The 57,231-nt window shown below is 71.8% G+C and carries 51 protein-coding genes and 3 pseudogenes (1 of these 54 only partly in view); 35 read left to right on the forward strand and 19 right to left on the reverse strand.

All coding sequences use genetic code 11. The features are described from left to right. Positions 1–174: 174 nt before the first annotated feature. A complete protein-coding gene (locus ACFVH0_RS31140) occupies positions 175–753 on the forward strand; it encodes a hypothetical protein (protein WP_385825637.1) in 579 nt (192 codons plus the stop codon). 39 nt (positions 754–792) lie between these two features. Here the strand turns inward: ACFVH0_RS31140 and ACFVH0_RS31145 are convergent, their stop codons facing one another. Further along, positions 793–1,104, reverse strand: coding sequence for a ferredoxin (locus tag ACFVH0_RS31145; protein ID WP_385825639.1), 312 nt, complete (start codon positions 1,102–1,104; stop codon positions 793–795). A 241-nt stretch (positions 1,105–1,345) separates the two neighbouring features. On the opposite strand from ACFVH0_RS31145, the gene arc reads away from it, so the two are divergent. From arc to prcA, 6 genes and pseudogenes are all read left to right on the forward strand, one after another. Then, positions 1,346–3,112, forward strand: coding sequence for a proteasome ATPase (gene arc, locus ACFVH0_RS31150; RefSeq protein WP_266917056.1), 1,767 nt, complete (start codon positions 1,346–1,348; stop codon positions 3,110–3,112). A gap of 233 nt (positions 3,113–3,345) precedes the next feature. After that, a complete protein-coding gene (dop, locus tag ACFVH0_RS31155) occupies positions 3,346–4,857 on the forward strand; it encodes a depupylase/deamidase Dop (protein WP_385825641.1) in 1,512 nt (503 codons plus the stop codon). 121 nt (positions 4,858–4,978) lie between these two features. After that, positions 4,979–5,197: a ubiquitin-like protein Pup gene (locus ACFVH0_RS31160; protein WP_266421631.1), complete on the forward strand. Its 219-nt coding sequence runs from the start codon at positions 4,979–4,981 to the stop codon at positions 5,195–5,197. 101 nt (positions 5,198–5,298) lie between these two features. Beyond that, positions 5,299–5,489, forward strand: a pseudogene (locus ACFVH0_RS31165) (endonuclease domain-containing protein); the annotation flags it as partial. After that, positions 5,441–6,286, forward strand: coding sequence for a proteasome subunit beta (gene prcB, locus ACFVH0_RS31170; RefSeq protein WP_385825643.1), 846 nt, complete (start codon positions 5,441–5,443; stop codon positions 6,284–6,286). The pseudogene ACFVH0_RS31165 and the gene prcB, both read left to right, overlap by 49 nt. 58 nt (positions 6,287–6,344) lie before the next feature. Continuing rightward, on the forward strand, positions 6,345–7,154 hold the full coding sequence (prcA, locus tag ACFVH0_RS31175) for a proteasome subunit alpha (RefSeq protein WP_385825645.1): 810 nt from the start codon (positions 6,345–6,347) through the stop codon (positions 7,152–7,154). A 69-nt stretch (positions 7,155–7,223) separates the two neighbouring features. Here prcA and ACFVH0_RS31180 read toward each other — a convergent pair whose 3' ends face one another. Then, positions 7,224–8,264, reverse strand: coding sequence for a LacI family DNA-binding transcriptional regulator (locus tag ACFVH0_RS31180; protein ID WP_385825647.1), 1,041 nt, complete (start codon positions 8,262–8,264; stop codon positions 7,224–7,226). A gap of 135 nt (positions 8,265–8,399) precedes the next feature. Here ACFVH0_RS31180 and ACFVH0_RS31185 point away from each other — a divergent pair, with 135 nt between their 5' ends. The 12 genes from ACFVH0_RS31185 (at position 8,400) to ACFVH0_RS31240 (ending at position 20,566) form a co-directional block, all read left to right on the forward strand. Beyond that, positions 8,400–9,659, forward strand: coding sequence for an MFS transporter (locus tag ACFVH0_RS31185; RefSeq protein ID WP_385825649.1), 1,260 nt, complete (start codon positions 8,400–8,402; stop codon positions 9,657–9,659). Between the two features lie 9 nt (positions 9,660–9,668). After that, entirely contained in the window at positions 9,669–11,030 is a 1,362-nt protein-coding gene (gene pafA, locus ACFVH0_RS31190; RefSeq protein ID WP_093541264.1) for a Pup--protein ligase, read from the forward strand. A 126-nt stretch (positions 11,031–11,156) separates the two neighbouring features. Continuing rightward, on the forward strand, positions 11,157–12,104 hold the full coding sequence (locus ACFVH0_RS31195) for an FKBP-type peptidyl-prolyl cis-trans isomerase (RefSeq protein ID WP_385825651.1): 948 nt from the start codon (positions 11,157–11,159) through the stop codon (positions 12,102–12,104). 43 nt (positions 12,105–12,147) lie between these two features. Further along, positions 12,148–12,522, forward strand: a complete 375-nt coding sequence (locus ACFVH0_RS31200) for an FKBP-type peptidyl-prolyl cis-trans isomerase (RefSeq protein WP_385825653.1) — start codon at positions 12,148–12,150, stop codon at positions 12,520–12,522. Between the two features lie 113 nt (positions 12,523–12,635). Further along, a complete protein-coding gene (locus ACFVH0_RS31205; protein WP_385825655.1) occupies positions 12,636–13,589 on the forward strand; it encodes a helix-turn-helix transcriptional regulator in 954 nt (317 codons plus the stop codon). 17 nt (positions 13,590–13,606) lie between these two features. Next, on the forward strand, positions 13,607–14,563 hold the full coding sequence (locus tag ACFVH0_RS31210; RefSeq protein ID WP_266917068.1) for a YafY family protein: 957 nt from the start codon (positions 13,607–13,609) through the stop codon (positions 14,561–14,563). A gap of 19 nt (positions 14,564–14,582) precedes the next feature. After that, on the forward strand, positions 14,583–14,852 hold the full coding sequence (locus ACFVH0_RS31215) for a hypothetical protein (protein WP_385825656.1): 270 nt from the start codon (positions 14,583–14,585) through the stop codon (positions 14,850–14,852). Between the two features lie 153 nt (positions 14,853–15,005). After that, the gene (locus ACFVH0_RS31220; RefSeq protein WP_385825658.1) at positions 15,006–15,203 is read left to right on the forward strand and encodes a hypothetical protein; all 198 of its coding nucleotides are present in this window, start codon (positions 15,006–15,008) and stop codon (positions 15,201–15,203) included. A 262-nt stretch (positions 15,204–15,465) separates the two neighbouring features. After that, entirely contained in the window at positions 15,466–15,759 is a 294-nt protein-coding gene (gene tatA, locus ACFVH0_RS31225) for a Sec-independent protein translocase subunit TatA (RefSeq protein WP_259933212.1), read from the forward strand. Positions 15,760–15,869: 110 nt separating this feature from the next. After that, entirely contained in the window at positions 15,870–16,760 is an 891-nt protein-coding gene (gene tatC, locus ACFVH0_RS31230; RefSeq protein WP_385825727.1) for a twin-arginine translocase subunit TatC, read from the forward strand. A gap of 17 nt (positions 16,761–16,777) precedes the next feature. Then, the gene (locus tag ACFVH0_RS31235; RefSeq protein ID WP_385825660.1) at positions 16,778–17,686 is read left to right on the forward strand and encodes a diacylglycerol kinase; all 909 of its coding nucleotides are present in this window, start codon (positions 16,778–16,780) and stop codon (positions 17,684–17,686) included. 45 nt (positions 17,687–17,731) lie between these two features. Beyond that, a complete protein-coding gene (locus ACFVH0_RS31240; RefSeq protein ID WP_385825662.1) occupies positions 17,732–20,566 on the forward strand; it encodes a DEAD/DEAH box helicase in 2,835 nt (944 codons plus the stop codon). 192 nt (positions 20,567–20,758) lie between these two features. Here the strand turns inward: ACFVH0_RS31240 and ACFVH0_RS31245 are convergent, their stop codons facing one another. The 3 genes and pseudogenes from ACFVH0_RS31245 to ACFVH0_RS31255 form a co-directional block, all read right to left on the reverse strand. Next, positions 20,759–21,841, reverse strand: a complete 1,083-nt coding sequence (locus ACFVH0_RS31245) for an LLM class flavin-dependent oxidoreductase (RefSeq protein ID WP_385825664.1) — start codon at positions 21,839–21,841, stop codon at positions 20,759–20,761. Positions 21,842–22,076: 235 nt separating this feature from the next. Continuing rightward, a pseudogene (locus tag ACFVH0_RS31250) lies at positions 22,077–23,336 on the reverse strand (allophanate hydrolase); the annotation flags it as partial. Positions 23,337–23,367: 31 nt separating this feature from the next. Continuing rightward, positions 23,368–24,957: a PucR family transcriptional regulator gene (locus ACFVH0_RS31255; RefSeq protein WP_385825666.1), complete on the reverse strand. Its 1,590-nt coding sequence runs from the start codon at positions 24,955–24,957 to the stop codon at positions 23,368–23,370. A gap of 100 nt (positions 24,958–25,057) precedes the next feature. Here ACFVH0_RS31255 and ACFVH0_RS31260 point away from each other — a divergent pair, with 100 nt between their 5' ends. The 5 genes from ACFVH0_RS31260 (at position 25,058) to ACFVH0_RS31280 (ending at position 31,662) form a co-directional block, all read left to right on the forward strand. Then, a complete protein-coding gene (locus ACFVH0_RS31260; protein WP_385825668.1) occupies positions 25,058–26,095 on the forward strand; it encodes a DUF917 domain-containing protein in 1,038 nt (345 codons plus the stop codon). 8 nt (positions 26,096–26,103) lie between these two features. After that, entirely contained in the window at positions 26,104–27,432 is a 1,329-nt protein-coding gene (locus tag ACFVH0_RS31265; protein ID WP_385825670.1) for a hydantoinase/oxoprolinase N-terminal domain-containing protein, read from the forward strand. 85 nt (positions 27,433–27,517) lie between these two features. Continuing rightward, positions 27,518–28,951, forward strand: coding sequence for a purine-cytosine permease family protein (locus tag ACFVH0_RS31270; protein WP_385825672.1), 1,434 nt, complete (start codon positions 27,518–27,520; stop codon positions 28,949–28,951). 49 nt (positions 28,952–29,000) lie between these two features. Beyond that, on the forward strand, positions 29,001–30,596 hold the full coding sequence (locus ACFVH0_RS31275) for a hydantoinase/oxoprolinase N-terminal domain-containing protein (RefSeq protein WP_385825674.1): 1,596 nt from the start codon (positions 29,001–29,003) through the stop codon (positions 30,594–30,596). After that, positions 30,589–31,662, forward strand: coding sequence for a DUF917 domain-containing protein (locus tag ACFVH0_RS31280; RefSeq protein WP_385825676.1), 1,074 nt, complete (start codon positions 30,589–30,591; stop codon positions 31,660–31,662). The genes ACFVH0_RS31275 and ACFVH0_RS31280 overlap by 8 nt, the downstream gene beginning before the upstream one ends. Before the next feature lie 102 nt (positions 31,663–31,764). Here the strand turns inward: ACFVH0_RS31280 and ACFVH0_RS31285 are convergent, their stop codons facing one another. From ACFVH0_RS31285 to ACFVH0_RS31315, 7 genes and pseudogenes are all read right to left on the reverse strand, one after another. Continuing rightward, a complete protein-coding gene (locus tag ACFVH0_RS31285) occupies positions 31,765–32,208 on the reverse strand; it encodes an SPW repeat protein (RefSeq protein WP_385825678.1) in 444 nt (147 codons plus the stop codon). Between the two features lie 100 nt (positions 32,209–32,308). Further along, the gene (locus ACFVH0_RS31290; RefSeq protein WP_385825680.1) at positions 32,309–33,298 is read right to left on the reverse strand and encodes an ADP-ribosylglycohydrolase family protein; all 990 of its coding nucleotides are present in this window, start codon (positions 33,296–33,298) and stop codon (positions 32,309–32,311) included. Positions 33,299–33,338: 40 nt separating this feature from the next. Continuing rightward, the gene (locus tag ACFVH0_RS31295; RefSeq protein WP_385825682.1) at positions 33,339–34,955 is read right to left on the reverse strand and encodes a molybdopterin-dependent oxidoreductase; all 1,617 of its coding nucleotides are present in this window, start codon (positions 34,953–34,955) and stop codon (positions 33,339–33,341) included. Continuing rightward, a complete protein-coding gene (locus ACFVH0_RS31300) occupies positions 34,948–36,378 on the reverse strand; it encodes a cryptochrome/photolyase family protein (RefSeq protein WP_385825683.1) in 1,431 nt (476 codons plus the stop codon). Before ACFVH0_RS31300 ends, ACFVH0_RS31295 begins: the two co-directional genes overlap by 8 nt. Positions 36,379–36,403: 25 nt before the next feature. Then, positions 36,404–36,601, reverse strand: a pseudogene (locus ACFVH0_RS31305) (sigma factor-like helix-turn-helix DNA-binding protein); the annotation flags it as partial. A gap of 145 nt (positions 36,602–36,746) precedes the next feature. After that, positions 36,747–37,214: an ABA4-like family protein gene (locus ACFVH0_RS31310; protein WP_385825685.1), complete on the reverse strand. Its 468-nt coding sequence runs from the start codon at positions 37,212–37,214 to the stop codon at positions 36,747–36,749. After that, positions 37,211–38,140 (reverse strand): hypothetical protein, encoded by a 930-nt coding sequence (locus ACFVH0_RS31315; protein WP_385825687.1) that lies wholly within the window; start codon positions 38,138–38,140, stop codon positions 37,211–37,213. Before ACFVH0_RS31315 ends, ACFVH0_RS31310 begins: the two co-directional genes overlap by 4 nt. A gap of 155 nt (positions 38,141–38,295) precedes the next feature. On the opposite strand from ACFVH0_RS31315, the gene ACFVH0_RS31320 reads away from it, so the two are divergent. Further along, positions 38,296–39,105, forward strand: coding sequence for a MerR family transcriptional regulator (locus ACFVH0_RS31320; protein ID WP_385825689.1), 810 nt, complete (start codon positions 38,296–38,298; stop codon positions 39,103–39,105). A 63-nt stretch (positions 39,106–39,168) separates the two neighbouring features. Here ACFVH0_RS31320 and ACFVH0_RS31325 read toward each other — a convergent pair whose 3' ends face one another. Together ACFVH0_RS31325 and ACFVH0_RS31330 are read right to left on the reverse strand one after the other, a co-directional pair. Then, positions 39,169–40,011: a siderophore-interacting protein gene (locus ACFVH0_RS31325; protein ID WP_385825691.1), complete on the reverse strand. Its 843-nt coding sequence runs from the start codon at positions 40,009–40,011 to the stop codon at positions 39,169–39,171. Between the two features lie 46 nt (positions 40,012–40,057). Further along, positions 40,058–40,966: a 5'-3' exonuclease H3TH domain-containing protein gene (locus ACFVH0_RS31330; protein WP_385825729.1), complete on the reverse strand. Its 909-nt coding sequence runs from the start codon at positions 40,964–40,966 to the stop codon at positions 40,058–40,060. A 374-nt stretch (positions 40,967–41,340) separates the two neighbouring features. Here ACFVH0_RS31330 and ACFVH0_RS31335 point away from each other — a divergent pair, with 374 nt between their 5' ends. The 4 genes from ACFVH0_RS31335 to ACFVH0_RS31350 all read left to right on the forward strand — a co-directional run bounded on the left by ACFVH0_RS31335 (position 41,341) and on the right by ACFVH0_RS31350 (position 46,469). Then, positions 41,341–42,414 (forward strand): glycine betaine/L-proline ABC transporter ATP-binding protein, encoded by a 1,074-nt coding sequence (locus tag ACFVH0_RS31335; protein ID WP_385825693.1) that lies wholly within the window; start codon positions 41,341–41,343, stop codon positions 42,412–42,414. Beyond that, on the forward strand, positions 42,407–45,043 hold the full coding sequence (locus tag ACFVH0_RS31340; RefSeq protein ID WP_385825695.1) for an ABC transporter permease/substrate binding protein: 2,637 nt from the start codon (positions 42,407–42,409) through the stop codon (positions 45,041–45,043). Before ACFVH0_RS31335 ends, ACFVH0_RS31340 begins: the two co-directional genes overlap by 8 nt. A 160-nt stretch (positions 45,044–45,203) precedes the next feature. Then, positions 45,204–45,749, forward strand: a complete 546-nt coding sequence (locus ACFVH0_RS31345; RefSeq protein ID WP_385825697.1) for a helix-turn-helix domain-containing protein — start codon at positions 45,204–45,206, stop codon at positions 45,747–45,749. A gap of 12 nt (positions 45,750–45,761) precedes the next feature. After that, entirely contained in the window at positions 45,762–46,469 is a 708-nt protein-coding gene (locus ACFVH0_RS31350) for a helical backbone metal receptor (protein WP_385825699.1), read from the forward strand. Here ACFVH0_RS31350 and ACFVH0_RS31355 read toward each other — a convergent pair. Then, positions 46,408–47,586: a TDT family transporter gene (locus tag ACFVH0_RS31355; RefSeq protein WP_385825701.1), complete on the reverse strand. Its 1,179-nt coding sequence runs from the start codon at positions 47,584–47,586 to the stop codon at positions 46,408–46,410. The genes ACFVH0_RS31350 and ACFVH0_RS31355 overlap by 62 nt on opposite strands. A gap of 70 nt (positions 47,587–47,656) precedes the next feature. On the opposite strand from ACFVH0_RS31355, the gene ACFVH0_RS31360 reads away from it, so the two are divergent. Further along, on the forward strand, positions 47,657–48,580 hold the full coding sequence (locus ACFVH0_RS31360; protein WP_385825703.1) for a LysR family transcriptional regulator: 924 nt from the start codon (positions 47,657–47,659) through the stop codon (positions 48,578–48,580). Positions 48,581–48,632: 52 nt separating this feature from the next. After that, complete coding sequence (locus ACFVH0_RS31365; protein ID WP_385825705.1) at positions 48,633–49,589, forward strand: phosphotransferase; 957 nt, start codon at positions 48,633–48,635, stop codon at positions 49,587–49,589. Positions 49,590–49,686: 97 nt separating this feature from the next. On the opposite strand, the gene ACFVH0_RS31370 is transcribed toward ACFVH0_RS31365, so the two are convergent. Continuing rightward, a complete protein-coding gene (locus tag ACFVH0_RS31370; protein ID WP_385825731.1) occupies positions 49,687–50,382 on the reverse strand; it encodes a FadR/GntR family transcriptional regulator in 696 nt (231 codons plus the stop codon). 235 nt (positions 50,383–50,617) lie between these two features. Here ACFVH0_RS31370 and ACFVH0_RS31375 point away from each other — a divergent pair, with 235 nt between their 5' ends. Then, positions 50,618–51,580 (forward strand): DUF2510 domain-containing protein, encoded by a 963-nt coding sequence (locus ACFVH0_RS31375; protein ID WP_385825707.1) that lies wholly within the window; start codon positions 50,618–50,620, stop codon positions 51,578–51,580. A gap of 15 nt (positions 51,581–51,595) precedes the next feature. On the opposite strand, the gene ACFVH0_RS31380 is transcribed toward ACFVH0_RS31375, so the two are convergent. Continuing rightward, the gene (locus ACFVH0_RS31380; protein ID WP_385825709.1) at positions 51,596–52,798 is read right to left on the reverse strand and encodes an amino acid deaminase/aldolase; all 1,203 of its coding nucleotides are present in this window, start codon (positions 52,796–52,798) and stop codon (positions 51,596–51,598) included. Positions 52,799–53,429: 631 nt separating this feature from the next. Between ACFVH0_RS31380 and ACFVH0_RS31385 the strand changes: the two genes are divergently transcribed. Both ACFVH0_RS31385 and mycP read left to right on the forward strand, forming a co-directional pair. Beyond that, positions 53,430–54,347: a hypothetical protein gene (locus tag ACFVH0_RS31385; RefSeq protein ID WP_385825732.1), complete on the forward strand. Its 918-nt coding sequence runs from the start codon at positions 53,430–53,432 to the stop codon at positions 54,345–54,347. Beyond that, on the forward strand, positions 54,344–55,540 hold the full coding sequence (mycP, locus tag ACFVH0_RS31390; RefSeq protein ID WP_385825711.1) for a type VII secretion-associated serine protease mycosin: 1,197 nt from the start codon (positions 54,344–54,346) through the stop codon (positions 55,538–55,540). Before ACFVH0_RS31385 ends, mycP begins: the two co-directional genes overlap by 4 nt. 10 nt (positions 55,541–55,550) lie before the next feature. Here the strand turns inward: mycP and ACFVH0_RS31395 are convergent, their stop codons facing one another. Continuing rightward, positions 55,551–56,348 (reverse strand): serine hydrolase, encoded by a 798-nt coding sequence (locus tag ACFVH0_RS31395; protein WP_385825713.1) that lies wholly within the window; start codon positions 56,346–56,348, stop codon positions 55,551–55,553. Between the two features lie 23 nt (positions 56,349–56,371). Here ACFVH0_RS31395 and ACFVH0_RS31400 point away from each other — a divergent pair, with 23 nt between their 5' ends. Next, entirely contained in the window at positions 56,372–57,100 is a 729-nt protein-coding gene (locus tag ACFVH0_RS31400; RefSeq protein WP_385825715.1) for an SseB family protein, read from the forward strand. 78 nt (positions 57,101–57,178) lie between these two features. On the opposite strand, the gene ACFVH0_RS31405 is transcribed toward ACFVH0_RS31400, so the two are convergent. After that, positions 57,179–57,231, reverse strand: the 3' end of a protein-coding gene (locus tag ACFVH0_RS31405; protein ID WP_385825717.1) for a DUF1844 domain-containing protein. It continues 310 nt past the right edge of the window; the window shows 53 of its 363 coding nt (coding positions 311–363); the start codon falls outside the window, past its right edge — the gene reads right to left on this strand; it ends in the stop codon at positions 57,179–57,181.

Genomic DNA, 57,231 nt, shown 5'->3' on the forward strand with positions numbered 1-57,231 from the left:
GCCGCTACGAGGACACGGTCCTCTGCGGCCCCGCATTCCGTGCCTACCCCACCGTTCCGCTGTTCTGTGAGGTGTGGCACGATGCTGGCCACCCCATGCCGCCGCGGCAGTCCCACCGGTGGCGCCGCCCACCCGGGCGTCCTCGATCCACAGGAACCACAGGAGACATCCCGCGTGCAGACCTCCGAGCTCCCGGACCTCGCGCACACCGACACCAAGCCGCTGCACTGGCTCGCCACCGCGGCGGCCATGGCCGCCGTCGTCGCGGCCGCCGGACTGCTCCAGCCGGACCCCACGGCCTCCGCGTCCACCCCCCACCGCACCAAGGCGCAGCACGGCACCACGACCGTCACCGCCCCCGATCCGGCACGGGCCGACTTCCCCCTGGAATGCGGCGGACTGGAGAGCACCGTGGCCAAGCAGGCCACCGGCGACCTCGACGGTGACGGCCGCCCCGAGACCGTCGCGGTGGTCCACTGCGCGGCCGGCTCCGGCACCCCGCCCAGCGGCGTCTACGTCCTCACACGCGGAAGCGGGGCCGCACCGCGGGTCGTGGCGACCCTGGTGGACCCCGCTCAGGCGATGAGTATCGGTGACTTCGCGGTGCGTGACGGAATCATTTCGGCCACTCTGCTCGGCTACTCCTCCGACGAGGTGGCGCGCTGCTGCCCCGACCAGCAGGAGCAGGTCACCTGGCAGTGGCGGGGCGGCGCGTTCGTCCGCGCCACCCAGGCCGCCCCGAGCAGCGCCTGACCCGTCACCGCGAGTGACCGAGGACCCGCGACCGCCGGATCAGGCGGCCTCGGGGCCGTACACCTCGACGCTGTCCGAGACGCGCCGGACGTGGATGCAGTCACCCGGGCACTCCTTGGCCGAATCGACCACGTCCTGGAGGAGCGGCAGCGGAACGGGCGTGGTGGCGCCCGGGTCCTGAAGCAGCTCGTCGTCGGCGCTCTTCACATAGGCCAGACCATCGATGTCCAGCTCGAAGACCTCGGGCGCGTACTGGACGCAGATGCCGTCGCCCGTGCAGAGATCCTGGTCGATCCAGACCTCCAGATCCTGCGCGTCGCCACCGTTGGGAGCGTCCTGCTGCACGGTCATTTCTCCTGCCGTTCCCTGCGTATCCGAACCAAAAGAAGCCAGCCCTGACGGGTGTTGAACGGTTCGACGATACAACCGGCCGCTTTCCGATGTTGAAGGGTGGGTATTCCCCTGACACGAGGGGGAACGCAAGGGTGAAGATCGGACACGCCCCGCAGTCTTTGTGATCTAGGGGTTTCAATCATCACCCACCCAGGTAGGGTCAGGAAGCGTCCAGCTCCCCTTGGAGGAGGTGAGGACCGTGGCAGCCCACGACGACGACATCAACCGCGGCATCCGGCCCGGGCGGGGGTCCGAAGACCCAGCCGGCCAGGTCGCCTATCTCGAGCAGGAAATCGCCGTCCTGCGACGTAAGCTCGCCGACTCTCCGCGCCATACGAGGATTCTCGAAGAGCGGATCGTCGAGTTGCAGACCAACCTGGCAGGCGTGTCCGCACAGAATGAGCGGCTCGCCAACACACTGCGCGAGGCCCGCGACCAGATCGTGGCCCTCAAGGAAGAAGTCGACCGGCTCGCACAGCCGCCGGCCGGGTTCGGTGTGTTTCTTCAGGGCAATGAGGACGGCACCTGCGACATTTTCACCGGAGGCCGAAAGCTCCGGGTGAACGTCAGCCCCAGTGTCGAGCTCGACGACCTCCGGCGCGGCCAGGAAGTCATGCTCAACGAAGCGCTCAACGTGGTCGACGCCATGGAATTCGAGCGGGCCGGGGACATCGTCACCCTCAAGGAAATCCTTGAGGACGGCGAGCGGGCCCTGGTCATCGGGCACACCGACGAGGAACGGGTGGTGAGGCTCGCCGAGCCGCTGCTGGACATCACCATCCGCCCCGGCGACGCCCTCCTGCTCGAACCCAGGTCCGGCTACGTCTACGAAGTGGTTCCCAAGAGCGAGGTCGAGGAGCTCGTCCTCGAAGAGGTACCGGACATCGACTACGACAAGATCGGCGGTCTGGGCGACCAGATCGAGCTGATCCGGGACGCGGTCGAACTTCCCTACCTCCACCCCGACCTCTTCAAGGAACACGAACTGCGTCCGCCGAAGGGCATCCTGCTCTACGGTCCGCCCGGCTGCGGCAAGACCCTCATCGCCAAGGCCGTCGCCAACTCCCTTGCCAAGAAGGTCGCCGAAGTCACCGGCCAGCCGGCGGGCAAGAGCTACTTCCTCAACATCAAGGGCCCGGAGCTCCTCAACAAGTACGTCGGCGAGACCGAGCGGCACATCCGCCTGGTCTTCCAGCGTGCCCGTGAGAAGGCGAGCGAGGGCACGCCTGTCATCGTCTTCTTCGACGAGATGGAGTCCCTCTTCCGTACCCGTGGATCCGGCGTCAGCTCGGACGTGGAGAACACCATCGTCCCCCAGCTGCTCGCCGAGATCGACGGCGTGGAGGGCCTGGAGAACGTCATCGTCATCGGCGCCTCCAACCGCGAGGACATGATCGACCCCGCGATCCTGCGGCCCGGCCGCCTCGATGTGAAGATCAAGATCGAGCGCCCGGACGCGGAGGCCGCGAAGGACATCTTCGCGAAGTACCTCACGCCTTCGCTGCCACTGCACGCCGACGACCTCTCGGAGCACACCGGCTCCAAGGAGGCCGCCGCGCACGCCATGATCCAGTCGGTCGTCGAGCGGATGTACACCGAGTCCGAGGAGAACCGCTTCCTCGAGGTCACGTACGCCAACGGCGACAAGGAAGTCCTGTACTTCAAGGACTTCAACTCCGGCGCGATGATCCAGAACATCGTCGACCGGGCCAAGAAGATGGCCATCAAGGCCTTCCTCGACCAGGGCCAGAAGGGCCTTCGCGTCTCCCATCTCCTCCAGGCATGCGTGGACGAGTTCAAGGAGAACGAGGACCTGCCGAACACCACCAACCCGGACGACTGGGCCAGGATCTCCGGCAAGAAGGGCGAGCGGATCGTCTTCATCCGCACGCTCGTCACCGGAAAGCAGGGCGCGGACACCGGTCGCTCCATCGACACGGTGGCGAACACCGGGCAGTACCTGTAGAACGCGGACAGGCTGCGGATGCCCGCCGGGTATCCGCAGCCGGTTGCTTTCGGTCCCGATCGCGCGACACCGCAGCAATGACGCAATTGATCTCCCCACCAGCACAGAGGCGCTCTAGGCTCTTGCGTACCGCCCGGTCGCGCAGTGCGTGGACGGGCAGTGCACGCGCACCGACAAGCAGCGGTACTTGAGCGCCGCCCCTCAAGGGAGCGCCGCCGGGCAAGGAGGGCCGCATGACCGTACGGCGAGTAATGGGCATCGAGACGGAGTACGGGATCTCCGTCCCCGGCCACCCCAACGCCAATGCCATGCTCACCTCGTCCCAGATCGTCAACGCCTACGCAGCGGCGATGCACAGGGCGCGCCGCGCCCGCTGGGACTTCGAGGAGGAGAACCCGCTGCGGGACGCGCGAGGTTTCGACCTCGCCCGCGAGACCGCGGACTCCAGCCAGCTCACCGACGAGGACATCGGCCTCGCCAATGTCATCCTCACCAATGGGGCCCGCCTCTACGTCGACCACGCACACCCGGAGTACAGCTCCCCGGAAGTCACCAATCCGCGGGACGCGGTCCTCTGGGACAAGGCCGGCGAACGCATCATGGCCGAGGCCGCCGAGCGCGCGGCCCAGCTTCCCGGCGCCCAGCCGATCCACCTCTACAAGAACAACACCGACAACAAGGGCGCCTCGTACGGCACGCACGAGAACTACCTGATGAAGCGGGAGACCCCGTTCTCCGACATCGTGCGCCATCTGACCCCGTTCTTCGTCTCCCGCCAGGTGGTCACCGGCGCGGGACGCGTGGGAATCGGTCAGGACGGCCACGAGCACGGCTTCCAGATCAGCCAGCGCGCCGATTACTTCGAGGTCGAGGTCGGGCTGGAGACCACGCTCAAGCGCCCCATCATCAATACCCGCGACGAACCCCACTCCGATGCCGAGAAGTACCGCCGGCTCCATGTGATCATCGGGGACGCGAACCTGTCGGAGATCTCCACCTACCTCAAGCTCGGCACCACCGCCCTGGTCCTCTCGATGATCGAGGACGGCTTCATCAACGTCGATCTCGCGGTCGACCAGCCGGTACGCACCCTGCACCACGTCTCCCACGACCCGACCCTGAAGCACCTCATCACGCTGCGCAGCGGCCGTACGCTCACCGCGGTGCAACTGCAGATGGAGTACTTCGAGCTGGGCCGCAAGTACGTCGAGGAACGGTACGGGGCGGACGCCGACGAGCAGACCAGGGACGTGCTGATCCGCTGGGAGGACACCCTCAACCGGCTGGAGAACGATCCGATGAGCCTGTCCGGCGAGCTCGACTGGATCGCCAAGCGGGAGCTCATGGAGGGCTACCGCCGCCGCGACAGCCTGGACTGGGACGCGGCGCGGCTGCACCTGGTGGATCTGCAGTACGCCGATGTACGGGCCGAGAAGGGCCTGTACAACCGTCTGGCGGCCCGCGGGAAGATGAAGAGGCTCCTGGACGAGAACGAGGTCGAGCAGGCCCGTACGAGGCCTCCGGAGGACACCAGGGCCTACTTCCGCGGCCGCTGCCTGGAGCAGTACGCCGATGACGTGGCGGCGGCCTCCTGGGACTCGGTCATCTTCGATCTGCCGGGTCATGACTCGTTGCAGCGGGTACCCACCCTGGAACCGCTGCGCGGCACCCGTAATCACGTCAAGGAGCTGCTGGACCGCTGCCGCACGGCGGAGGAGCTGGTCCAGGTCCTGTCGGGCGGCTGAAAGAGCCGGGATCGGGGAATCATCGGGATGACCCCCGGACGTTGAGGGAAAGTACCGGGCCGATGTCGGAGCCCGTGGGTAGGGTCTGATCAAGTGCTTCGAACCGAGCGGGGTGAGCTAGATGGCGACCAAGGACACCGGCGGCGGACAGCAGAAGGCGACGCGTTCCACCGAGGAGGTCGAGGAGCAGGCGCAGGACGCGCAGGCTTCCGAGGACCTCAAGGACCGCCAGGAGAAGCTGAGCGACGACGTCGACTCGGTTCTGGACGAGATCGATGATGTGCTTGAGGAGAACGCCGAGGACTTCGTGCGTTCCTTCGTTCAAAAGGGTGGACAGTAGTTCACGGATGTGAACGCGGGGGAGTGGAGAGCGGTGCGCGCGGTACGGGCCGGGTCGGCCCGTACCGCGCGAGCGCAAACGGCACCGCGAGCCGTGCGGCTGCCCCCGCGGATCATGTGGATCACCGCCACGGGGCGGGTAGGGTCCGTGGCGTAACCGCATCAACTGCAATTCGGCCATCGGCAAGTTGGGAGACGATCCTGACGCCTTGCTCAGGGCCGTCGTTTACCTGGAGGGAAACGCGTGGAAGCCAACACTCGTAGCACCGGGCGTCTACCAGCTGCCTTCCTGACGCCGGGATCCTCTTCGTTCATGGATTTCCTGTCCGACCACTCGCCCGGGATGCTTCCGGGCAACCGGAACCTGCCGCCCCTCCAGGGGGCCATCGAGGCGCCGCACGGGACGACGATCGTCGCGGTGACGTTCTCCGGCGGTGTGGTGCTGGCCGGTGACCGGCGCGCGACCATGGGCAATGTGATTGCCCAGCGTGACATCGAGAAGGTCTTCCCGGCCGACGAGTACTCGGCGGTGGGCATCGCCGGCACGGCCGGACTGGCCGTGGAGATGGTCAAGCTCTTCCAGCTGGAGCTGGAGCACTTCGAGAAGGTCGAGGGCGCCCAGCTCTCCCTGGAGGGCAAGGCCAACCGGCTCTCCACCATGATCCGCAGCAATCTGGCGATGGCCATGCAGGGCCTCGCCGTCGTGCCCCTGTTCGCCGGCTTCGACGTGGACCGCGAGAAGGGCCGGATCTTCTCGTACGACGTCACCGGCGGCCGCTCCGAGGAGCACGGGTACGCGGCCACCGGCTCCGGGTCGGTCTTCGCCCGGAGCTCGATGAAGAAGCTCTACCACGGGGACCTGACGGAGCAGGAGGCCCTCACCCTGGTCGTACAGGCGCTGTACGACGCCGCGGACGACGACTCGGCGACCGGCGGTCCCGATGTGGCCAGGCGGATCTACCCGATCGTCACCGTCATCACCGACGAAGGCTTCCGGAAGCTGGACGAGGCGGAGTCCTCCGAGATCGCCCGCTCGGTCCTGGAACGCCGGCTGGAACAGCCCGACGGCCCGCGCGCCGCGCTGCTCTGACCCCCGTTCCGCTGCTTCTTCGATGCTCTCGTCACTGACAGAAAGGGACGGATAACCGGTGTCGACGCCGTTCTATGTCTCACCTCAGCAGGCCATGGCCGACCGGGCGGAATACGCCCGGAAGGGCATCGCCCGTGGTCGCAGCCTGGTTGTGCTGCAGTACGCCGACGGCATTGTGTTCGTCGGCGAGAACCCGTCCCGCGCGCTGCACAAGTTCAGCGAGATCTACGACCGGATCGGTTTCGCCGCCGCCGGTAAGTACAACGAGTACGAGAATCTCCGTATCGGCGGAGTGCGCTACGCAGATCTGCGCGGATACACCTACGACCGTGACGATGTGACGGCGCGTGGACTGGCCAACGTGTACGCGCAGACGCTCGGCACCATTTTCTCCAGTGCGGCCGAGAAGCCGTACGAGGTGGAGCTGGTGGTCGCCGAGGTGGGCACCGATCCGGAGGGCGACCAGATCTACCGGCTGCCGCACGACGGCTCGATCGTCGACGAGCACGGCTCGGTCGCGGTCGGCGGCAACGCCGAGCAGATCAGCACCTTCCTGGACCAGCGGCACCGCGACGGGATGACGCTCGCCGAGGCGCTCAAGCTGGCGGTGCAGGCGCTGTCGCGCGATCCCAACGGCAGCGAGCGGGAGATCCCCGCCGAGCGGCTGGAGGTCGCGGTGCTGGACCGTACGCGGCCCCAGCAGCGGAAGTTCAAGCGGATCGTCGGAAGGCAGCTGGCACGGCTGCTGGAGGCGGACGGCGGCTCCGCGCCGACGGACGCCCCGTCCGACACCGAGGAGGGCGAGGGCGACTCGTCCGCCGCGGCTGACACGCCCAAGTCCACCGACTCCGGTGGTGACGTGGAGTAGCCCGTCGAAGGACGGTCCACCGCTGTCGACCGTGCCCCGGTCCGCCCCTCCCGGCGGGCCGGGGCATCGTCATGCCCGCGGGGCGTCCGCGGGCGGGGGTGCCGAGGAACCGCGGGCCACCAGATGCACGGGGAGGCTGCCCGTCTCGGTGGGCCGGTCGTCCAGGACCGCCAGCAGGGCGGCCATGCCGTGCTTCCCGACCTGCTCGGCGGGCAGCCGCACGGTGGTGAGCTCCGGCTCGACGGCCGTGGCCAGGGCCAGATCGTCGAACCCGGTGACGGACAGGTCGTCGGGCACCCGGAGGCCCAGTCGCCGGGCGGCCTTGCAGGCGCCGGCGGCGAGGATGTCGTCGTCGCAGACGAGGGCGGTGGGCCGGGGGCCCGGGGCGGCGAGCGTGTGCTCAGCCGCGATGCGGCCAGCGTGGACGTCGAGCGCCGCCGTGACGGTCCGCACGGAGGTACCGGGCACCGACCGCAGGGTGTCGTGCAGCGCCCGGCCGCGCACCGCGAAGGTCCAGGAGTCGACCGCCGACGCCAGGTGGACGAAGCGGCGGTGGCCGAGAGCGAGGAGATGCTCCGCGACCTGCCGCATCCCGTCGGCGATGTCCAGATTGACGCGGGCCGCGACGCCGGTGTCCGCCGGGTCGCTGTCGAGCATGACCAGTGGCAGCCCGGCGCCGCGCAGCGCGTCGAGCGCCCCGGCGGCCATGGAGGAGGCGATCACGCCGTCCAGGGAAGTGCTCGCCGAGGCGAAGGGATCCCGGGCCGGTCCGGTGCCGTCGGGGGACGGGTAGAGCACGACGCCGAAGCCGTGTTCGGCGGCGACCTCGGCGGCGCCGGTGTAGACGCGGGCGAAGAACTCGTTGGTCAGCGCGGGGACGACCAGCAGCGCGGTCCTGGTGCTGCCCAGGCGCAGACTGCGGGCGGCGAGATTGGGCCGGTAGCCGAGGCCGTGGGCGGCGTGCCGGACGCGCTCGGCGGTGGCCTCGGAGACCCGGCCCGGCCATTTGCCGCCGAGCACCAGGGAGACGGTGGCCTGCGAGACGCCTGCGGCCCGCGCGACATCGCGGCTGGTGGGCCGGGTCGGGGCGGGCTGTGGTGCGCTGGTCACTCGGGCCTCCGGGCCGGTCGGGGCAGGCGCCGTGAGGTGGACCTGCGGACTGGGCACATGGTACGTATGAGCTTCGACGTTATACGTAAAACCTCTGGGTGGCGGAAAGCCCCCGAGGGAGAGGGGCGACAGGACATGGCCGCGGGATATCTGGACATCCTCCGGGCGCGGCATGCCGCCCGCCTGCTGGCGGGAACCCTGGTGGGGCGGCTGCCCAACGGCACCGCCCCCGTCGCGATCGTGCTGTTCACCCGCGCCGAGGGCGGCAGCTACGCCCTCGCCGGAGCGCTCGCGGCCGTGTACGGGCTGGCCACCGCGGTCGGCCAGCCGCTGCTGGGCCGCGCCGTGGACCTGTACGGCCAGCCACGCGTCCAGCTCCCGGCCGCCGTGGTGTCGGCGCTGGGCATGGCCCTGCTGGCCCTGGTGGGCCTCGGATCGCTTCCGCTGGCCTACGGGGCGGTGGCGGTGGCCGGGGTCTTCACACCGCCGCTGGAGGGCGGCCTGCGGGCTCTGTGGCCGAGCGTGCTGGGCGGTGAGGAGCGGGTGCACCGGGCGTACGCCATGGACGCCGTGGCCCAGGAGGTCATGTTCACCGTGGGGCCGCTGCTGGTGACGGTGCTGGTCTCGCTCTGGTCGCCCGCCGCCGCCCTGCTGGTCATCAACGCGTTGGGCGTCCTGGGGGCGCTCTCCGTCGTCCTCTCCGAGCCCTCCCGGGCGTGGCGTTCCGCACCCCGCGAGGCGCACTGGCTGGGCGCGCTGCGCTCACCGGGGCTGCTGGCGCTGCTCGGGTCGTTCTTCTTCGTCGGACTCGCGCTGGGCTCGATAACGGTGGCCGGTGTGGCCTACGCCGACGACCACGGCCGCGAGTCGGTGTACGGCTGGCTGATGGCCGCGCTCGGGCTGGGCGCGCTGATCGGCGGCGCGGTCTACGGGGCACGGCAGTGGGCCGGGGCGCCGGAGCGCCGGCTGCGGGTCATCGTCGCGTTGCTGGCACTGGGCTATCTGCCGCTGATGCTGACCCCCGGAGTGGTCGCCATGACCGCACTGGCGGCAGTGGCCGGAGTCTTTCTCGCGCCCGCGATCGCCTGCTCCTTCATCGTGGTCGACCGGCACGCTCCCCGGGGCACCGTGACCGAGGCGTTCTCCTGGCTGGTGACGACGTTCGGGGTGGGCGCGGCGGCGGGAACGGCCGTGGCGGGCCCGGCCGTCGAGCTGGGCGGCACCTCGTGGAGCTTCGCCGTCGCGGGGGCCGGTGGGGTGGCGGCGCTGCTCGTCCTGCTGGCGACGGGAAGGGTACTCGCAGTTCCCGGGCGTACGGCCGTTTCCGTACGGGGATCGGAAAATGATCGAAACGGTGCTGTCGAACCCGGTTTCAGCTCAGGCCATCAGGCGTAATGTTCAGTCATGGACCGCCGCATTTTCGGGCTGGAGAACGAGTACGGCGTCACGTGCACGTTCAGGGGACAGCGCCGACTGTCCCCTGATGAAGTGGCGCGCTACCTCTTCCGCCGTGTTGTGTCATGGGGCCGCAGCAGCAATGTCTTTCTGCGGAACGGCGCCCGCCTCTACCTCGACGTGGGATCGCATCCGGAATATGCAACCCCCGAATGCGACAACCTGACCGAACTGGTCACTCACGACAAGGCCGGCGAGCGCATTCTCGAAGGCCTGCTCGTCGATGCCGAACGCCGCCTGCACGAGGAGGGAATCGCGGGCGACGTCTATCTCTTCAAGAACAACACCGACTCGGCGGGAAACTCCTACGGATGCCACGAGAACTACCTCGTGGCACGGCACGGAGAATTCTCCCGGCTCGCGGACATCCTCATTCCCTTCCTCGTCACGAGGCAGCTGATCTGCGGCGCGGGCAAGGTGCTGCAGACCCCCCGGGGCGCGGTCTACTGCGTCAGCCAGCGTGCCGAGCACATCTGGGAGGGCGTCAGTTCCGCGACCACGCGTTCCCGCCCGATCATCAACACGCGTGACGAACCGCACGCCGACGCGGAGCGCTACCGCCGCCTCCACGTCATCGTCGGCGACTCCAACATGTCCGAGACGACCATGCTGCTCAAGGTCGGCGCGACCGATCTGGTGCTCCGCATGATCGAAGCGGGCACGGTGATGCGGGACCTGACGCTGGAGAACCCGATCCGGGCGATCCGCGAGGTCAGCCACGACACCACCGGGCAGCGCAAGGTGCGCCTGGCCAGTGGTCGTGAGGCGTCCGCCATCGAGGTGCAGCGCGAGTACTACGAGAAGGCCGTCGACTTCGTCGACCGCCGTGGCATCCGTACCGGAACCGTCGCCCAGGTCCTGGAGCTCTGGGGCCGCACGCTCGACGCGATCGAGGCCGAGGACCTCGACCGGATCGAGACCGAGATCGACTGGGTGATGAAGTACAAGCTCATCGAGCGGTACCGGGCCAAGCACAACATGACCATGTCGCATCCGCGGGTCGCCCAGATAGACCTCGCGTACCACGACATCCACCGTCGTCGCGGCCTGTACTACCTCCTGGAGCGCAAGGGACAGGCCGCCCGCGTCTGCAACGACCTGAAGATCTTCGAGGGCAAGTCCGTGCCCCCGCAGACCACCAGGGCGCGGCTGCGCGGCGACTTCATCCGCAGGGCGCAGGAGCAGCGGCGGGACTTCACCGTCGACTGGGTCCACCTCAAGCTCAACGACCAGGCACAGCGCACCGTGTTGTGCAAGGACCCGTTCCGTTCGGTGGATGACCGAGTGGAGAAGCTGATCGCGGGTATGTGAGCCGGCACCGCACGATCCCGGCCGCCGACGCGACGCGGGCCCCGTACGTTCCTCGTACGGGGCCCTGCGTACGCCCTAGAGTGTCGGGGACTCACCCAACTGTGCCGTCTGAGATCTGAGGAACAAGTGCGCCGACTTGCCGGCCTTCTCGTCGTCCCCCTGTTGCTGCTGACAGCGGCCTGCGGCGACGAAAAGGGCTCCGATTCCGTTTCCGCTTCCGCCACGTCGAAGGACGGGTTCCCCGCGATCACCGCGGGCGCGAAATTCGGTGAGAAGCCGACCCTGGCCAAGGGCACGGGGAACCCGCCCAAGGAGCTGAAGACCAGAGTCGTCAGCGAGGGAGACGGCGCCACGCTCAAGAACGGCGACGCGATCCAGGTCAACTACCTCGGTCAGTCCTGGGATTCCGACAAGCCGTTCGACAACAGCTTCGACCGCAAGCAGCCGTTCGACCTGACCCTCGGCGCCGGCATGGTCATCCAGGGCTGGGACAAGGGCCTCGTCGGCCAGAAGGTCGGCAGCAGGGTCCAGCTGGTCATCCCGCCGGAGCTCGGATACGGCGACCAGGGCCAGGGCGACATCAAGCCCAAGGCCACGCTCGTCTTCGTCGTCGACGTCCTGAAGGCGACGCAGATCCCGGCCTCCGCCAAGGGCACCGAGGTCGCCCAGGACAACATCGACCTGCCGAAGGTCGGCACCAACACGGACGGCAAGGCCCCCAAGGTCACCATCCCGACCAAGAGCGACCCGCCGTCGAAGCTCGTCTCCAACTACATCCTGGAGTCGAAGGGCGACGTGGTGAAGGACACCGACAGCGTCGTCGTGAACTACGTGGGACTGCTGTGGAAGGACGGCAAGACCTTCGACAGCACCTACGCCGCGGGCAAGACGCAGACCTTCCCGCTCGCCCAGGTGACCCTGAAGGGCCTGAAGAACGGTCTGGTCGGCAAGAAGATCGGCAGCCGGGTGCTCCTGGTCATCCCGCCGGACCAGGGCTTCGGTGACAAGGCGCAGCAGACCATCCCCGCCAAGTCCACGCTGGTCTTCGCCGTGGACCTGCTGGCGAAGATGTAAGACTGTCCCGGTTGCCCAGTTCATCATCAAGAGGAGCAAGTCAGTGAGCATCGAGAAGCCCGAGATCGACTTCCCGGGTGGCGAGCCGCCGGCCGAGCTGGAGATCAAGGACATCTGGGAGGGCGACGGCGCGGTCGCCAAGGCGGGCGCCACCGTCTCCGTCCACTACGTGGGCGTGTCCTTCTCCACCGGCGAGGAGTTCGACGCCTCCTGGAACCGCGGCGCCCCGCTGCAGTTCCAGCTCGGTGCCGGCCAGGTCATCGCCGGCTGGGACCAGGGTGTTCAGGGCATGAAGGTCGGCGGCCGTCGCCAGCTGACCATTCCCTCGCACCTCGCGTACGGCGACCGCGGCGCCGGTGGCGGCCGCATCGCGCCCGGCGAGACGCTGATCTTCGTCTGCGACCTGGTCGCCGTCTGATCCGCATCCGTGCGATACGAGGGCCCGTGCCACCAGGCACGGGCCCTCGCTTTTGTCCCGGCACCGCGTAGCGGTACGGTCGACCGTCGTAGAGCGAAACAGAAAGGGCGTCGATGGCGATTGCCAAGGCCGAGCGGCTGATGAACCTGGCGCTGTGCCTGCTGGGAACCCGCCGCCCGCTCAGCAAGCGCGAGCTGCGCGGCTCCATCGAGGCCTATCTGGAAGCGGGCTCCGACGACGCCTTCAACCGGATGTTCGAGCGCGACAAGGACGATCTGCGCGAGCTCGGTCTGATCATCGAGACCGTGGAGAACCTGGACGGCGACACGGGATATCTCGCCCGCCGCGACAGCAACCGGCTGCCCCCGATCACGCTGGACGCCGAGGAGGCCGCCGCGCTCGGACTCGCCGCCAAGGTCTGGCAGCAGGCCCGGCTGGCCGGTGCCGCCAGCGGTGCGCTCCAGAAGCTGCGGGCCGCCGGCATGCCGGAGGCCGAGGACACGTACGAGGTGCACAGCGCCCTCGAACCGCGCATCCCCGTCCACGAAGCGGCGTTCGAGCCGCTGATGCTGGCCTGCCGCGACCGCCGCCCGGTCACTTTCGACTACCGCAAGGGCAACGCCGCCACGTCCGAGCAGCGCCAGGTCGAGCCGTGGACCCTGGAGTGCTGGCGCGGACACTGGTACCTGGCCGGCTGGGACCGGGACCGCGGCGCCGAGCGGGTGTTCCGGCTCTCCCGGATCACCGGCCGGGTCCGCTCCCGGGCCGGGGCCTTCACCACCGAGGTGCCCGACGTCGTGACCGTACGCGAGACCGTCGAGAGCTGGGCGGGGGAGACGGCCACCCGGACCGCGCTGATCAGGCTCCGCACCGGAGCCGGCTACCCGCTGCGCTCGCGCGCCGTGTCGGTCCGGGAACTCGGGAACGGGTGGGACGAGTTGGAGATTCCGTACGGACACGGTCTGGACGCCTGGCTCGTCGAGTTCGGCCCGGACGTCGTCGTACAGGAACCCGCCGATCTGCGGGCCGATGTGGTGGACCGGCTGCGCGCCGTGGCCAAGGACTGAGAGAGGGACGGCAACCCATGGCCACGAACGCGATCGACCAGACCCGCCGGATGCTCTCCCTGGTGACGTACCTCCGCGAGCGCCCCGGCGCCCATGTCCAGGACGTCGCCCGCGCCTTCGGGATCACCGAGGACGAACTGATCTCGGACCTCGACGTGCTGCCCATGTGCGGTACGAGCTTCCGCGGCGGGGACCTGCTCGACATCGACACCGACGGCGACCGCATCTGGTGGCACAACCCGGACGACGTCGCCGAGCCGCTGCGGCTCGCGGCCGACGAGGCGACGGCCCTCCTGGTCGCCGCCCGTGCGGTGGCCACGCTGCCGGGGCTGCGCGAGAGCGACCGGCAGGCGCTGCTGCGCGCCACCGCCAAGCTGGAGACCGCGGCCGGCGAGGTGGGGGCGGCGAGCTCCCGGCTCTCGGTCACCTTCGAGTCCGAGGGCGGCGTCTTCGCCGATGTCGACCGGGCGATCTCCGAGCGGCGCCGCCTCTGGCTGCGCTACTACTCGCCCGCGCGCGACGAACTGACCGAGCGCGAGGTGGACCCGATCCGGCTGTTCGCCGTGGGGCACACGTACATGGAGGCCTGGTGCAGGTCGTCCGAGGACCGGCGTACGTTCCGGCTCGACCGGGTCGCCGAGATCCGGCTGCTCGACGAGCCCGCAGCCCCGCCCGAGCTGGAACTCCGGGACCTGTCCGAGGGGCTCGTCCAGCCGGCCGCAGAGGACCCGGAAGTCGTCGTGGAGGTGGGCCCCGGCGGACGCTGGGTCGCCGAGTACTACCCGCACGACAGTGCGCAGGAGCTGCCCGACGGCGGGCTCCGGATCACCCTGCGCACCCCCGACCCGGCCTCGCTGCGCAGGCTCGCGCTGCGGCTGGGCGGCGAGGGCCGCATCGTCTCCCCGCCGGAGCTGGCACGGAGCGCCCGGCAGGCGGCCCGTGCGGCGCTCGCCGCGTACGACGAACCGGCCTGAGCGGAAACCTGAGGAAGATATGAGCAATATGTCTGTGGTGTCAGGTGTCCCGACCGTGGTGGTGCCCGAGTCCGTACGGTTCAAGGCCGCCTGCCCGGACTGCCGAGAACGGTTCGAACTGGCGGCGGGCGCCGTTCGCCTCGTGGTGGGGGCCAGCCGCCGGACGACGTTCTACTCCTTCACCTGCCCGCGGTGCGATGCGGCCGTCCGCAAGCCCGCGGGGGAGCGGATAGTCGAACTCCTCACCAGGGGCGGGGTGCGGACGCTGCGTCTGCACCCCGGCCTCTAGGGTCTTGCGTCTGGATCGAGCCCGGCATGATCCGAACGAGAGGCCCTGGCCCACTCCGCACCGGCTCCCGGAATTCCTCCGCACCAAGCTTTCGGAAATTCTTCGCGCCGGATTTCAGCCCGTCGGACACCTAGACACATCGAGGCTCAGCCCATGTTCTGGCCCATGCTCGCCATCGCCCTGGGATTTCTCGGGATCGCCGTTCTCGGCGTGCTGGCCGTCAAGGTCTTCATCGAGGCCCAGCGGCTCGGGCGCCAGGTGACGCGGACCACCCAGCGCATCAACCGGGCGGCGGAGGACCTCGAAAAGGCGGCGACGAACCTCGCCGCCACCGGCGAGGCGCTGCGCTAGGCCCCGCCGCCGCATCCACCCGTCAACCCCTGTGAGCAGGGCCGATCGATCGGGGCGGGCGCGGCCTCCTGTTTCGCGGTTCCGGGGGGTACGCTGCTGAAGCGGCCCTGAGAGCGAGGCGTGGGCCGTAATCGCAAGGATGCATGGGTATTGCCCTGCGTTTACTCCTGCGGGATACGATCGCTGACGGTAAGAAGATCGGACGTCTGTCCGAGGTTCCATCCGCCCCACCCCTGCTGCCTCGGTGAGAAGGTACACGCATATGTTCGGAAGGCTCGGCGCTCCCGAGATCATCCTGATCCTCGTCGTCATTGTTCTGCTGTTCGGCGCGAAGAAGCTTCCCGACATGGCTCGCTCGCTCGGCAAGTCGGCCCGCATCCTCAAGAGCGAGGCCAAGGCGATGAAGTCCGAGGGCAGCCCGTCGGCGACCCCGGCCGAGCCGGCCGCCAACGACGCCGCCCAGGACCAGGCCGCCCAGCGCACCATCAAGGCCGCCCCCGGCGACGTGAGCAGCTCGCGTCCGGTCGCGGAGCCGACCGACTCGACCAAGCGCTGACAAGAACCGGGCCGACGCAGGCGCCCTGATCAGTGAGGGCCTGCTGCACGAGATGAGGACGTGGGTTGCTCAAGTCTGCCCGCAAGCAGGAGACCGACCCAGAGGGCCGCATGCCCTTGGTGGAGCACCTGCGTGAGCTGCGTAACCGGCTGGCGAAGGGCATGCTGGCCATCGTTGTCGTAACGATCGCCGCAGCTTTCTACAGCCAGGCGCTGATGGAGTTCCTCTCCGCTCCCGTGCCCCGTTGTGAGAAGGGGCTGGGCGAGACAACGGGAGGCGCGTGCGCGGTCATTGCATACACCGACCTCCTCTCCCCCTTCACGACGACCGTGAAGGTCAGCCTCATGGCCGGCGTCATCATCGCCAGCCCGATATGGCTGTATCAGCTGTGGGCGTTCGTGGCACCCGGGCTCCACAAGCACGAGCGGAAGTACACGTACGCCTTCGTGGCGGCCGCGGTGCCGCTGTTCCTCGGTGGTGCGGCGCTCGCCTACACGATCCTTCCGATCAGCATGCGCGTCCTGTTGGGCATCACGCCCGACGGGTCGGCGAACATCCTCCCGATGGACAAGATCCTCGACTTCACGGTCAGGATGGTGCTCATCTTCGGAGCGGCCTTCGAGCTGCCGCTTCTCCTGATCATGTTGAACCTGACGGGCATAGTGACCGGGCGTCGCATGCTCGGCTGGTGGCGCGGTGTGGTCATGGGGGTGTTCGTCTTCGGGGCAGTGGCGACTCCCACGACCGACCCCGTGGGGATGATCGCGCTCGCGGGTCCGATCGTGGTCCTGTACTTCATGGCGGTCGCTTTCTCCCTGCTGAACGACAAGCGGCGACGCCGTGCCGATCCCGACGCCGAACTGGATGATGACGAGGCGTCGGAACTGGACCTCACTCCCGAGGACGTCGGTGAGATCGAATCGGTCTCGTCCGCCCGGTCGCTGCCCGCACAGGCGAGTTCGGACCGGGACCGGGTGAACGGTTACGACGACATCACCTGACCTTGTAAGGTCCCCGGGTGACCAGCGAGATCACCCTCTTTGTCAATCCCACCGCAGGACGCGGCCGGGGCGCGCGTGCCGCGCAGCCGGCCGCTTCCGCGTTGCGGGAGGCCGGATTCTCCGTGCGTACGGTTCTCGGTGAGGACGCCGACGACGCTCTGCGGCGGGCCCGTGAGGCCGTCGCGGGCGGGACCGGGGCGCTGATAGCCGTGGGCGGGGACGGCATGATGTCCCTCGCCCTGCAGGCCGTCGCGGGAACGATGACCCCGCTCGGGGTCGTCGCCGTCGGCACCGGGAACGACTTCGCCCGTGCGCTCGGGCTGCCGATACGGGATCCGGCCGCTGCCGGACGGCTGGCCGCCGACGCGCTCAAGGGGGGCGGCGCCCGCGAGATCGACCTCGGGCGGGTCGGCGAGCTGTGGTTCGGGTCGGTGCTCGCCTCCGGGTTCGACTCCCGGGTCAACGACCGGGGGAACCGGATGCGCTGGGTCGGCGGACGGTTCAAGTACGACCTCGCGATCCTCGCCGAACTCGCCGCGTTCAAGCCCATTCCGTATCGCGTCAGGCTGGACGACGGACCGGTCAGGGAGATCGAGGCGACGCTCATCGCCGTCGGCAACGGGTCGACGTACGGCGGGGGGATGCGGATCTGCGCGGACGCGGTGATGGACGACGGGCTGTTCGACGTGACCGTCGTCGGGGACTGCAGCCGTACCACCCTGCTCAAGGTGTTCCCCCGCGTCTACAAGGGAACGCATCTCAGCCATCCCAAGGTCACCGTGCACCGGGTCTCCTCGATCGAGCTGGTCGCAGCGGGTGTCACCGCGTACGCGGACGGTGAACAGCTCGGGGAGCTACCGCTGACCGCGCGCTGTGTGCCCGGTGCGGTGCGGGTGCTCGCGCCGGGTTCTTCGGGCGGGATTTAAAGATCGCGCCTGGTGTCAGAGGTGGCGGGTAGTCTCGAAAGCACGATGACAGAGGACCTCTCACCAGCTGAGCGATACCAGGCTTCTCGGATCCGCGCCGCCGAGCAGGCCACCGCACTCGCGCCCTTCCGCGAGATGTACGAATTCGATCTGGACCCCTACCAGATCGAGGCCTGTGAGGCCCTGGAGGCCGGCAAGGGCGTGCTCGTCGCCGCTCCGACCGGCTCGGGCAAGACGATCGTCGGCGAGTTCGCCGTGCACCTCGCCCTGGCACAGGGGCGGAAGTGCTTCTACACCACGCCGATCAAGGCCCTGTCCAATCAGAAGTTCGCCGACCTGGTCAAGCGATACGGGCCCGAGAAGGTCGGCCTGCTGACCGGCGACAACAGCGTCAACGCCGATGCCCCGGTGGTCGTCATGACCACCGAGGTGCTGCGGAACATGCTGTACGCGGGCTCCCAGGCACTGCGCGGCCTCGGCCATGTGGTGATGGACGAGGTGCACTACCTCTCCGACCGCTTCCGGGGCGCCGTCTGGGAGGAAGTGATCATTCACCTCCCGGACTCCGTGACCCTCGTGTCACTGTCGGCGACGGTGTCCAACGCCGAGGAGTTCGGCGACTGGCTGGACACCGTACGCGGTGACACCGAGGTGATCGTCTCCGAGCACCGCCCCGTGCCGCTCTGGCAGCACGTGCTGGCGGGCCGCCGGATGTACGACCTCTTCGAGGAGGAGACCGACCACGGCGGCCGCGGCGCCGGACGCCGCGAGGTCAACCCCGACCTCGTCCGGCTCGCCCGGATGGAGAACCAGCGGGGGTACAACCCGCGTGAGCGCCGCCGCGGCAAGATGGTCCGCGAGGCGGACCGGGAGCGCGAGCGCCGCCAGCGCAGCCGGATCTGGACACCGGCCAGGCCCGAGGTCATCGACCGGCTGGACGCCGAAGGGCTGCTCCCCGCCATCACGTTCATCTTCAGCCGGGCCGGCTGCGAGGCCGCCGTGCAGCAGTGCCTGCACGCCGGACTGCGGCTCAACGACGAGGAGAAGCGGCGACTGGTCCGCGAGATCGTCGAGGAGCGCACCGCGTCCATCCCCGGCGAGGACCTTCACGTCCTGGGCTACTACGAGTGGCTCGAAGGGCTGGAGCGGGGCATCGCCGCGCACCACGCGGGCATGCTGCCGACGTTCAAGGAGGTCGTCGAGGAGCTGTTCGTGCGCGGGCTCGTCAAGGCCGTCTTCGCGACGGAGACCCTCGCACTCGGCATCAACATGCCCGCACGCTCGGTGGTGTTGGAGAAGCTCGTCAAGTGGAACGGCGAGCAGCACGCCGACATCACCCCCGGCGAGTACACCCAGCTGACCGGCCGGGCCGGGCGGCGCGGCATCGACGTCGAGGGCCACGCGGTGGTGCTCTGGCAGCGAGGCATGGATCCGGGCGCGCTGGCCGGACTCGCGGGTACGCGTACGTATCCGCTGCGCTCCAGCTTCCGGCCGTCCTACAACATGGCCGTCAACCTGGTGCAGCAGTTCGGGCGGCACCGGTCGCGCGAGCTGCTGGAGACCTCCTTCGCGCAGTTCCAGGCCGACCGGTCGGTGGTCGGGATCTCCCGCCAGGTCCAGAAGAACGAGGAAGGGCTGGAGGGCTACCGGGAGGGCATGACCTGCCACCTCGGTGACTTCGAGGAGTACGCGCGGCTGCGCCGCGAACTCAAGGACCGGGAGACGGAGCTCGCCAAGCAGGGCGCGACGCAGCGGCGGGCCGAGGCGGCGGCGTCGCTGGAGAGGCTCAAGCCCGGCGATGTGATCCATGTGCCCACCGGCAAGTTCGCCGGGCTGGCGCTGGTGCTCGACCCGGGTCTGCCCGCCGGGCGAACCAATGGGCACGGCCACCGCGGGCTCGAATACCACGACGGCCCACGGCCGTTGGTGCTCACCGCCGAGCGGCAGGTCAAGCGGCTCGCCTCGATCGACTTCCCGGTTCCGGTGGAGGCGCTGGAGCGGATGCGGGTGCCGAAGTCGTTCAATCCGCGCTCCCCGCAGTCGCGTCGTGACTTGGCTTCCGCACTGCGGACCAAGGCCGGGCACATAGTTCCGGAGCGGCACCGCAAGGGGCGGTCCGCCGCGGCCGACGACCGGGAGATCGCCCGCTACCGGGCGGAGCTGCGCGCGCACCCCTGCCACGGATGCGACGAGCGCGAGGACCATGCGCGGTGGGCCGAGCGGTATCACCGGCTGCAGCGCGACACGCGGCAGCTGGAGCGTCGGATCGAGGGGCGGACGAACACGATCGCCCGCACCTTCGACCGGATCGTCGCGCTGCTCACCGAGCTCGACTATCTGCGGGGCAACGAGGTCACCGAGCACGGGCGCCGGCTGGCGCGGCTCTACGGCGAGCTCGATCTGCTGGCGAGCGAATGCCTGCGTGCGGGGGTGTGGGAGGGGCTGAACCCCGCCGAACTGGCGGCCTGCGTCTCGGCGTTGGTGTACGAGGCGCGGCAGGCGGACGACGCGGTGGCCCCGAAGCTGCCGTCGGGGCCCGCGAGGTCCGCGATGGGCGAGATGGTCCGGATCTGGGGGCGGCTGGACGCCCTTGAGGAGGACTTCAAGATCAATCAGGCGGAGGGGGTCGGACAGCGCGAACCCGATCTGGGCTTCGCCTGGGCGGTCTACATGTGGGCGTCGGGGCGGACACTGGACGAGGTGCTGGGCGAGGCGGAGATGCCGGCCGGGGACTTCGTGCGGTGGTGCAAGCAGGTGATCGACGTGCTGGGGCAGATCGCGGCTGCGGCGCCGCGGGACGGGAGTTCTGTGGCTCGCAGTGCGCACAAGGCGGTGGACGCGGTGTTGCGGGGGGTTGTGGCGTACAGCTCTGTGGGGTGAGTATCCGCTGGGTGCGGGTGCGGGTGCGGGTGCGGGTGCGGGTGCGCCTGCGGGGCGGGGCGGGGTACGCCCGCGGGGCGGGGTGCGCCTGCGGCGGGGCTGTTTCCCTCCCCGCCCCTTCCCGCGACCGGGGGCTCTGCCCCCGGGCCCCCGCTCCTCGAACGCCGGAGGGGCTGGAGGTGGCCGGAGGGGCTATGCGGCCGAGTTGGCCGCGTCGCGCTTGGCTACTTCTTCGCGGACTGTCGGGATGACGTGGCGGCCGAAGTCGATCGCGTCGTCCAGGAGGTCGTAACCGCGGGCCGAGATGATGTCCACGCCCAGGTCGTAGTAGTCCAGCAGGGCCTGTGCCACTGTTTCCGGTGTTCCCACCAGGGCCGTCGAGTTGCCGGCGCCGCCGGTCTCCGCCGCGGTCGGTGTCCACAGGGCGCGGTCATGACGGTCGTTCGCGGCGGCCACCGCGAGGAGACGCCGGGAGCCGGTGTTCTCCGGGGTGTTCCGTGGTGTGCCGGACTTGCGGGACTTGATCCGGGCCAGGGTGCGGTGGGCCTTTTCCCAGGCCAGTTCCTCGGTGGGCGCGATGATCGGGCGGAAGGCGACCTGGATCCTCGGCACGTCCGTGCGGCCCGCCGCCCGCGCGGCCTCCTTCACCGAGGCGATCTGCTCCGCGGTCTGTGCCAGCGGTTCGCCCCACAGGCAGTAGATGTCGGCCTCGGCGCCCCCGGCCGCGTACGCCGCCGGTGAGGAACCCCCGAACGAGACCTGCGGACGTGGCTGCTGCACGGGGAAGGTGTCGCTCACGAAGTCGTTGAAGCGGTAGTGCGTGCCCTCGTGGTCGAAGGGCTCGTGCGATGTCCAGGCCCTCTTGATGATCCGGATGGCCTCACGGGTGCGCTCGTACCGCTCGTCCTTGGTCAGGAAGTCGCCCTCGCGCTGCTGCTCGTGGTCATTGCCGCCGGTGATGAAGTGCACGGCCAGGCGGCCGTCGCTGATCCGGTCCAGGGTCGCGAAGGTCTTGGCCGCGAACGTCGGGTACGAGACGTTGGGGCGGTGCGCCACCAGGATCTGGAGCTTTTCGGTGTGGGCCGCGACATAGGCGGCGGCCGGGGACGGGTCGGGGGCGCCGGAGGCGTAGGCGAACAGCACCCGGTCCCAGCCGTGGTCCTCGTGCGCGCGGGCCAGCTTGAGGGTGTACTCCTTGTCGAAGGACGCCCCGGAGCGGGGTATCACTTCGGAACCTTCGTTCGTTGCTGCGATGCCGAGAAACTCGACGGGCATGGCGAAGCCTCATCTCGTGCTGCGGAAAACCGGTCGGTCGGAGCGCTGACGTGGAACGGTCAGCGGCAACACGAGGCGGACCACACTCGACCGAAGTCGATGTGGTCACGGGTGACCAGCCGCAACTGAGGGCGCATCTGCCCAGTGGAACAGGTGTGTTGGTGAGCGGTCAACCGTCTTTGGGGACAATGGGGGAGGCGTTGTCGGTGAGCCCGGTAAGCCGGGTAAGCCCGGTGAGTTCGGCGATGCGGGCGAGGCGGACGTCGGTGTGTGCCGGGCCGATCAGCATCACGCCGAACGGCAGGCCGTCCACCTCACCGGCGGGGATCGCGATCGCGCACTGGCCGAACAGGTTGGTGGAGCCGGTGAACCGTGCGAGGCGGGCGTTGGCGGCCGGAGGGTCCGCGACGGCCCCGGCGAGCGTGGGGTGTTCCGGCGCGGTGGGCAGCAGGAGGGCGTCCGCGTCGGCGAGTGCGGCCGTCGCGGCGGCACGGAGTCCGGCCAGCCGGGCCTGATCGGCGAAGAGCCGGTGGGCCGGGATGTCACGGGCCCCGCTGATGATCCGGGCCACCGTGGGGTCGAGGCCGGGCGGGGTGGGCGTGCCGTCGACGAACGCGCCGACGGCGGTGTAGCGCTCTGCGACGAGAGCGGAGTCGTACAGCATCGCGGCGGCCTCGGTGAACGGCGTCAGGTCGATCGGCCGGAGCACCGCGCCTGCCGCGCGGAGCCGGGCGGCCGTCGACTCGTACGCCGCCGCCCGGCCCGCGGCGAGTTCGCCGAGTTGCGCGGTGGGCGGGACCGCGATCCGCCAGGGGCCCTGAACGCGGGGGCGGTCGGGGCGCGGGGCCGGGGCGGTCATCAGCGCCACAGCCTCTTCGGCCTGGGCGAGCGTACGGGCGAACACGGTGACACAGTCCAGGCTCGCGCAGGCGGGAACCACACCTTCCGTCGGGACGAGACCGCGCGTCGGCTTCACCGCGAAGACGCCGTTGAACGCGGCGGGGACACGGCCGGAGCCCGCGGTGTCGGTGCCCAGGGCGAGATCCACGATGCCCAGGGCCACGGCGACCGCCGAACCGGAGCTCGAACCGCCGCCGACCCGGTCGGGATCGTACGCGCAGGCCACCGCGCCGTACGGGGAACACATGCCGGTCAGGCCCGTGGCGAACTGGTCCATATTGGTCGTGCCGATCACCAGGGCTCCGGCGGCGCGCAGCCGGGCAACCGCCGGGGCGTCGGAGCCCGGCTCGTACGCGTACGAAGGGCAGCCCGCGGTGGTGGGGAGGCCGGCCACGTCGATGTTTCCCTTGACGGCCAGCAGCCGGCCCGCGAGGGGGAGCCGCTCGCCCGCGGTCAGGCGGGCGTCCAGCCGTGCGGCCTCCGCCTCCACGTCGTGGCGGGGGCGCAGATCGATCCAGAGCTCGGGGCGCCGCACCGCATCGATGCGGGCATGGGCATCCCGGACGCGGTCGAGGAGGGGCGAGGTTGTCGGCATGGTCGGTCCTCGGATCCTTGGGGCCGGGGCGTCACCGGGCGGCGTCCCGCCCCGGCGACGGCCCGTCGGCGGCGCCGGTGGTCGTGCCGCCGACGGTCGAGCCGCCGGTGGTGGTGGCCGGCTCGCTCCGGTCGGCGGACAGGCCCGCGCGGCAGGCCAGTTGGAGCGCCAGGCGGACATCCGGCTCGTTCAGATCGGCGCCCGTCAGCTGGACGATCTTGCGGATGCGGGCGCCCACCGCGTTGCGGTGCAGATGGAGCGCGTCCGCGGCACGGGCCGGCGAGTTGTTGTGGTCCAGGTAGCCCTGGAGCGTGCGCAGCAGTGGCTCGGCGCGCTCCGGGCCCAACGCCAGTACCGGGGCGAGGAGTTCGCTGACCGCCTCGCGCGCCGTGTCGGAGGCGTACCACTCCAGCAGCATCCGGTCCAGGCCCACCGCGTCGTGCGCCGCCACCGTGGCCCCCGCACCGCGCGGCACCGCGGCGCGGGCCTCCCGGGCGGAGGTACGGATGCCCAGCGGACCCCGGTGCGGTGAGCCCACCCCACACCGCAGACCGGCCTCCGGGCGCAGTCCGGCCAGCCGGTCCACCACCCGGCGGGCCCGCGCCAGGGTGGCGCGCCGCCCGTTGGCCCCCGGGTCGGCGGGCCAGGTGCTGAGCAGGACCAGAGCGTCGTCGACCAGGGCGGCGTTCCACTGGACGGAGTCGGCGGACTGCGGGGTTGACGGGGTGGAGGGGGCCGGCGTCGCGCCGTCCCAGCTCCGCAGCAGGGTCAGCGCCTGGGACATGACCGCGTCCAGGGCCTTCGGCCGGTTCGAGGCGTCCAGGCCGCCCGCCTCCACCCGCAGAGCGATGTGCCAGCCGTCCACCGGCAGTGCGAGCGCCCGGCCCCGGGCGGCCAGCCGGGCGGCCTGGTCCTGCGGGGCGACGAGCAGTTCGGCGAGCAGCCGGCCGCGGGAGCGCACCGGGACGTCGCCGTGCCCGCCGCCCGCCGCGGCGAGCGCCGCCAGCGCGAGGACCGAACGCACCGCCGTACCCGCGTGACCCGGGCGGGCCGGGGCCGAGAGCCGGATCTCGCCGTCCGGGCCGGCGGCGACCGCGCCCTCCTCGCCCGGACCGGCGGCGCGCAGCTCCACGGGTACGCCGAGGGCGCGGCCGGCCGCCGCGGCCACCCGGCCGGGGTCGCCCGCGACCGCCGTCACCTCCCGCGCCGCGGCGGCGACCCTGGCCAGCGCGTCCGCCGCCGACCCGGCCACCGCCCGCTCCACCGCCACCACGAGGGCCGCGAGGTCCCCCTCGGCGTACAGCACCGCGACCCGGCCCCGCTCGGCCAGCGCCCGTGCCGTGGCCGTCACCTCGGCGGGCAGCCCGTGCGGCGCCTCGGTCACGCCCGTCAGGACCAGCGCGGCCGCCCCCGCCGCGGCCGCGTCCCGTACCGCCACGTCCAGCAGATGCCCCGGCACCGGGGTCAGCAGTACCGCGACCGTCCCGGCGGGGATCGCGGCGAGCCGGTCCGGGCGCGGCTCCAGCCGTACCCCCGTGACCTCCACCGCGTCGAGCGGGCCCACCAGCGGGCGGACCGCTTCGAGCCCGGGGGAGGAGAGGAGCTCCAGGATGTTCGCCATCCATCCAGTGTGCCGCCGATGTGCCACGAGCACACCCGGCCGCCGAATCACGGGCCCATGGCCCATGGGGAGCGCGATCCGGCTCCGTACGCTGGGATTCATGCACGTGGACGCCGGAGCACTCGCCGACTTCGCGCGGGGCTGTGCCGTCCTGGGATCAGGGGGCGGCGGACCCGCCGATGTGACCCTTCCCGTCGCCGGACAGGCGATCGAGGAATGCGGTCCGGTGCCCGTCGTCGACCCGGCCGCGCTCCCGGCGGACGCGCTCGTCATGCCCGTGGGGCTGGTGGGATCGCCCGCCGTCGCCGCCGAACGGATCGGCGGACGGGACGAGCCCGCACGGTTGCGGGACCGCTTCGAGGCGCTGCACGGCGCACCGGTCGCCGCGGTGATGAGCAGCGAGATCGGCGGCCTCAACGGCTGTGTCGCCGTCGCCTGGGCGGCCCGGCTGGGGCTGGGGCTGCTGGACGCCGACTCGATGGGCCGGGCCTTTCCCCGGATGGACCAGAACGTCCTGGAGCTGGCCGGGCTGCGCCCCGGACCGGCCGTCCTCGCGGACGAACACGGGCACACCGTCGTGGTCGACGACGTGGACGGCGTACACCTCGAACAGTTCGCCCGCGCCGCCGTCGTCGCCTTCGGCGGGCGCGCCGCCTCCACCGACTACCCCCTCACCGCCGGGCAGGCCGCCCGGCACGCCGTCGCCGGATCGGTCACCCGCGCCCTTGCCCTCGGCCGCGGTGAAGGACCGGCCCCGCTGCTGACCGGCAAGGTCTCCTCCGTCCGCAGATACGCCACCGGGGGCGCAGACAGCGACGACGCCACGGGCGTCCTGCTGGAGGGCGGCGGCCCCGACGCGGGCCGGCTGGTGCTCGTCGAGGCGCGCAGCGAATTCGTCGCGGCCCTGGAGGACGGCACCCCGCTCGCCGTCGTGCCGGACGTCATCGCCCTGGTCGACGTGCGGACCGGCTGGGCCGTCCCGGTCGAGGAGGTCCGTTACGGGCTGCGCGTCCACCTCGTCACGCTCCCCTCGGACCCCGCCTGGTACACGCCCGAGGGCCTGCGGCTCGCCGGGCCCGCCGCCTTCGGTCTGACCGGCCTCGCCGACGGGGGCCGGGCGCCCGGAGGCACCTCATGATCCTCGGAGTGGATGTCGGACCCACCAACACCGATGCCGTGCTCCTCGACGGCGACCGGGCGGTGCGGGCCGTCAAGGTGCCCTCGGTGGCCGGGGACGCCGTCGGATCGCTCGCCGCCGCCGTCCGCGCGCTCCCCGCCGAGCCGCGCGGCCGGGCCACCCAGCTCGCCGTGGGCCTGCGGGTCGCCGCCCGGGCGGTCAGGGAACGGCAGGGGCTCGCCCGGGTCGGTGTGCTGCGGGTGGGCGGCGTGGCCGCCGACGCCGTGCGGCCGCTCTTCGGCTGGCCCGAGGCGCTGCGCGACGCCGTGTGCGCCGGTACCGCGAACGTGCGGGGCGGCGGCGGTCTGGCGCCGCGCGACGCCACGCCGCTCGACCGGGACGCCGTCGCCCGCTTCGGCGCCTCGCTGGCCGGACGCGCCGAGGCGTTCGCCGTCACCGCCGTGTTCTCGCCCGTCGACGGCGGCCAGGAGCGGGAGGCCGCCGAGATCCTGCGCGCCGAGACCGGCCCCGACACGACCGTCCTGCTCTCCAGCGACGTCGGCACCCTCGACCTGCTGGCCCGCGAGAACGCCACGGTCCTCGACGCGGCCCTGTCCGTGCTGGTCGCCCGGGTCGCCGACGAACTGACCGCCACTCTGTCCCGCCTCGGCCTCGCCCCCGGCGCCGCCGTCCTCGTCACCCGCAGCGACGGCACGCTGATGAGCCTGGAATACCTGCGCCGTCAGCCCGGACTCAGCCTGGGCAGCGGACCCGCCTGCACCATCCGGGGCGCCGGACTCCTGGCCGGGCTCCCGGACGCCGTGGTCGCCGACATCGGTGAACGCCGCGCCCGGGTCGGGGCGCTGACCGGCGGCTATCCGCAGGAGGCCGGCCCCGGGGAACGCATCGGCGGCGTCCCCGTCAGCGTGCGCTTCCCCGACCTGATCACCGTGAGCGCCGACGCCCACCGCGAACTGGCCGAGGCCGCCGACCGGATGCGCCCCGCCGCCGGACTCCTCCCGCTGATCCTGGTCGGCGGCGGGGCGGGCGGCGTACCCGCCGACGTGCTGGCCGGCTTCGACGTCGTACGGCCCGAACACGGCGGCGTCGCCGGGGCGTTCGGCGCGGCGGCCAGCCCGGTCGGCGGCCAGTACGACCGCATCGTCCGCCGGGGGCCCGGCCGGCTGCTCGACGCCGTACGGGACGAAGTACGCGACCTGGCCCGGGCCGGCGCCGTACGGGCCGGGGCCGACCCCAGGCGCGTACGCACCCACGCGGAACCGGACCTTCCGGTGCCGTATCTGCCCGGGGCGGTGCTCCTGCGGGCCCGTGCCGTCGGGCCGCCCCTCCCGCTCTGAACCCCCGCTCCCCGCCCCACCGCAGCAGGCCCGTGCCGTGCTGCTGCGCCCTCCTGCCCGACCGCTCACCCGAGGACCCGTCCCCATGACCCAGCAGTTCGATGTGCACCAAGAGCCATCCCCGCCGGCCCAGGCCCAGCCCCGGGCGCCGCAGGACGAGGACTACCCGCTGGAGCGGGTGCCGCGCGCGGCCCGCTACTCCTGGTTCAACGTCGCCGTCCAGCGCTTCGGCCAGCTCTCCGACCTGACGCAGTTCCTGCTCGGCGCCGCGCTCGGTGCCGGACTCTCCTTCTGGGGCGCGTTCTGGGCGTTCACGCTCGGCTCGGTGATCCTTGAGATCGTCTGCATATTCGTCGGCATTGCCGGCATGCGGGAGGGCCTGTCCACCTCGATGCTGGTCCGCTGGACCGGCTTCGGCCGTTACGGTTCCACCCTCATCGGACTCGTCATCGCGGTCAGCCTGTTCGGCTGGTTCGGTGTGCAGACCGCGGTGTTCGCGGCCGGACTGCACTCCATCGTGCCCGCGCTGCCGGTCTGGGCCTGGTGCCTGATCTGCGGGCTCGGCGTCACCGCGCTCGTCCTGCGCGGCTTCCGCGCCATGGGCTGGACCGCCTTCGTCACCGTTCCCGCCTTCCTCGGCCTCGCGGGCTGGGCGATGATGGTCGAGTTCTCCCGGCACAACGTCGGCGACCTGGTGGCCTCGGCGCCGTTCGGCGCCCACATGTCCATCGCGACCGGCGCGACCATCGTCGCCGGCTCGTACATCGTCGGCGCGGTCACCACCCCCGACATGACCCGCTTCAACCGCAACACCGGCGATGTCGTGAAGCAGACGGTCGTGGGCATCAGCCTCGGCGAGTACGTGCTGGGCCTCGGCGGGGTGCTGCTCGCCTACGCGGTGAAGTCCTCCGACCTGATCGCCATCATCACGTCCTCCTCCGGCGTCATCGGCGTCATCGTCCTGGTCTCCGCCACCGTGAAGATCAACAACTGGAATCTGTACTCCTCGTCGCTCGGCCTGATCGGCGCGGTCGAGGCGCTCTTCAAGGTCCGGCTGAACCGGGTCGGCACGACCGTCACGATCGGTGTGCTCGGCAGCCTCGCCGCGGCCGCCGGAATCCTGGACCGGTTCACCGACTTCCTCACGGTGCTCGGCGTCCTCACCCCGCCCGTCGCCGGAATCATGGTCGCCGAGTACTTCGTGGTGAAGAAGTGGCGTCCGCAGCTGGATGCCTCGCGCGCCGCCGGCCGGCTGCCCGAGACCGAACCGAGCTGGGTACCCGCCACGATCGCCCTGTGGGCCGCCGCCTCCCTGTTCGGCTGGCTCGGCGACCACTACCAATGGTGGGGCATCCCGGCGCTCAACTCCCTGCTGCTGGCCGGGCTCGGCTATGTCGTCCTCGGCAAGCTCGGCCTGGTGCGCGGCGCCCGCGACCTGCCGTTCGAACAGCCCGTACGTCCTGCGGCGGCGATCGAGGCGGAGACCGGCACCGCCTGGTCGCCGAAGGCCGCCGCCTGACCCGTACACCACCCGAACACCCCCACCCCCTACGAAAGACAGACACACCATGCGCATCGGAATCGACGTCGGAGGCACCAACACCGACGCCGCCCTTCTGGGGGACGACGACCGGATCATCGCCACCGCGAAGACCCCCACCACCTCCGACATCACCTCCGGCGTGACCGCGGCGATCCGGGCACTCGACCCGCCGATGGAGTCCGTCACCGCGGTGATGATCGGTACGACCCACTTCCTCAACGCGCTGATCGAGGGCGCCCGGCTCGCCCCCGTCGCCGCGGTACGCCTCGGTCTGCCGGCCACCGCGGCGCTGCCGCCGATGACCGACTGGCCGGAGCGCCAGCGGGCGGCCGTCGGCGGGCAGGGGTATCTCTGCCACGGCGGGCGGGAGTTCGACGGACGGCCGCTGTCGCCGCTCGACCCCGAGGAGCTGAAGCGCACCGCGGCCGACATCGCCGCGCGCGGCCTGACCTCGGTGGCCGTCTCGTCCGTGTTCTCCCCGGTCGCCGAACAGGACGAGCGCCGGGCCGCCGAGATACTCGGCGCCGAACTGGGCCCCGGCGTGCACTTCTCGCTCTCGCACGAACTCGGCCGGGTCGGACTGCTGGCCCGCGAGAACGCCACGATCATCAACGCGGCGCTGCGCGACCTGGCGGCCGCGATCGTGGAGTCGTTCGCCAAGTCGCTCGCCGAGGTGTCGCTGACCGCCCCGTTCTTCCTGTCGCAGAACGACGGCACGCTGATGGACGTGGACTTCGCCCGCGCCTACCCGGTGGCCACCTTCGCCTCCGGGCCCACCAACTCGATGCGCGGCGCCGCCTTCCTGTCCGGCCTCGGCGACTGCGCGGTCGTCGACGTCGGCGGCACCACCGCGGACGTGGGCATCCTGGCCGGCGGCTTCCCGCGCGAGGCGGCGGGCGAGAGCGAGGCCGCGGGCATCCGGACCAACTTCCGCATCCCCGACGTCCTCTCGCTCGGCATCGGCGGCGGCTCCCTGGTGTCGCCCGACGGCGAGACCGGCCCCCGCTCGGTCGGATTCCGGCTCACCGAGGAGGCGCTGGTCTTCGGCGGCAGTACCCTCACGGCGACCGACCTCGCGGTCGCCGCCGGCCGCGCCGACATCGGTGACCGCTCCCGGGTCGCCCACCTGGACCCGGAGTTCACCGCCCGCGCGCTCGACCGGATCGCGGAGCGGCTGGCGGAGACCGTCGACCGGATGCGCACCTCGGCGGGTCCGCTGCCGGTCGTCGCGGTCGGCGGCGGCAGCGTGCTGGTGCCCGCGTCCCTGCCCGGCTTCGACGATGTGCGCCGCCCCGGCCACTTCGACGTCGCCAACGCGGTGGGCGCCGCCATAGCCCAGGTCGGCGGAGAGGTCGACCGGGTCTTCCAGGTCCCGGAGGGGCGCAGGGACGCCGTGCTCGCCGAGGCCCGCGAGGAGGCCGTCGGCCGGGCCGAGGGCGCCGGTGCCAGGCCCGGCACGGTCCGGATCGTCGACGTGGAGGAGGTCCCGCTGGCCTATCTGCCGGGCGGCGCGACCCGGATCCGGGTCAAGGCGGTCGGCGACCTCGACCTTAACGGCATCGGCACCACCCGCGTCCCGGCCGGGGCGCGCGACACCCATGGAGCAGCGTCACATGCGTGAGATCAACCTCGACAACCTGGACGACATCGCGCGCGGCGCGGGCATCCTCGGCACCGGCGGGGGCGGCGACCCGTACATCGGCAAGCTGCTGGCCCGCGAGGCCATCCGCAAGTACGGACCGGTCCGGCTCGTCGCCTTCGACGAGGTGCCGGACGACGCGACGGTGGTCCCCGTCTCCGGGATGGGGGCACCGACGGTACTGCTGGAACGCGTCCCCGCCGGTGGCGAGGAGGTGGCCGCCCTGCGCGCCCTGGAGAAGCACATCGGCCGGGCCGCCACCCACATCGCGCCGATCGAGGTCGGCGGCGTCAACTCCATGCTGCCGATCGCCTGCGCCGCCGAGGCGGGGCTGCCGCTGGTGGACGGCGACGCCATGGGCCGGGCCTTCCCCGAGGCGCAGATGGTGCTGCCCGGACTGATCGGGGTGGCCAACACCCCGATGGCGCTCGCCGACGACAAGGGCAACAGCATCATCGTCGACGCCGTCTCCAACCACGCCGCGGAGCGCATCGCGCGGGCGGTCTGCGTGGAGCTGGGCTGCCAGATCTCCAGCGCGGACACCGTGATGCGCGGCGACCAGCTCGTCGACGGGCTCGTCCCCGCCACGCTGACGCTCGCCGAGCGGCTCGGCGCGGCGGTGCGCGAGGCGCGCGCCGCGCACACCGACCCGGTGCTCGCGGCCCGCACCATGCTGTCCGGCACCCATCTGCTGACCGGCAAGGTGATCGATGTCAGCCGCCGCACCGAGGGGGGCTTCGCCCGTGGCAACGCCCGGATCGAGGGGATCGGCGACGACGCCGGCCGGGTGCTCGAACTCGGCTTCCAGAACGAGCACCTGCTCGCCACCCGGGACGGCGAGACGGTCGCCACCACGCCCGACCTCATCTGCGTGCTGGACACCGACACCGGCGACCCGGTGACCACCGAGGGCCTGCGCTACGGGCTGCGCGTCAGCGTTCTCGCGGCGCCCTGCGACCCGCGCTGGACCACCCCGGGCGGCCTGGCGCTCGCCGGTCCGCGGTACTTCGGGTACGACGTGGACTACCTGCCGTTCCGGGAGAGCTGACCCACCGGACAGACACCACGGCCCCGGCCGGTCCGCACCACGGCCCCGGCCGGTCCGCACCACGCGGACCGGCCGGGGCACCGGACCGGGTGTCCGCCTTTCTCAGACCGTCCGCTTGCCGCTCTTCATGGACACGGCCGCGCAGGCCAGGCCCAGCAGTACGGTCAGGCCGCCGATGATGACGTTGTTGAGCACGACGCCGAGGTCGGGGCTGCTGCCGACGATCCAGGTCGAGAGGATCGTCCAGATCCCCATGGCGCAGATGGCCCAGCTCAGGCCGTACATGCGTTCCGGCATGACGGTGAACCCGAGGCCCAGCGCGGCGATCGCGATACCCATGATCAGGTTGTGCGTCGCGAGCGTGGGCTGGGTCGCGGTGAAGTGCAGCACCCACGGCGAGATGGCGCAGTAGAGACCGACGAGGAACACCGGTGCGTCCACCAGGGCCACATCGCGGCCACCGAGCATGCGGGCATAGCGATCGCGCATTTCCGAAACATCGGGGTGACTGGCCATGTCACGGCCGGTGTGCGAGAGGTTTGACATGAGGTTCGTCTCCTTCGCTCCGTGCAGACCACCCGCCACTCGTGCGCGATGAGCGGCCTGCTTATGCCATTCTGCGCTTATATCGCCCTTATGTGTAGATTCAGGACTCGCGGAAATCCACAGGAACCGCATGAGGTGATGCACCGTCCAGCCGCCGGGCCAGCTCCACCAGAGCGGGCGTCCGCAGCACCCGGTCCCCGTACCCCGGCAACGGCACGTGCAGCGGCTCCGTCCAGCGCGCGGGGATCGCGCCGTAGCCGTACACCGCACCCGCCAGGGCGCCGGTCACGGCGGCCACCGTGTCGGTGTCCCCGCCCACGTCCACGGCGGCGGCCAGGGCGTTCTCGTACGAATCCGTGGTGCGCAGCGCCCACAGCGCGGTGCCCAGGCACGGCCAGACCGCACCGTTGAACTCCGTCGCCGCCTCCGGGTGCCAGCCGGGCGCGAGGACGCCGGCCCAGCGCTCGCGGTGATCCTCGTGCACGCCCGCCAGGGCGTTCGGGACGGCGGAGAGCGGATCGCCGCCGTCCAGTGCCACCCGGATCAGCTCGTGGAGCACGGCGGTGCCCTCCCAGGCGGCCCGGTCGCCGTGGGTGAGGGCGGCGATCCGGCGGGCGGCGTCCATGGTCGCCGTACGCCCCCGCGCCGCGAAGTACACGGCGGAGGTGGCCGCCCGCATCAGCGAACCATTGCCCGCCGCACGCCCGTTGACCTGGAAGTGCAGCGCCGCCGCGAGGTCCCACTCCGCACCGCTCGTCAGGACGTCCTCGGTCTGCAGCCCGATGTCCTTCGGGCCGCCCGCCGCCCAGCGGCGGAACCGGCCGAACATGTCGGGAAGGTCGAGACCGCCCCGCTCCAGCAGCGATTCCGCGACCAGCACGGCCATCTGCGTGTCGTCCGTGGCTTCGCCCGGATCCCAGCCGCCGCCCCCGCACATCGTGCCGACGCCGTCCGGGAAGCGGGCGGTGTACACACCGGCGGGCCCGAACTCGAAGGGTGCGCCCAGCGCGTCACCCACCGCCGAACCCACCACGGCACCCGCCACCCGGTCCGGTCTGTCCGCCAGGCCCGCGACATACATTGGAATCATCCGGTCAGCCTACGGAGAGCGGCCGGAGTACGCCCCGGGCTCAGGAGACTTCGACCACCACCGAGTGCCGGCCCGTCGCGCCGTCCGGAACGGTGCCGGTCCGCCGGCCGGTCTGGGTGGCGCCGGTGCCGTCCGTGGCGCGGACCTCCAGGGTGTGACGGCCGGACACGGCGTGCCACTCCCACACCCACTGGCGCCAGGTGTCCCGGGTGTCGGCGGCGGCCAGGCGGGCCGTGTGCCACTTCCCGCCGTCCACCCGGACCTCGACCCGGGAGATGCCCCGGTGCTGCGCCCAGGCGACCCCGGCCACCGGCACGGTGCCGGGCTTCGGGGACGCCAGGGGACGGGGGGTGTCGATCCGGGACTCGGTCTTGACCGGTGCCTGCTGAGCCCAGTCCCGACGTACCCAGTAGGCGTCGTACGCGTCGAACGTGGTCAGCTCGATGTCCTCGATCCATTTGCAGGCCGACACATAGCCGTACAGGCCGGGTACGACCATCCGGACCGGGAAGCCGTGCTCGAAGGGCAGCGGCTCGCCGTTCATGCCGAAGGCGAGCATGGCGTCGCGCCCGTCCATGACCGCCCCGACCGGTGTGCCGATCGTCATGCCGTCGACGGAACGCGCCACGAGCTGGTCGGCGGGGTCGCCGGCCGACGGCGGCCGTACCCCGGCCTCGCGCAGCAGGTCGGCCAGCCGTACTCCGAGCCACCTGGCGTTGCCGATGTACGGACCGCCGACCTCGTTGGAGACACAGGCCAGCGTGATGTCCCGCTCGATGATCTCCCGGCGCAGCAGATCGTGCAGGCCCACCGTGAGGGGGCGGGCGACCCCCTCGCCGTGGATCCTCAGCCGCCACCCGGCCGCATCGAGGCGGGGCACCACCAGGGCCGTGTCGACCCGGTAGAAGTCCTTGTTCGGGGTGAAGAAGGGGCTCAGCCCCCGAATCTTCAGCTCGGCTCCGGGCGGCAACGCCGCTGCGGGGGAGCGCGGGGCCGGGAGGACCAGGTCGTGACGGGAGGCGGAGGCCCCCGCCTGGACGGAGGAGGTGAGCCGCCGGCCCAGGAGTCCCGCACCGGCGGAGGCCGCCGCCGTGGCGGTGGCCGCGACCACGAAGCCGCGGCGGTCGAAGCCGCCGTACGCCCCCTCGCCCCGCCCTCCGGCCGCGGGGGCGGGTCCGAGCCGTCCGACCAGGAGGTACAGCACCGCCACCGCCACCACGGCACCCACCACCGAAGGCAGCGCGTCGGCCGGCGCACCCCCCGGACGCCCTGCCGCCGCCAAGGCCCCGACCAGGCCGAAGACCAGGACGGCGGCCGAACCCGTGCGTCGGTGCCGGAGCGCCAGCACCCCGATCGCCATGGCGAAGAGCGCCAGGAGGACCAGGATCCCGAGCTGGAGCACCAGCTTGTCGGCGGTGCCGAAGTTCCGTACGGCGAAGTCCCGCACGGCCGGGGGCGTACGGTCGATCACCGCACCGCCCACCGCCGCGACCGGGCCCGCCTCGGGACGTAGGAGCGCTGCGGCCGGCTCGGCGACCGCCAGGGCGCAGAATCCGGCGATCAGGCCGCTGAGCGCGGCGAGGGCGGTGCGCGTCGCGCCCGGTCGCGGGGGCCGGGTGGTCCGGCTGGGCCGTGCGTCGCCCCGGTCTTCACTCATGGCCGGGATCCGTCGTCCGGCGCCGGGCGGACCGGTCCCTCACTCCATCGGTCGCGGACCGGTCCAGGCCGCGTGCCTGTTCGAACCTGGCCCGTGCCTCGACCAGGTCGACGAGCGGATCCGGGTAGTCGATAGCGGCCCGGCGCGGCCCGGTGAGCTTCCACGGCTCATGGATCTCGCCGTCCGCCAGCTCCGCGAGCTCCGGCACCCAGTGGCGCACGTAGGCGCCGCGCGGATCGAACCGCTTGCCCTGGACCACCGGATTCAGGAGCCGGTTGGGCCGGGTGTCGGTGCCGGTGCCCGCCATCCACTGCCAGTTGAGCTGATTGTTCGCCAGGTCGCCGTCGACCAGCAGGTCCAGGAAGTGCCGGGCACCCACCCGCCAGTCCACGTACAGCGTCTTGGTGAGGAAGCCGGCCACGAGCATCCGGCCCCGGTTGTGCATCCAGCCCTCGTACGCCAGCTGCCGCATCGCCGCGTCGACCAGCGGGTAGCCGGTGCGTCCCGTGCGCCAGGCCTCGATCTCGTCCTCGTCGCACCGCCAGTGGTCGTGCCGGGTGCGGTAGTCCTCGCGGGCGGCGTCCGGCCGTGCGGCGAGCACCTGGTGGTGGAAGTCCCGCCACGCCAGCTGCCGTACGAACGCGTCGGCGCCCGGTCCGCCCCGCTGCCTCGCCCGGTTGATCACTTCGGCCGCCGAGAGACAGCCGAAGTGGAGGTGGGGGGAGAGCCTGGAGGTCGCGTCACCGGCCAGATCGTCGTGGCCGCTCTCATAGCCGGCGAGCGGGCCGTGCAGCCAGGAAGACAGCAGCCGGCGTCCGGCCGACTCGCCGCCCGTGGCGAGCCCGGGGGAGACACCGGCCACCTCCGCCCGCTCCGGCAACCGTCCCGGCTCCACTCGGTCCGGCAGCCGTACCGCACGTGGCGCGGCCAGGGTTCCCCGTATCCCCACCTCCTGCCAACGGCGCAGGTACGGCGTGAACACCGCGTAGTGATCACGGCCCGCCGGGACGACCCGGCCCGGGGCGACCGCGGTGACCACCGCGTCGTGGACGTGCACCGTGCAGCCGGCCGCCGCGAGAGCCGTACGGAGCCGGCTCTCGCGGAGCGTCGCGTAGCCGCTCACCCCGCCGGCGACGTGCAGGCTCCGCGCCCCGGTCTCCTCGGCCACGGCTCGGGCGACGTCCGCCACATCGCCGTCCCGGACCACGAGCCGTCCGCCGCGGTGGCGCAGCCCCGCGTCGAGATCGGCGAGGCAGTCGGCGAGGAACGCGCGCCGGTTCGGCGCGTCGAAGCCGGTCCGGTGGATGCCCCGGTCGAGCACGAACAGCGGAACGACGGCATCCGCCTCCCGTACCGCGGCCCGAAGCACCGGGTTGTCGTGCACCCGCAGGTCGGAGGTGAACAGTGCGACGGAGACAGTCATGGAGGTGTGCCCTTCCCGGTTTCGGTCATTCGCTCGTCCCGAGGCGGTCGCGCAGCCGGGCCGGTCCGTCGCGCAGCCGTGTCCTGACCGTCCCGTGCGGCACGGAGCGCGGCTCGGCCACCTCGCGGTGGGTCAACTCCCGGCAGTGGGCGAGGGTCACGGACCGGCGCCGCAACTCGGAGAGCCGCACCGTGCGGCGGCGGACCGGCTCGTGCTCCGGCCGGGCCACGATCCTTCCACGCCGCCCGGGCGAACTCCGTTGCGACGCCGTCCACATGAGCTGCGCGCCGGGGGCGGAACCGGGAATCGCGGTCGGGCTGTCGCCCCGTACGTTCCGCTCGTACCGGAGGTCCGTCTGACGTACGGCGCTACGGCGTCGCAGGGCCGCCCCGGTCCGGGACCGCGTTCCCGGGCCGGGTCCTCGGCCTCCGTGCCGCCCGCAGCGCCAGGAAGACCAGCAGCCCGAACGGCGACAGCAGGATCGTCAGCACCAGCAACGGCCCCATCACCGGCGCGGAGATCCCCAGCCGTCGCCCCTCCAGGTACATCCACTGGCCCAGCAGCAGATCCCAGGCGATCACCTGCGCCCAGATCGCCCCGGCCCCGTTCGCCAGCGCCGTCAGATCGCGGAAGGTGTCGATGTCGGGGCTGCGTACCGCGTCCCACAGCTCGGGGAAGACGGGCACGGCCATCACCAGATAGAGCACCAGCACCGGCAGAACGGTGAGCGGCGAGGCGGCGATGCGTGCCGTGGGACGCCAGGTGGGTGCCAGGATCATGAGCAGCCAGAACGGGGCCGCCAGGTAGAACGAGAGCTGGAAGAGCGTACCGGTCATGACACGAACTCCTTCTGGGCCCAGGCGGATTCAGGGCTCGCACCCGTTCGCTGCCCTGCGGGGGCCGGCCTCAGTGCCCCCAGTGCGCCGACTGCGCTCGCGACCACGATCAGCGCGGCGGCACCCAGCGTCGCACTGTCCGGGTGGACCAGCGGCTGGCCGCGCAGCGCCTGCCAGGTGACCAGCGCGACGACCGCCGCGTACGCCCCCGAGGCCACCAGCACCAGCCGCAGCCGGATCCGTGCGTCGCGCAGCCGGGGGAAGCGCGGGGCCAGGGAGACCAGCGCGAGCAGGAAGAGCGGCAGCAGTTGGAGCGCGTGCATCCCGATGAAGTGCGGTATGCGCAGATCGCCGCCGGTGGTGGACCAGCCGGTGAGTGGCATCGACGGGCCGCCGTCCGGTACGCCGACCGAGTGCGCGCCGATCACATCGGCGGTGTCCAGGTTCCCGGCCGCCCGCTGCTCGGGGGTCGGCCGGGTCATCAGGAAACCGAATCCGGCGCCCACCAGGGCGAGCAGCACGCCCGAGCGGATCGCCCAGGCGGAGGCGCGGTCGGCGATCCGGGCGCGCAGCAACAGGATCGCGATGACCAGCGTGCTGGTCCACAGGACGACGACGGTGACGGCCATCGCGTTGAACAGGGTCTCGTCGAACGGGGTGGCGTGGTTGAAGTGGCTCCGCTTCCCGCGGATCACCTGGCCGGTGATGATCGCCATTTCGGTGAGGCTGGACAGCGCGACCAGTGTCCCGGCCCACCGGCCGAGCCGCCGGCCCCGGGTGACCAGCGTCAGCATCCAGGCCAGGGCGAGCGCGTACACGACGAACGAGACCGCGAACTTGAACGGTTTGAACCATATCGCCGCGCCCGCGAGGACCCGGTCGTCGAATATCAGGCCCACGGCCGAGACGACCGTCATCACGGCCATCGCCCCGGCGAAGAGGACTAACGGGCGATGCCAGGAACGCCAGGAAGACATGAGGACCCCTCAGAATTATGGATAGTGGCGCTTTCCGCTATCCGATAGTTGGACTATCTATGATGGGTCGGGGGATTGGCAAGCGCGGAAAGGAAGAACACGCGGTGCGCGTCGGCGAGTTGAGCAGCAGGTCCGGGGTTCCGGTACCGACGATCAAGTTCTATGTACGTGAAGGGCTGCTGCCGGCAGGGCGGCTGACCAGTCCGAACCAGGCGAGTTACGACTCCGGTCACGAACGCAGGCTGCGGCTGATCCGCGCGCTGCTGGATGTCGGCGGGCTCTCGCTGGCCGCCATCGGCGAGGTGCTGCGGGTGGTCGAGGACCCGGAGCAGCCGGTGCACAAGGTGCTGGGCATCGCGGCCAAACGCCTCACCCCGCTGCAAGGGGGCGAGGCGGGGCCCGAGTTGGAGGACGCCCGGGACGAGGTGGCGGAGCTGCTGGTGCGGCGAGGCTGGCGGACCGGGGCGGACGGGCCGGCCGGTGAGTCCCTGGCCGAGGTGATCGTGGCGCTGCGGCGGGCCGGGCACGGCGGCTTCGTCGAACTGCTCGACGACTACGCGGCAGCTGCCGAGGCGGTCGCGCGGGCCGACCTCGACTACGTGGGGCGGCGGGTGGCGCGCGAGGACCTGGTGGAGAGCGTGGTCGTGGGCACGGTGCTGGGGGAGGCGATGTTCGGTGCGCTGCGGCGGCTCGCTCAGACGGACGCGTCCGCGCGCGCGTACGACGGCGACCGCGGTGCGGGCGCGCCGGCCGGTCCGGGCGACAAGGGCCACGAGGGCGACGGGAGTGGCGCGAGCCACGAGGGTGACGCGCGCGGTGAGTCCGGCGCGAGTGGCGCGAGCGACGAAGGCGACGCGCGCGGCGAGGTGGGCGGGAGCGGTGAGGGCGTGGAGGTGCCGGGCGCCGGTGGGTGAGGCGGTGGCCCGGACGCGGGTATGCCCCGGCCGGGGGCCGGGGCATACCCGCGTGATCCGGTGTTACGCGGCGCGCTCCTGCTCGCGCTCCACCTGTGCGTTCCACTCGCGCTTGACCGAGCGCCAGGCGTCGTCGTTCTGACCGAGCCGCCAGTAGCCCGAGATCGACAGCTGGGGGAGCGGGATCCCGCGGTCCAGGCGCAGATGGCGGCGGATCTCCTTCACGAAGCCCGCCTCGCCGTGGACGAACGCCTGGACCTCGCCCGCGGGGAACTCCAGCCCCTTCACGGCGGCGGTCAGCGCCTCGCCGACCGGGCGGTCCCCGCGGTGCAGCCAGGTCACCCCGACGCCGTCCGGCGTCACGAGCTTCTGCTCCTCCGAGGCGTCCGCCACCTCGACGAACGCGTGCACCACCGCACCCGCCGGCATCTGCTCCAGGGCCGCCGCGATGGCCGGCAGCGCGCTCTCGTCGCCCACCAGCAGGTGCCAGTCCGCCGAGGCGTCCGGGCCGTAGCCGCCGCCGGGGCCCAGGAAGGTCACCTGGTCGCCCGGGGCCGCACGCAGCGCCCAGGGCCCGGCGAGGCCCTCGTCGCCGTGGACCACGAAGTCGATCGCCAGCTCACGGGTGGCCGGATCCCAGGAACGCACGGTGTACGTACGGGTCGTGGGCCACAGCTCGCGCGGCTGCTCCTCGCGGATGCGGGCCATGTCGAAGGGGTGCGCGTAGTCGGCGCCCTCGGGGGCGAAGCAGAGCTTGACGTAGTGGTCGGTGAAACCGGCGAGTTCGAAGCCGGCGAGGCCCTCACCGCCGAGCACAACGCGCACCATGTGCGGGGTGATCCGCTCGGTGCGCAGCACCTGGGCCCCCTGCGCCTGGGGTGCCTGCCGCGCCGGTCGTTCTGCCACGAGGTTCTCCCTGCTCCGATTGCTTAGGCTTACCTAAGCTAGCACCTCAGCCGTGCAGAGTGGAGAGCAGGCGCTGCACCGCTCCACCCAGTCCCCACCGCTTGGCGAGGGCTTCGAGGGCGGCGGGATCACGCGGCCCGGCGGGCAGCGCGGGGTCGAATTCCGGCAGCGGTACGTCCCCGGCGACCCGGACCACCTTCGGCGCGACGGCCACGTAGCCCCTGGCCTCGTCGAGCCGCTTGCGCTGCGACGGCGTCAGCCGGGACTTCGGGTCGTCGACGGCGGCCATGATCCCGGCCAGATCGCCGAAGGCGTCCAGCAGCTTCGCCGCGGTCTTCTCGCCGATGCCGGGGACGCCCGGCAGTCCGTCGCTCGGGTCGCCGCGCAACAGGGCCAGGTCGACGTAGCCGGAGCCGTCCACCCCGTACTTCTCCCGCAGCCACGCCTCGTCCGTCAGCTGGAGCGAGCCGACGCCCTTCAGCGGGTAGAGCACCCGCACCCCGCGTGCGTCGTCGACCAGCTGGTAGAGGTCCCGGTCGCCGGTGACGATGTCCACCGGGCCGGTGGCCAGGCCGGTGAGCGTGCCGATCACATCGTCCGCCTCGTAACCCGCGACGCCGACCCGGGCGATCCCGAGCGCATCGAGCACGTCCTCGATGACCGGTACCTGCGGGGCCAGGGTGTCGGGGGTCTCCTCCTCGTCGGGCAGCCCCTCGGAGGTCTCCACCGCGACCCGGTGCGCCTTGTACGAGGGGATCAGCTCGACCCGCCAGTGCGGACGCCAGTCCGCGTCCATGCAGGCCACCAGGTCGTCCGGACGGTGGTCCTGCACCAGGCGCCCGATGAAGTCGAGCAGCCCGCGTACGGCGTTGACCGGTGTCCCGTCCGGGGCGCGCACCGAGTCGGGAACCCCGAAGTAGGCGCGGTAGTAGAGGGAGGCGGTGTCGAGGAGCATCAGGCGTCGCGTCACACCCCGATGATGCCGCACGCCACTGACACCGGCCGCCCATGACGCCGTACGCACATGACACCGAGGTGAAGGAGCGGACATGGCACCGGGGTGAAGGGGTGGACAACACCGGCCATCGAACAAATGTGACCTGGACCACTCTTGTGTTTGGGTTGTGTAAGCGGGGGCAGGCGCGCAGCCGGAGCGGATCACGTACCGGTTTCAACCAGTGCACGTGCCATGCGGGCAGAATCCGCGCCGCTCCACGGTCTGCCGGAGGGGGTGGCAGACCGTTTTTCGGTTCAACCCGCGAGGTGTATGTGTCAAGGCTGCAAGCTGAACGCTTGTACAAAGTGTTCGGCAGACGACCCGATCAAGCCGTGCAGAAGCTCGAAGGCGGCGCCGACCGCGACGAGCTGCGCGCCGACGGAACGACCGCAGCGGTGATCGACGCCTCGTTCACCGTCGAACCGGGGCAGATCTTCGTCGTGATGGGTCTGTCCGGGTCCGGAAAGTCCACGTTGCTGCGCATGCTCAACGGACTCCTGGAGCCCACTGCCGGACGCGTGCTCTTCGACGGCCAGGACCTGACCGCCCTGAGCCCCGCCGAACTGCGACACGTCCGGTCCACCAAGATCAGCATGGTGTTCCAGCACTTCGCGCTCTTTCCCCACCGCAGCGTGCTGGAGAACGCCGCGTACGGCCTGGAAGTGCAGGGCGTACCGCGTGCCGAGCGCGAGAAGCGCGCCGCCGAGGCGCTGGAGCTGACCGGCCTGGCCGGCTGGGAGAAGTCCTGGCCCGACGAGCTGTCCGGCGGCATGCAGCAGCGCGTCGGCCTGGCCCGCGCCCTGGCCACCGACGCCGACCTGCTGCTGATGGACGAGTCCTTCAGCGCGCTCGACCCGCTGATCCGCCGCGACATGCAGGACCAGCTGCTCGAACTGCAGAAGCGGCTGAAGAAGACCATTGTCTTCATCACCCACGACCTCAACGAGGCCATGCGCCTCGGCGACCGTATCGCCGTGATGCGCGACGGGAAGATCGTCCAGCTCGGCACCGCCGAGGACATTCTCGTCACCCCGGCCAACGACTACGTCGCCTCCTTCACCCAGGACGTCGACCGGACCCGGGTGCTGACCGCGGGCGCCATCATGGCCGAGCCGCACACCGTCATGGGCACCAGCACGGACGACGGCAAGGAGCTGCGCACCGCCGCCGACGTGCTCGCGGCCGCCCCGGCCACCGTCACCGAGTCCACGCCGATCATCGAGCTGTTCACGCCCTGCTCGCAGAGCGGGGTCGCGGTCGCCGTGACCGACGCCAAGGGCAAGCTCGTCGGTGTCGTCCCGCGCGCCCGGCTGCTCGCCGTGCTCGGTGAGCCGATGACCCCCGCCGAGGCTCCGAAGGACATCCGGACCGGCGCGACCGTCACGAAGAAGGTGGCCAGTGTTTAGGCTCCCTCTCGGTGACTGGGTCGACTCCGCCGTCGACTGGCTCCAGACCCATCTCGCCTGGCTGTTCGACGCGATCAGCTCCATAGTCAGCAACATGTTCGACGGCATAGCCGCCGTTCTCTCCGCCCCCGCCCCGCTGCTCTTCGCGGGCATCGTCGCGGTCATCGCCTGGTGGCTGCGCGGTCTGCTGGCCGGTGTGCTCGCCTTCGTGGGCTTCGCCGTCATCGACTCCGTCGAGCTGTGGGACGAGGCGATGGACACCCTCACCCTGGTGCTCGTCGCCACCATCATCGCGCTGGTGCTGGCCGTACCGCTGGGCATCTGGGCGTCCCGCTCGAAGACCGTCAGCGCGGTGACCCGGCCGGTCCTGGACTTCATGCAGACCATGCCCGCCATGGTCTATCTGATCCCCGGCGTCATCTTCTTCGGCGTCGGCGTGGTGCCCGGCATCATCGCCACCATCATCTTCTCGCTGCCTCCGGGCGTCCGGATGACCGAACTCGGCATCCGCCAGGTCGACGGCGAGCTCGTCGAAGCGGCCGAGGCGTTCGGCACCACCAAGCGCAACACCCTGCTGCGGGTCCAGCTGCCGCTGGCGCTGCCCACGATCATGGCGGGCATCAACCAGGTCATCATGCTGGGCCTGTCCATGGTGGTCATCGCCGGCATGGTCGGCGGCGGCGGCCTCGGTGGCGCCGTCTACCGCGCCATCGGCAACGTGGACGTCGGCCTCGGCTTCGAGGCGGGCATCTCCATCGTCATCGTGGCGATGTACCTGGACCGGATGACCGGCGCGCTCGGCCGAGAGGTCTCCCCGCTGGCCCGTCGCGCGCTCGCCAAGACGCAGGCGATGGCCGGCGGCCTGAAGATCTGGAACCACCGCCCGCAGCCCGTGGTCGCGGTCTCCGGCGTGGTCGTCCTCGCGCTCGTCGCGGGCGCCCTGGGGATCTTCGGCTCCTCCGGCTCGGACGGGAAGAAGAACACCGCCGACGGTTCGGACATCGGCGCGGGCAAGAAGATCAGCATGGGTTACATCCCGTGGGACGAGGGCATCGCCTCCACCTTCCTCTGGAAGGAGATGCTGGAACGGCGCGGCTTCGAGGTCGACGTCAAGCAGTACGAGGCCGGCGCGCTCTACACCGGTATGGCCAACGGGCAGATCGACTTCGAGACCGACTCCTGGCTCCCGGTCACCCACGCCAGCTACTGGAAGAAGTACAAGGACGACCTTGAGGACATGGGCTCCTGGTACGGCCCCACCTCGCTGGAGCTGGCCGTCCCGTCGTACGTGAAGGACGTCAAGTCCCTGGACGACCTCAAGGGCAAGGCCTCGCAGTTCAAGGGCCGGATCGTCGGCATCGAGCCGAGCGCCGGTGAGATGGGCCTGCTCAAGGACAAGATCCTGCCGGGCTACGGCCTGGACAAGGAGTACAAGGTCGTCGACGGCTCCACGCCCTCGATGCTGGCCGAGCTCAAGCGCGCGTACGCCAAGAAGGAACCGATCGTCGTTCCGCTCTGGTCGCCGCACTGGGCGTACAACCAGTTCGAGCTCACCAAGCTCAAGGACCCCAAGAACCTCTGGGGCAAGGGCGACGGCATCCACACCCTGGCCCGCAAGGGCTTCTCCGCCGACAACCCCGAGGTCGGCGGCTGGCTCAAGAATTTCAAGATGAGCGAGGACCAGCTCACCAGTCTTGAGGCGCAGATCCAGAAGTCCGGCTCCGGCAAGGAGCAGGAGGCGGTCCGCACCTGGCTGAAGGCCAACCCGGGCGTCGCCGACAAGTGGACCCCGGTCACCAAGGCTGCCGCGTCCAAGGGCGCGAGCGGCAAGGACGAGCGTGACCGCGCCGTCGAGATGGCCTGGTTCCCCTGGGAGGAGGACATCGCCGCCACGTACCTGTGGAAGGCGGTCCTGGAGGAGCGCGGCTACAAGATCAACCTCAAGCAGTTCGAGGTCGGTCCGATGTACACCGCGATGTCGCGCGGTCAGATCGACGTGCAGTTCGACGGCTGGCTGCCGTACACCCAGAAGAACTACTGGGAGAAGTACGGCTCCCGGCTGAGCGACCTCGGCTCCTGGTACGGCCCGACGTCCATCGAGGTAGCGGTGCCCTCCTACGTGAAGGACGTCAAGTCCCTCGCCGACCTCAAGGGCAAGGCATCGCGGTTCAAGGGCCGGATCGTCGGCATCGAGCCGGGCACCGCCACGATGGAGAACCTCAAGAAGAACGTGCTGCCGGAGTACGGCCTGGACAAGGAGTACGAGGTCGTCGACTCCTCGACGCCCGGCATGCTCGCCGAGCTGAAGCGCGCGTACGCCAAGAAGGAGCCCATCGCGGTACTGCTCTGGACCCCGCACTGGGCGTACAGCGAGTACTCCATGACCAAGCTGGAGGACCCCGAGAAGGCCTTCGGCGACGGTGACCGGCTGCACACCATCGCGGCCGAGGACTTCCCGAAGAACTACCCGCAGCTGACGAAGTGGTTCAAGAACTTCAAGCTGAGCGAGGACCAGCTCGCCGGCCTGGAGAACCAGATCCAGAAGCACGGAACGGGCCACGAGGAAGAAGCGGTGAAGGCCTGGATGGCAACGAATCCGGGCATCGTGGACAAGATGGCTCCGCAGTAGGGCTTCTCGCAGGCCCCGAAGCACCGGAAAGGGTGGGCACCGCCGACGGCGGGCCCGCCCTTTCGGGGCTCTCGGACGTTCACCATCCGGCCGACCTTTCGCAACCGTATGCGTAATGTGCTGGCAGCCGGAAGGATGGCGAGTCGGGAGGGAGCCGGACATGGACGAGAAGGAAGCACTCCGCGTGGGCGCCGCGGTCCGCCGGAGGCGCAGAACCCTGGGGCTCACGCTGGCCGCGGTGGCGGGCCGCAGTGGTCTGTCCGTGCCGTTCCTCAGCCAGATCGAGAACGAGCGGGCCAGGCCCAGCGCCCGGTCGCTGGACCGGGTCGCCGAAGCCCTGGAGACCACCGCCGCACGGCTGCGCGCCGCCGCGGACTCGGCGCGCGCCGTCGATGTCGTGCGGGCCGGCGAGGGCGACGGCGTACGCAGGGTGGTGCGCGGCCGCCATCAGCTCAGCGCCCTGGAGTTCACCGGGGAACTCGACCTCGGGCGCGAGTTCCAGCACCGCAACGACGAGGTGATGTACGTGGCGCAGGGCGCCGCCGAGGTCGAGGCCGAGGGTCAGGCGTACCGGCTGGAACAGGGCGACACCCTCTTCCTGTCCGGCGGGGTGCGGCACCGCTGGCGGGCCACGGTGCCCGGCACCCGGCTGCTGGTCGTCGCGGTCGCCGAGCACATCGACGCCACCTACGACCCGCGCCGCTGAGAGGAGCCCGTCGTGCGCGTCGTCTCCCTGGTCCCCTCGCTCACCGAGGCCGTCGCCGTCACCGCGCCCGGCCTGCTGGTCGGCGCCACCGACTGGTGCACCCACCCGGCCGGGCTGGCCGCGACGAGGATCGGCGGGACCAAGAATCCCGACGTGGCCGCGGTCCTCGCGCTGGGGCCCGATCTGGTCGTGGCCAACGAGGAGGAGAACCGCGAGCCTGACCTCGCGGCGCTCCGGGCTGCCGGGACCGAGGTGCTCGTCACGAGGATCCGCACCCTCGACCAGGCCTTCGAGGAGCTGGACAGGCTCCTGGTCACCGCCTGCGGGCTGACCAGGCCGGGCTGGCTGGACGAGGCCGAGGCGGCCTGGGCCGCGCTGCCGCCGCCCCGTGCGCCGCGCCGTGCGATCGTGCCGGTCTGGCGCAGGCCCTGGATGGTGCTGGGCCGCGACACCTTCGCCGGGGACCTGCTGGCCCGGCTCGGCGTCGAGAACGTGTACGCGGACCACGCCGAGCGCTATCCCCGTATCCCGCTCGACGTCCTCGCAGCGGTGGGCGCCGACCTGGTCGTCCTGCCCGACGAGCCGTACCGCTTCACCACGGACGACGGGCCCGAGGCCTTCCCCGCCCTGCCCGCCGCGCTCGTCGACGGACGGTACCTCACGTGGTACGGGCCGTCACTGGTGCGGGCGCCTGCGGCGCTGCGAGCAGCGCTCCGCTGAACAGCCCGCGCAGCGTCCGCACCCCGGCCACCGCCCAGGCCGCCACCAGCAGGACGTACAGCGCGACGGCCAGCCAGGTGTACGCGGTGAGCCCGGTGTGCCGGGCCAGTCCGGCGGCGCCCGTGACACACGTACCGACGGGGAAGGTGAAGCCCCACCACGTCATGCCGAAGGTCATTCCGTTGCGTGCGGCCCGCACCACCAGCGCGACGGCCAGCGCCAGCCACAGCAGCGCGAAGCCCATCACCGGCACCCCGTACAGCACGGCGAACACCTTGAGCCCCGAGGCGTACGGCGCCCCGATCGCACCCTGTGCCACATCGGCGAGCTGGTTGACCGCGGTCGTCGACTGGCCGAGCGGGCCGAGGACCAGGAACAGCGTGGGCGTCAGCGCGAGCGGCAGCGGCCCCTGGTGGACGAGCCGGGCGAAGATCAGCGGCAGCATCACCAGCGTGGCCAGCAGGCTCAGACCGAACATCGCGTAGCAGGCCAGCAGCATCGCCTCCCGCCACTGACCGGCCGGCAGCTCGGGCACCAGCAGCGGGCCCAGAGCCGCGGAGACCATCGGCGCCACCACCGGCAGCAGCCACACCGGCGACGCGGTGCCGGGCTCGATCCGGTGGCGTACGACCATCAGATACGGGATCGCGACCGCGGCGGCCAGCCCGATCAGCGTGCCCGCCGTGTACAGCACCACGTCCAGGGCGAGCGCCGCCCGATGCCCGATCACGTCCTGGCCGACCACCATCGACGCACCGCCGACCGCCAGCAGGGCCATCGACAGACAGCCGTAGAACGGGGCGACGGCCGGGTCGAGCAGATGACTGCGGGCCTGGTCGCGGTGGGCGATCCAGTGCCCGGTCCGGGCCGCGAGCACCGCGACGAGCGCGACCGCCGCGAGCACCCACACCACCGTGCAGGCGGCCCGCAGCCCCGGCACGTGCACGGGCAGCGCGACACCCGCGCTCGCGACGATCGAGGTGCCCATCACCGCCGCGTACCAGTTGGGGCCGAGATACCGCAGAGCAGGCAACCGCTCGGCGGCCGGTACCGGGGTCGAGGGCTGCCGGGTCTGATTCGACTGCCGTGCCTGCTGCGTCTGCGGAAAGATGGCCATGCCACGATTTTCGCGGCGGGGGCCGGGCCCCACCAGGGAGTCCGGGTCTATGAGGTCATAAAGTGGCCTTATGGCCGGAGAAGCACATGTCCCTCTCTCCCACCGGATCCCCGATCTCGGAGCGCTGGAACTCCTGCTCGCCGTCGCCCGGCACGGCAGCCTGGGGCGCGCCGCCCGTGACGTCGGCGTCACCCAGCCCGCCGCCAGCAGCCGGATCCGCTCCATGGAACGGCAGCTCGGCGTGGCCCTGCTGGACCGCTCACCGCGCGGCTCCCGGCTCACCGACGCGGGCGCGCTGGTAACCGACTGGGCGCGCAGGATCATCGAGGCGGCCGAGGCCTTCGACGCCGGTGCGCAGGCGCTGCGCGACCGGCGGGACTCCAGGCTGCGGGTCGCCGCCTCCATGACCATCGCCGAGTACCTGCTGCCCGGCTGGCTGATAGCGCTGCGCGCCCAGCGGCCGGACACGGCGGTCTCGCTGCTGGCCGGGAACTCGGCGGCGGTGGCGGGCCGGCTGCTGGTCGGCGAGGCCGACCTCGGATTCGTGGAGGGCCTGTCCGTACCGGAAGGGCTCGACGGCACGGTCATCGCCCACGACCGCCTCGTCGTCGTGGTCGCCCCGTCCCATGCCTGGGCCCGCCGCATGACGCCCCTCACCCCGCAGGAACTGGCCGCGACCCCCCTGATCCTGCGCGAACACGGCTCCGGCACCCGTCAGGTCCTGGACGCGGCCCTCGCCGTGCACGGCGGCCTCGCCCAGCCGCTGCTCGAACTCTCCTCCACGACCGCGGTGAAGGGAGCGGCGGAGAGTGGCGCCGGGCCGTGCGTCCTGAGCGAACTGGCGCTCGGTGAGGAGCTGTCCGCGCGGCGCCTGGTCAAGGTCCCGGTCGCCGGAGTACGCCTGCGACGCCAGCTGCGCGCGGTCTGGCCCTCGGGCCACCGCCCGACGGGACCGGCCCGCGATCTGCTGTCACTGACCGGACGGGACGGCTGACCGGCCGCGAATGCGATGGCGGGCGCCCGGGTCCGTGGCGAAGAATGCGCGGATGGATGTGATCGCTCCACCCGCCACCGGCGTCCGGCACCACTGGGCCGACCTCCCCATGCCCGTCCGCGACGCCGTCGAGGACATCCTCGGCGCCCGGGTCGTCGAAACACACAGCCAGAGCGGCGGGTTCTCGCCGGGCGTCGCAGCCCGCGTCCGGCTCGCGGACGGACGGCGCGCGTTCGTCAAGGCGGTGAGCGCCGAGTCGAATCCCGGCAGCCCCGACCTGCACCGCGCCGAGGCCCGGCACACCGCGGCGCTCCCGCCCGGCATCCCCGCGCCCCGGCTGCTCGGCTCCTACGACGACGGCACCCACGTCGCCCTGGTCCTGGAGGACATCGAGGGCCGCCAGCCCCGGATCCCCTGGGACGCCGCCGAACTGGACCGGGTCCTCACGGCGGTCGGCGAGCTGGGCGCGGCCCTGACCCCGGCGCCGATCGACGCGCCCGCCGCGGCCGACCGCAAGGCCAGGATGTTCAGCGGCTGGCGGGCCCTGCTGGCCGATGGCGAAACCGGCCGGCTCGACCCGTGGGCGGCCCGCAATCTCGGTCTCCTCGCGGAACTGGAGTCGGGCTGGGCGGAGCCGGCCACCGGCGACAGCCTCGCCCACAGTGACCTGCGGGCCGACAACATCCTGCTCACCGAGGACCGGGTGGTCTTCGTCGACTGGCCGCACGCGCTGCGCACCACCCCCTGGTTCGACCTGCTGGCGATGCTGCCGTGCGTGGCGGCACAGGGCGGCCCCGACCCCGAGGCCGTCTTCACCGCCCACCCGCTGGGCCGGGACGCCGACCCGGCGGGAGTGACGACGCTGCTCACCGCGCTGACCGGCTATTTCGTGGCGGCTTCGCTGAAGCCCGCCCCGCCCGGCCTCCCGACGCTGAGGGCCTTCCAGGAGGCCCAGGGAGCGGCGGCGCTGCGATGGCTGCGCGGCAGACTCGGGAACGCCGCACGCTGAGACGGCGCCCGCGGACGGTGCCCGGGACAGCCGCGGGCAATGGTGAGGGACGAGACCTTTGCGTCCCTCCCGGGCACCGCACCGCGGCGGCCGGGAATCAGGTCAGGAACCCGCGCAACAGCGCGGCCGTACCCGCGCAGTGCTCGCGCATGACCGCGCGCGCGGCCTCCCCGTCCCCGTCGAGGACCGCCTCGACGAGGCTGGTGTGCTGGTGCTGGGAATGCTCAAGGTTGCGCACCAGCAGCGGTATGCAGTCCAGCAGGTCGTTCAGCGTGGCCCGGACGGCCGCGTACTGCGTGGTCAGCGACGCGGACCCGGAGAGCTCGGCCAGGGTCAGATGGAGCAGGGTGTCGCGCCTGCGGTAGTCCTGCAGAGGTGCCTCGTGAGTCGCCGCCAGGGCCGTACGCAACCGGCCCGCGCCCTCGTCGTCGAGCCCCCGCGCGGCACACAGCTCGGCCGCCCCGGCCTCCAGCACCTCGCGGAAGCGCAGCACGTCCTCGATGTCGACGGAGGCGATCCTCCGGCGCAGTTCGTCCTCGCCGGGGCTGCCGGTGCGCCGCAGCACGAACGTGCCGCCGTACCGGCCGCGCCTGCTCTCCACCAGGCCCTGGTCCTGGAGGACCTTCAGCACCTCGCGCAGGGTGACCCGGCTGATCCCCAGCAGCTCGGCGAGATCGCGCTCGGCCGGCAGCCGCCCGCCGCCCGGCACCAGCCCGAGCCTGATCACCTGGAGGATCTGCTCCAGCGCCTCCTCGAAGCCGTTCCCCGCCCGGACGGGCCGCAGTACGGGCATCAGGCGGTCGATGAACTCGCTTTCCCCGGCCACGCCCCGTTCCCCTTCCAGGCCGACGGCCGACCGTCCATGGCCGGCCATCAATGGTTGAGCATCACACCTTAAGCTCACCTTAAGTCCTCCGTCCGGCCCGATGCGGGGCGTCCCCGGACGTACCGGTCACCGCCCGCCGGATGAATCGGACAGTCGGACAATCGGCGGGCCGGTGCCGGTGGCCGAACCCTAGAGTGTGGGGATGAGCAACGCGACACCACCCGGCTGGTATCCGGACGCCGCGGCACCGGGCACCGACCGCTGGTGGGACGGCACCGCGTGGACCGCGCACACCCGTCCGGCCGCCGCGCCCCAGGTGTTCGGCCCGCCGGAACCGGTCGTCACCGCTCCCCGGGACTTCCGTGCCGGGCCGGTCGCCACCGCATCGGGCGCCGGCGCTGCCGGCCGGGGCGCCACCCGGATCGTCGCGCTCGCCGTGGCCGGGCTGATCGTCGTCGGCGCCGCCGTCACCGGAGCCGTCCTGCTCGGCAGGGACGACGACGGCGGACGGCCCGAGGCCGGACCGGGCGGCTCCGTGACGCCCACCACCACCGTGACGGACACCCCGTCGCCCACCCGCTCACCGGCCGAGGACGACCCGGAGGTCCTCGTCGACCAGCTCAACGGCATCACCCTGCCGATCCCCGACGGCTGGGAGAAGCCCGACCGGACCGTCGAACCGGTGCTCACCATGCGCACCGTCAACTCCTACGCCTGCCCCGGCAGTTCCTCCGACTTCTGCTACCACGGCACGGTCACCAGCCGCACCGCGAGCGCCACCGACATCACCTCGGCGGAGGAACTCGCCAAGCACGACATCGCCACCGCCGCCGACGGCGCCTACGAGAAGAACATCGTCGGCGAGCGGATCCACGGCGGCATCCTGTCCCACAAGGTGCTCGACTCCGCGTCCGTGAGCGTCGCCGGGCGGGCCGGCTACCAGGTGCGCTGGCGGGTCGCGACGGGCAAGGGGCCCGGCGGATACGTGCAGTCGCTCGTCTTCCCGTCCACGGTCGGCGGCGAGTCGCTGATCATCGTGCGCTACGCCTTCGACGCGGGCCCCGACGGACCGCCGCTCTCGCTCATGGACACCATCACCAAGGCGATCCGGCCGATCGGCGACAGCGCGACGAGCGGCGGGGCGGGCAGCTCGATCGCGCCCTGACACGGGCCGCCCGGCTCAGAGGAACGTACGGCCCTCGCCCCGGTACGTCGGCGCCGTCGCGGTCACCCGGTCGCCCTCGATCAGCTGCAACTCGTCGAAACGCTCGCACAGTTCCCCGGCCTTCGCGTGCCGGAACCACACCTTGTCACCGATCAGCAGATCGTCGGCCGGGGCGCCGAGCAGCGGGGTCTGCACCTCGCCGGGCCCCTCCTGCGGGTCGTAACGCAGCCCCTCCGGCAGATACGGGACGGGCAGCCGGTCGGGGCCCGCCGGGCCGGACGCCGGATAGCCGCCACCGAGAACCGTCACCACCCCCACACCGGGCCGGCGCACCACCGGATGGGCGAACAGCGCCGCCGGACGGGCCGTGAACGACGTGTAGTTGTCGAACAGCCTCGGTACGTAGAGCCCCGACCCGGCCGCGATCTCGGTCACCGCGCGCTCGGCCGCCGTGTGCTGCACACTGCCCGTGCCGCCGCCGTTCACGAACTCCAGGTCCGGCGCCACCGCCCGTACCGCACGCACCACTTCGGCCCGCCGGACGGCCAGTTCCCGGCGGCCGGCGGCCTGCATCAGCCGGACCGCCCGGGAGCGCAACGGCTTGCCCACGACAAAATCCCCGACCCCGGCGATATGACCCTCGTACGCCATCAGGCCCACCAGCCGGAATCCCGGCCGCCGCGCCACCGAGCGTGCCAGCTCGGCCAGTTGGGCTGGGGAGCGGAGCGGGGAGCGCAGGGCGCCGACCCTGACCCGGCCGCCGAACAGCTGGAGCGAGGTGTCCAGCTCCAGGCAGACCCGGATCTCCTCGCCGCCACCCGCCCGCGCCGCGTCGATCAGCTCCAGCTGAGCGTGGTCGTCGACCATCACCGTCACCGCGGCGGCCAGCTTCGGATCGGCGGCCAGCTCGGCGAGGGCGGCCCGGTCGGCCGTCGGATAGGCCAGCAGTACGTCCTCGAACCCGGCCCGCGCCAGCCACAGCGACTCCGCCAGCGTGAACGACATGATCCCGGCGAAACCGGGCCGGGCGAGCACCCGCTCCAGCAGGGCCCGGCAGCGCACCGACTTGCTCGCCACCCGGATCGGCTTCCCGGCCGCCCGGCGGACGAGGTCATCGGCATTGGCGTCGAACGCGTCGAGATCGACGACGGCTATCGGGGCGTCCAGATGGGCGGTGGCCCGGTTGTAACGGGTCCGGTCAGCGGCACGGGCAGTCATGGCCGCAGCTTGCCAGACGTCCGTACCGCTGGGTAGGGGGATGATCTGGGCAGATCGTCCGGGACGGGGTGCCGCCCGCTCCCACCGGGGCCTTCCCACCCCGTAGAGTGACGGCACGCGGCAACCAACGGGCCTGCCTGTTACGTCGATCCGCGCACGGTACGGAACGGGACCAGGGGGGCGGATGAGTACCGAGGCGCAGCGCGCTCCTGTCCCGCCCCGCCCCACGACCCCGCCGGCAACGTCCCCGGCGCTTCCGTCACCTCCGGTGCACGACCCGGCAGTTGCTTCCGCGACTCCGGAAGGCGCACCCGTTCCGGCGAGCCGGAGCACAACACCGCCCGCGGCGGCCGTCCCGCCCGTGGAGACCACGGCCCGGCTGCGGCCGGTGCCCCCGGCCCCCACCCCCGACGTGCCGGCCACCGACGCGCCGGCCCCCACCGCTCCGCCCACCCCCGACGCGCCCGCGCCCGCCGCAGCTCCGCCGGTCACCACTGCGCCCGCGCCCCCCTCTCCGCCGGTCACTACCACGGCCGCGCCTCCCTCTCCGCCCGTCACCACCGCGCCCGCCGCAGCTCCGCCGCGCCCCGAGCAGCCGCCGGCCGTGACCCGTCGGCGGCCCGTCGGCGCCGTGGACCTCACCCCGCGCCCCGGAGCCGCCCCGCCGCCTGCCGGACCGGCCCCCGTCTTCCCGCACGCCTACCAGCAGCCGCAGCCGCAGCCCCGGCCGTACCTCCCGCCCCGTCCCGAGACGCCCGCCGAGACCACCACCCGGCTGCGCCCGATCCGTACCCGGCACCCCGCCAGGACCGCGGCCGCCGCGGCCTGTGTCGTGCTCGGGCTCGGACTGATCGGCGGCGCGGCCACCGGCGCCTGGCTCACCAGCGACTCCTCGGCCGACGCCGCCGCCCACAGCACCTACACCGTGGGCCGCTCCGCCTGGCACAGCGTCCCCGTGGACACCTTCTTCCCCCGCACCCTGACCGGTGACGGAGCGGGCCCCGGCGGCGCCGACCGGGTCTGGACCCGGATCGCCGTCGCCCCGGACAGCGGCTGCCGGGACGGCCTGGACCCGCTGCTGGCCCGGACCCTCGGCCCGGTCGGCTGCGCCCGCATGCTCCGTGCCACCTACACCGACGCCACCGCCAGCAGCGTCACCACGGTCGGGGTGATCTTCACCGAGGGCGACGAGGCGGCGATGAAGGCGCTGAGCACCCGCTTCACCCGCCAGCACCTCGGCCGGCGCACCGACCTGATGCCCCGCACCTACCCCGTCGAGGGCACGGCCGCCGCCGGATTCGGCGACCGGCAGCGCGCCGGCTGGACCGTCCACGTACTGACCGACGTGCCCGTCGTCGTGTTCGCCGTGTCCGGCTTCGCCGACGGGCGCACCGTCACCGACCCGCAGCCGGCCGACCGGGCCATGGCCGCGAACGCCACGACGGCCGCCGCCCAGGCAGGGCTCGGACACGAGGCCAAGGGCATCGCCGACCGGATCGAGCGCGGTCTGCGCAGGACCGTCACCGACCTCACGGAGAAGCCGGAATGAGCCGCCGCACCCGCCGCCACCGGGCCCTCGGCGCGGTCTGCGCCGCCACCGCGTTCGCGCTGCTGCCCGCGGCACCGGCCAGGGCCGACGCCATCCGGGACCAGCAGTGGGGCCTCCAGGCGCTCCACACCGACCAGGCATGGCGGACCACCAAGGGCCGGGGGATCACCGTCGCCGTCGTCGACACCGGGGTCGACGGCAACCTGCCCGACCTGACCGGCCAAGTGCTGCCCGGCAAGGACATGATCGGCTTCGGTGCCCGCCGGGGCGACCGCTCCTGGGCCCGCCACGGCACCGCGATGGCAGGCATCATCGCGGGACACGGCCATGGAGCCGGGCGCGATGACGGGGTGCTCGGCATCGCGCCCGAGGCGAAGATCCTCCCGGTCCGGGTGATCCTCGAAGCCTCCGACCCGTCCCGCGCCAAGGCCCGGGAGTCACGCGGCACGGCCCTCGCCGACGGCATCCGCTGGGCCGCCGACCACGGTGCCGACGTCATCAACCTCTCGCTCGGCGACGACAGCAAGTCCGCGCACCCCGAGCCGGGCGAGGACGCCGCCATCCAGTACGCGCTGAAGAAGGGGGCCGTCGTCGTCGCCTCCGCGGGCAACGGCGGCGAGAAGGGCGACCACATCTCGTACCCCGCCGCCTACCCCGGCGTGATCGCGGTCGCCGCCGTCGACCGGTACGGCACCCACGCCGCGTTCTCCACCCGCCGCTGGTACGCCACCGTCAGCGCACCCGGGGTCGACATCGTCGTCGCCGCACCCGACCAGCAGTACTACGTGGAGTGGGGCACCTCCGCCGCCTCCGCGTTCGTCTCCGGCGCCGTCGCACTGGTCCGTGCCGCGCACCCCGGGCTGACGCCCGCCCAGATCAAGAAGCTCCTCGCGGACACGGCCCGCGGCGCCCCGGCGTCCGGCCGGGACGACGCCCGCGGGTACGGCATCGTCGACCCCGCCGCGGCCATCGAGGCCGGGGCCGCGCTCCGCCCCGCCGGTCTGCGCGCCGAATCCACCGAGACCGGCTACCAAAAGCGCTACTTCGGCGCCGGCCCCACCCCCGAGCACCACGAGAGCAGCCCCGCGGGCTGGCTCGCGGCCGGCGCGGGCGGTCTCGGAGCCGTGCTGCTGGCCCTGGCCGTGGTGCTCTGGCGGGACAGGGGCCGCGGCCCGGCCACCGTACGGGGCTGACCGTCCCGGCTCACCGCGCGGCGCCGAGCACCCCCACCGCTGCCCTCGCCACCGCCTCTACCAGCGCGATCCCCGACTCCTTCGTCGGATGCCCGTCCGAGAGCACCGCCACCAGACACGTGCGCCCATCGGCCCGGACCCGGCCGATGCTGTTGATGTCCCACAGCCCGGTCGTCGTCCGTGGCATCCAGCCGTTCTTCAGGGCCCAGCCGTCGCCCGCCGCCGACACCCCCCACCGCTGACCGGCCTCGACCCGCTCCATCAGCCCCCGCAGATACGCACGGGACTCCGCGCTCAGCTCCGACTCCGGGCCGAACACCGCCCGCAGCAGTGTCAGCCGGTCCGCCGCCGTGGTCCGGGTCAGCCCCCAGGCATGCGCCGCCGCCGTCCCGGTCAGGCCCAGGCGCGCGACGGCCGCGTCGAGCGCCGCCGGTCCGCCGATCTCCCGCAGCAGCGCGGTGGCGGAGGCGTTGTCGCTCCGCTCGATCATGGCGGCGGCGCGCTCACGCTCGACGGCGGTGAGCGCGCGCCCCTCGCCCTGGGCGATCAGCAGCAGCGCCGCGACCAGATCCACCTTGACGACACTCGCGGTGTCGAACGAACCGTCCCCGTGGACCGCCCGCGCCCCGCTGCCGGTGTCCAGCACGGCGACCGACACCCGCACACCCTCCGCACCGGCCGTCAGAGGCTCCACCACCGCCGTCAGCGCCGAGTCGAGATCCACCATCGGCTCCTCACCCTCCGCCGCCGTGACCCGGGCGGTCCGGCGGCCGGTACGGACGATACGGACCTGTCGGCGGGGCGGCACGGCCCAGGCACTAGGCTCGCCCCGTGGCGCAGAAGAACATTCCGGACCCCGGATACTCCGACGACGACGGCACCGCCGACCCGGCACTGACGACGGCACTGGCCGCCTGGGCCGAGGACCGGAAGGCCGTCGGCCCGGTACTCGAAGCCCTCAGGGGCGCCCGGCTCCTGGTCCCGGTCGTCGCCGTGCTGGGGGAGGTGGAGGAGGACGAGAACGGACTGCGTCGCGAGAAGACCAGCGACATGGCGGTCCCCACCCTCCAGGCCGGGGACCGCCGGGCCCTGCCCGCCTTCACCTCGACCGACTCACTGGCCCGCTGGGATCCGCAGGCCCGCCCCGTCGCCGTACCCCTGCACCAGGCGCTGCAGGCCGCCGCGCACGAGAAGGCGGACACGGTCGTCCTCGACCTCGCCGGCCCGGTCGCGTTCGAGCTGACCGGCTCCGCGCTGCTCGCCCTCGCCGAGGGCCGCACCAGCGCCGACCCGCTGGACGACCCCGCAGTCACCTCCGCGGTACGGAACGCGGTCGCCGCCGAACCCGCGGTGCTCCGGGCCCACCTCGGGCCGGGCCGTGCCGACGGCACCCTCGCCCTGGTACTCGCCCCCGGCGCCGACCCCGCCGAAGCGGCCCGCCGGGTCGCGGATGCGCTGGCGGCGGACGAGGTCCTGCGCGCCCGCCTGGTGCGCGGCCTGGACCTGGCGCTGCTCCCGGCCGACGCCGCCGCCCCGGGAGAGCCGCTCTTCACACGCTGATCGCCCCGACACGCGAAGAGTCCCCCCGCCCGGGCGGGCGGGGGGACTCGGCGGTATTCGCGGGAACGGGGGAGTGGCTCAGCCGAAGACGGGGCCGGTGTACTTCTCGCCGGGGCCCCGACCGGGCTCGT

The sequence above is a fragment of the Streptomyces sp. NPDC127117 genome (genome assembly GCF_042677325.1).
Classification (GTDB): domain Bacteria; phylum Actinomycetota; class Actinomycetes; order Streptomycetales; family Streptomycetaceae; genus Streptomyces.

Bases quoted from the DNA above. Each gene is read 5' to 3' on its own strand.
- tatA (WP_259933212.1), top strand. From the start codon at position 15,466: ATGTTCGGAAGGCTCGGCGCTCCCGAGATCATCCTGATCCTCGTCGTC.
- ACFVH0_RS31215 (WP_385825656.1), top strand. From the start codon at position 14,583: ATGAGCAATATGTCTGTGGTGTCAGGTGTCCCGACCGTGGTGGTGCCC.
- ACFVH0_RS31185 (WP_385825649.1), top strand. From the start codon at position 8,400: ATGGCCGCGGGATATCTGGACATCCTCCGGGCGCGGCATGCCGCCCGC.
- ACFVH0_RS31275 (WP_385825674.1), top strand. From the start codon at position 29,001: ATGCGCATCGGAATCGACGTCGGAGGCACCAACACCGACGCCGCCCTT.
- ACFVH0_RS31295 (WP_385825682.1), bottom strand. From the start codon at position 34,955: ATGAGTGAAGACCGGGGCGACGCACGGCCCAGCCGGACCACCCGGCCC.
- dop (WP_385825641.1), top strand. From the start codon at position 3,346: ATGACCGTACGGCGAGTAATGGGCATCGAGACGGAGTACGGGATCTCC.
- ACFVH0_RS31145 (WP_385825639.1), bottom strand. From the start codon at position 1,104: ATGACCGTGCAGCAGGACGCTCCCAACGGTGGCGACGCGCAGGATCTG.
- mycP (WP_385825711.1), top strand. From the start codon at position 54,344: ATGAGCCGCCGCACCCGCCGCCACCGGGCCCTCGGCGCGGTCTGCGCC.
- ACFVH0_RS31270 (WP_385825672.1), top strand. From the start codon at position 27,518: ATGACCCAGCAGTTCGATGTGCACCAAGAGCCATCCCCGCCGGCCCAG.
- ACFVH0_RS31160 (WP_266421631.1), top strand. From the start codon at position 4,979: ATGGCGACCAAGGACACCGGCGGCGGACAGCAGAAGGCGACGCGTTCC.
- ACFVH0_RS31370 (WP_385825731.1), bottom strand. From the start codon at position 50,382: ATGCCCGTACTGCGGCCCGTCCGGGCGGGGAACGGCTTCGAGGAGGCG.
- pafA (WP_093541264.1), top strand. From the start codon at position 9,669: ATGGACCGCCGCATTTTCGGGCTGGAGAACGAGTACGGCGTCACGTGC.
- ACFVH0_RS31240 (WP_385825662.1), top strand. From the start codon at position 17,732: ATGACAGAGGACCTCTCACCAGCTGAGCGATACCAGGCTTCTCGGATC.
- ACFVH0_RS31280 (WP_385825676.1), top strand. From the start codon at position 30,589: ATGCGTGAGATCAACCTCGACAACCTGGACGACATCGCGCGCGGCGCG.
- ACFVH0_RS31220 (WP_385825658.1), top strand. From the start codon at position 15,006: ATGTTCTGGCCCATGCTCGCCATCGCCCTGGGATTTCTCGGGATCGCC.
- ACFVH0_RS31355 (WP_385825701.1), bottom strand. From the start codon at position 47,586: ATGGCCATCTTTCCGCAGACGCAGCAGGCACGGCAGTCGAATCAGACC.
- ACFVH0_RS31315 (WP_385825687.1), bottom strand. From the start codon at position 38,140: ATGGCCGTGATGACGGTCGTCTCGGCCGTGGGCCTGATATTCGACGAC.
- ACFVH0_RS31380 (WP_385825709.1), bottom strand. From the start codon at position 52,798: ATGACTGCCCGTGCCGCTGACCGGACCCGTTACAACCGGGCCACCGCC.
- ACFVH0_RS31260 (WP_385825668.1), top strand. From the start codon at position 25,058: ATGCACGTGGACGCCGGAGCACTCGCCGACTTCGCGCGGGGCTGTGCC.
- ACFVH0_RS31290 (WP_385825680.1), bottom strand. From the start codon at position 33,298: ATGATTCCAATGTATGTCGCGGGCCTGGCGGACAGACCGGACCGGGTG.
- ACFVH0_RS31285 (WP_385825678.1), bottom strand. From the start codon at position 32,208: ATGTCAAACCTCTCGCACACCGGCCGTGACATGGCCAGTCACCCCGAT.
- ACFVH0_RS31330 (WP_385825729.1), bottom strand. From the start codon at position 40,966: ATGCTCCTCGACACCGCCTCCCTCTACTACCGCGCCTACTTCGGGGTT.
- ACFVH0_RS31210 (WP_266917068.1), top strand. From the start codon at position 13,607: ATGGCCACGAACGCGATCGACCAGACCCGCCGGATGCTCTCCCTGGTG.
- ACFVH0_RS31245 (WP_385825664.1), bottom strand. From the start codon at position 21,841: ATGCCCGTCGAGTTTCTCGGCATCGCAGCAACGAACGAAGGTTCCGAA.
- ACFVH0_RS31365 (WP_385825705.1), top strand. From the start codon at position 48,633: ATGGATGTGATCGCTCCACCCGCCACCGGCGTCCGGCACCACTGGGCC.
- ACFVH0_RS31375 (WP_385825707.1), top strand. From the start codon at position 50,618: ATGAGCAACGCGACACCACCCGGCTGGTATCCGGACGCCGCGGCACCG.
- ACFVH0_RS31205 (WP_385825655.1), top strand. From the start codon at position 12,636: ATGGCGATTGCCAAGGCCGAGCGGCTGATGAACCTGGCGCTGTGCCTG.
- ACFVH0_RS31345 (WP_385825697.1), top strand. From the start codon at position 45,204: ATGGACGAGAAGGAAGCACTCCGCGTGGGCGCCGCGGTCCGCCGGAGG.
- ACFVH0_RS31300 (WP_385825683.1), bottom strand. From the start codon at position 36,378: ATGACTGTCTCCGTCGCACTGTTCACCTCCGACCTGCGGGTGCACGAC.
- ACFVH0_RS31255 (WP_385825666.1), bottom strand. From the start codon at position 24,957: ATGGCGAACATCCTGGAGCTCCTCTCCTCCCCCGGGCTCGAAGCGGTC.
- tatC (WP_385825727.1), top strand. From the start codon at position 15,870: ATGCCCTTGGTGGAGCACCTGCGTGAGCTGCGTAACCGGCTGGCGAAG.
- ACFVH0_RS31310 (WP_385825685.1), bottom strand. From the start codon at position 37,214: ATGACCGGTACGCTCTTCCAGCTCTCGTTCTACCTGGCGGCCCCGTTC.
- ACFVH0_RS31360 (WP_385825703.1), top strand. From the start codon at position 47,657: ATGGCCGGAGAAGCACATGTCCCTCTCTCCCACCGGATCCCCGATCTC.